The organism is Rubrimonas cliftonensis (genome assembly GCF_900107585.1).
Lineage (GTDB): Bacteria > Pseudomonadota > Alphaproteobacteria > Rhodobacterales > Rhodobacteraceae > Rubrimonas > Rubrimonas cliftonensis.
Genome location: NZ_FNQM01000004.1, coordinates 163,817 through 218,873, shown reverse-complemented (window position 1 = coordinate 218,873; position 55,057 = coordinate 163,817). Strand labels below are relative to the sequence as shown.

The window sequence follows — 55,057 nt, the reverse complement described above, 5'->3', positions numbered from 1 at the left end:
ATCAGCGCCTGCGGCACGCCGTGGTTGACGATGTAGAAGAAGCCCGACGTCCGCGCCGCCTCGCCCAGCGCCGCGGCCGTGGCGCGGATCGCCGCGGGGTCGGCCCCTTGCAGCGCCGAGACGTCGATCACGGGCAGCGTCGCCTCATCGACGCGCCGCGCGCGCTGATCCTCGGTCGCGTCAGCCAGGTCGGCGCCGTCGGCCATGCTCGTCTCTCCATCGTGATTCGCGGCGCAAAGGTGCCATGAAGGCGAAATTTGCGCCAAGTCTTTAGTGGCTGCATGGGACACACGCGACCATGACCATTTTTGCATATTTTTTGATCACTTCCACCCATAGCGCCCCGCCGCGCGCGCGCCGGCCTTGGCGCTGAGCGGCAAGCGCAAGCAGCGTCAGCCCGACCACTCAATCAACGGGAGCCTTCGCCGTGTCCGATTTCCGCTTCACCCGCCGCGGCCTGCTCAGGACCGGCGCCGCCGCGACCGCCGTCGCCGCCATCGGCGCGCCGGCGCTGGCGCAGAGCCGCAGCCTCAAGGTCGGCTCCTATGGCGGCTACTTCGAGAACAGCTTCAAGCAGCACGTCTACCCCGCCTTCACCGCCGCCACCGGCATCGAGGTCGAGAGCGTCACCCAGCCGAACGGCCCCGACTGGCTGGTGACGATGCAGCAGGCCGCAATGGCCGGGCAGGTGCCGGCGGACGTCTCGCTCTACGGCCGCGAGACGATCCTGAAGGCCTCGCGCATCGGCGGGCTGCTGAAGCCGCTCGATGTCTCGGCGATCCCCGCCGCGGGCGCGCTCGACCCCTATTTCGTGTTCGAGGACGCGACCGGCGTGGTCGGCGTCGGCGCGATGTCGTGGTTCGTCTCGATGGTCGTGAACCCCGACGAGGTGACGGCGCCGGAGAGCTGGGCGGAGTTCTGGAACAGCGAGGTCTACGCCAGCAGCCTCGGCGTCGCGCGCAACTACAGCTCGAACTTCCTCGACGTGATCGCCGCCACCTTCCTGGGCGGGCCAGAGGCGCTGAACTCGCGCGACGGCATCGTGGCCGCCGTGGAGAAGGCCGCCGAGCTCAAGCCGAACGTCGCCCTGTGGTGGAGCGCGGAGAGCCAGATGGAGCAGGCGATGAAGAACGGCGACGTCATCGGCGGCACCTACTACCATGACGTCGCGGGGCTGATGGCGGCGGACGGCTTCCCGATCGCCTCGATCTTCCCCAAGGAGGGCAACCCGCAGAACTACGGCTCCTGGTGCCTCGCCGAGGGCTCGGAGAAGCAGGCCGAGGCGCAGGCGTTCATGGACTTCAGTTCGCAGCCCGAGACGCAGGCGCTGATGTCGCGGATGATCGGCACCGCGCCGCTGCTCGACCGCGAAAAGACCGACCTGACCGAGGCCGAGTTCGCCGCCGTCTCCGGCGCGCCCGCCATCCGCCCCGCCTTCGAGGCGTATCTCGAACACGAGACCTTCATGAAGGAGACGTGGGAGGCCATGCTGGCGTCGTCCTGAGCCATGGGCGCGCTGTCGCTCAGCGGGGTCAGCAAGAGCTGGGGGGCGGTCACGGCCGTCTCCGACCTCTCGCTCGACTTTCCCGAAGGCCAGCTCACCGCGCTGCTCGGCCCTTCAGGCTGCGGCAAGACCACGCTTCTGCGGATGATCGCGGGGCTTGAGGCGCCGAGCCGGGGGCGCGTGCTGCTCGACGGGGCCGACATCACCGACCGGCCGGCGCATGTGCGGCGGTTCGGGATGGTGTTCCAGTCCTTCGCGCTGTTCCCGCACCTGTCGGTCGCGGAGAATGTCGCCTATGCGCTGGCCATCGCCGGCATGGCGCGCAGGGACCGGCTGGCGAAGGCCGAGGCGCTGCTCGCGCTGGTGCAGCTCGACGGCTACGGCGACCGGCGCATCGGCCAGCTCTCCGGCGGCCAGCGCCAGCGCGTCGCCATCGCCCGGGCGCTGGCGCAGGAGCCGTCGGTGTTCCTGCTCGACGAGCCGATGAGCGCGCTCGACGCCAAGCTCCGCGAAGAGATGCAGGTGGAGCTGCGGCTGCTGCAGCAGAAGCTCCGCGTCACCACGATCGTCGTCACCCACGACCAGCGTGAGGCGATGACCATGGCCGACCGCATCGTGGTGATGAACCGCGGCGAGATCGAGCAGGTCGGCCCGCCGCAGGAGGTCTATGATCGGCCCGCGACCGCCTTCGTCGCGGGCTTCATCGGCAAGGCGAACATCCTGCACGGCGAGGCGCGCGGCGGGGCGGTCGCGGCCCATGGCGCGCTGTTCCACCCCGAGCGGCCGGCGGCGTTCCGCGACGGCTCGCCGGTCACGCTCGCCTGCCGGCCCGAGGCGGTGCGGCTGGGGCGCGCGGCGCGCGAGGGCGCCAACCAGCTCGCCGCGCGCGTCAGCTTCGTGCGCGACGTCGGCCCGACCCGCGAGATATTCCTCGACGCAGGCCCCGCGACGCTGACAGCCGAACTCGGCGCCGGCGAGCGCGAGCCCTTCTCGGTCGGCGAGCCGGTGTTCGCCGAACTGCCGCCCGCGGCGCTGCGGCTGTTCCCGAGGGCCGCGTGAGCGTGGCCGCCGCCGAGGCGCCGCCCGCGGCGGCGGCCCTGCCGGCCCCGCGCTGGGGGCGGCTCGCGCTGACGGGCCTCGTCGCGCTTCTGTGCGCCGCGCCCTTCCTGCTCGTGCTCGTCATCAGCTTCGGCGAGAAGGTCGAGGGCGGAAGCTGGACCTGGGGGCTGACGCTGGCGAACTACGAGCGGTTCTTTCTCGGCCATGACTGGCCCAACGCGCTCAGCCTCGTCTATCCGCAGCGGCTCTGGTTCTCGGTGTGGTACGCCGCGCTCGGCGCGGCTTTCGCCCTGGCGCTCGCCTTCCCCTGCGCATGGGCGATCACGCGGCGCTCGCGGCGGACGCAGGCGGCGTGGCTGGCGTTCATCCTCGCCTCGCTGTCGCTGTCGGAAGTGTTCGTGGTGATGGGCTGGGACGTGCTGCTGTCGCGCAACTCGGGCCTGCCGGCCTGGCTGAAGGCGCTCGGCGTGACGGACATGCTGAAGGATGGCGGCTGGTTCCCGCTGCTGATCGAGTGGGATCTCGCCAACCCGCGCGACCTGAAGTTCAAGACCTCCGGCTTCGCGACGCTGCTGGCGATGACCTATATCGTGTTCCCCTACGCCGTGATTCTGCTCTACCCCCCGCTCTCGCGGCTCGACCCCTCACTGGCGGAAGCGGCGCGGACCATGGGCGCGCGGCCCTGGAAGGTGATGCGGACCGTGGTGCTGCCGGCGGTGCGGCTGCCGCTGATCGGCTCGGCGCTGCTGCTCTTCGTCTATCTGCTGGGGGCCTATGTCGCCGTGACCGTGTTCACGCCCCCGGAGAAGCAGACGCTGACGGTGACGATCTACGACGCGGTGCGCGGGCAGACGCTCGACGCCCCCTTCGGCGCCGCGCAGTCGGTGGTGCTGCTGGCGACGGCGGGGCTGTGCCTGTGGGCGGCCGCCAGGGCAGGGGTCAGGCGATGATGGCGCGGGCGTGGCTCGCCTTCTGCGCGCTGTTCATCGCGGCCCCCATCGTGGTGGTCTGCGCCGCCGCGCTCAACGGCGGGCGGTCGATGCTGTTTCCACCGCAGGACCCCACGCTCGCCCGCTTCGGCGAGTTCTTCGCCGGAGACCCCGTCTGGCGCACCTCGCTTGAGGCGTCCGTCGTCATCGCGCTGGGCTCGGCGGCGCTGGCGACGCTGGCGGCATGGCCCATCGCCTACGGACTGTGGCGCTCGGGAGACCGCTGGTCGCGCGCGCTGGCGGGCCTCGGCGGGCTCCCCTTCATCCTGCCGCCGATCGTGTTCGGCGTCGGCCTGGGCTTTCTCTGGAGCTTCTTCGGCGCGCTGGGCAGCATGGCGGCGGGGGTGCTGAGCCATGCGGCGCTCTTTCTGGCGCTGCCGCTGGCGACGATCTCGGTCGGGCTGCAGGCCATCGACCGCGCCCATCTCGACGCCGCCGCGACCATGGGGGCCGACGCCCGCGCGACTTTCCGCACCGTGATCCTGCCGCAGACGATCCCCTACACCGTCTCGGGGTTCTTCTTCGCCATGGTGCTGAGTTTCAACGAGTTCATCGTGATGTTCTTTGTCTCCGCATCGGGCTTCGCGACCGTGACGCTGCAGATATTCAACTCGCTGCGCAACGGCTTCACGCCGACGATGGCGGTGGCGGCGATCCTGTTCATCGCCGTCTCGGGGCTCACCTTCGCCGCCATCGCCCGCTGGGGCGACCTTCCCCGCCTGATGGGCGCCGACCCCGCCCGCGCCGACGACTGAGGAAAACCGAATGCCCCAACAGCCCCTGATCGTCGGCCGCCCGGCGCTTCTGGTCATCGACATTCAGAAATCGGCCTTCCTTACCGATTACGACGGCGGCATCCCCAAGATGACCGACTACGTCGCCAACATGCGCCGCGCCCGCACGCTGATCGACGCCGCGCGGGCCGCCGGCGTGCCGCTGGTGTTCTTCCAGGAGGCGCACCGCCCCGACATGGTGGATTTCGGCCGCGAACTCGACGGGACCGAGACGGTGCATTGCGTCGAAGGCCGCGAAGGCACGGAGATCGCCGCGGAGGAGGTCGGCCTGCGCCCCGACGACTACGTGATCCGCAAGCGGCGCTACTCCTGCTTCTTCGGCACCGACCTCGAAATCCTGCTGAAAGGGCTGAAGGCGCAGACGCTGGTGCTGGTCGGCGGGCTGACCGACGTCTGCGTGCACTACACCTTCGCCGACGGCCACCAGCACGACTATCACATGCGCGTCGCCGGCGACGCGGTGGGCGGCTCCTCGCCAGAGGCCCACGCCGCCTCGCTGAAAGCCTTCGACTACCTCCAGACCGGCGCGGTGCGCCCCGCCGCCGAGATCGCCGCCGCCTTCGCGGGCCTCGCCGCCGCCGCGGCGTGAGCGACGCCGTTCCTGAGTCGCTCCGCGGCCTGTGGCGGCGCGTCTGGCTGCGGGCGCCGGGGGTGGAGGACCGCACGACCGAGGTGCTGTGGCGGCAGGGGCCGACGATCTTCGTCGACCTGCGCACGCCCGCCGACCTGCCCGACCTCTCCGGCGCGGCGGCGCTGGCCGATCTCGACGCGGCCGCGCTGACGGCGCTGGCGCGCTGCGAAGGCTTTGCGGGAACGACGGCGGTCACGGGCGAGGTCTGCGTCTGGACCCGCGCGATCAACTGGCGCGGGCCGCTCGACGGCGAGGACGCCGGGCGGCTGGAGGCGACGCCCGAGGGGCTGGTCGAGACCGGCGTCCACGCCGACTACGCTGAACTCTGGACCCATGAGGACGCCGCGCCCGGCCTCGCGCTCAAGCTCGCCGACGACACGGGGCGGCTGGGCTTTCTCGTCGCGACCGAGGACGCCTTCTCGCTGGGCTGGGGCGACCCGGCGGCGAAACGCGGCGCGCCGCTGGCGGAACGCCTTGCGCGCCGGGACGCGGACGCGCTCGATCAGGAGTTCAGCGTCGGCGTGATCGGTGGCGGCGCCGCGCGCGTCACCCGGTCCGCCAACCCGCTGCGGGTGTGCGACCCGCCCTTCGACCCCGACGATCTGCGCGGAGAGGTGGTGACGATCACCGACCGCGATTTCCACGGGCGCCCGCGCAGCCGGCGCTGGCGCATCGTGAGTCGCGAAGAATTTGCCTGAAGACTGCGCAGAATGGCGCCTCGGCGCCCTTCAAGAGAGCGAATGCGCGAAAAGACGGCGCCGCCGACGGCGGTTCGCTGGCGCCCCGGCGCCCCCGCTTCCATCGTCTCCGCCCGAAACGCCTTGTTGACAGGGATAGCCCGCATGACCCTCCGCCTCGCCCCTGCCGCGGCGCTCGCCGCCGCGCTGGCCGCAGCCCCGCTGACCGCCGCCGCCGAGGGTTCGTTCCGCATCGGCTGGTCGATCTACGCCGGCTGGATGCCCTGGGGCTATATCGAGGACAGCGGGATCATGGACCGCTGGGCCGAAAAATATGGTGTCGACGTGGAGATCGTGCAGTTCAACGACTATGTCGAGTCGATCAACCAGTACACCGCCGGCGCCTTCGACGGCGTGACCGTGACCAACATGGACGCGCTGTCGATCCCCGCCGGCGGCGGCGTCGACACCACCGCGCTGATCATCGGCGACTACTCCAACGGCAACGACGCGCTGATCGTGAAGGGCGGCGGGACCATCGCCGACCTTGCGGGCAAGCCGGTCAACCTCGTGGAGCTTTCGGTCAGCCACTACCTGCTGGCGCGCGCGCTCGACAGCGCCGGTCTCGCCGAGTCCGACCTCGCCGCCGTGGTCAACACCTCCGACGCCGACATGATCGCCGCATGGGCGACGGCCGACGTCGAGGCCGTGGTGACGTGGAACCCGCTCGTGGCCGCCATCGACGCCGAGCCCGACTCGACGATCCTTTTCGACAGCGCCGACATCCCCGGCGAGATCATCGACATGCTCGCGGTCAACACCGAGACCCTCGCCGCCAACCCCGCGCTCGGCAAGGCGCTGGTCGGCGCCTGGTACGAGACCATGGCGCTGATGAGCAGCGACAGCGAGGAAGGCCGCGCCGCCCGCACCGCCATGGCCGAGGCCTCCGGCACGGACCTCGCCGGCTACGACGCCCAACTGGCGGCGACGAGGATGTTCTGGACGCCCGCCGACGCGGTCGCCTTCGCCGCAAGCGACGAGGTGAAGGCCACCATGCCGGCGGTCGCGGCGTTCCTCTACGACAAGGGCATCCTCGGCGTCGGCGCGCCGTCGGCGGATTTCGTCGGCGTCGCCTACCCCGACGGCTCGGTGACGGGCGACCCGGCCAACGTGAAGCTGCGCTTCTCCACCGAGTTCATGCAGATGGCCGCCGACGGCGCGCTCTGAGCCGCTCCGCGAAGGCGGCGCGGCGATGCGCTGGATCAACCGCCGCCCCGGCCGCCCGCTCGCCGTGGCGCTGGCGCTGGCGCCCTTCGCGCTGGCGGCGCTGGCCTATGTGGCGGGCTCGGAGGCCCGGCTGGCGGCGAACCCCGCCGACAAGCTGCTCCCGGCCCCCTCGACCCTGTGGGACGCCGCCATGGCCGCGCTGACCGAGGCCGACCGCCGCTCCGGCGAGATCCTGTTCTGGAACGACACCTTCGCCAGCCTGACGCGGCTGGCGCTTGGCGTTGGCATAGCCGCTGCGCTGGCGCTGACGCTGGGGCTGGCGGCGGGCCTGCTACCGCTGGCGGGCGCCGGCCTCTCGCCCTTCGTCGCCGCGGTGTCGATGGCGCCGCCGCTGGCGCTGCTGCCGATCCTGTTCATCGTGTTCGGGCTCGGCGAGGTCAGCAAGGTGGCGCTGATCGTGATCGGGACGGCCCCCTTCATGATCCGCGACATGGCCGGCCGCGTCGCCGAGACGCCCGTCGAGCAGATCGTCAAGGCCGAGACGCTTGGCGCCTCATCGCTCGTCATCGCGCTCAGGGTGGCGCTGCCGCAGGCGATGCCGCGGCTGATACAGGCGGTGCGGCTGTCGCTGGGGCCGGCGTGGCTGTTCCTCATCGCGGCGGAGGCGATCGCGGCGACTGAGGGCCTCGGCTACCGCATCTTCCTCGTGCGCCGCTACCTCGCGATGGACGTCATCCTCGTCTATGTCGCCTGGATCACCATCCTCGCCGCGCTGCTGGACCTCGCGCTGCGCCGCCTCTCCGCGCGCGCCTTCCCGTGGGCGGAGCCGGCGCGGTGAGCTTCGTCAGCGTACGCAACGTGTTCCAGAGCTACGGCGACCGCCCGATCCTGGAGCGGGTGTCGGTGGAGGTGGAGGAGGGCTGCTTCGTCTCCATCGTCGGCGCCTCGGGCTGCGGCAAGAGCACCTTCCTGCGGCTTCTGCTGGCGCAGGAGACGCCCTCGCGCGGCGAGGTCAGCATCGCCGGCCAGCCCCCGGCGCGCGAACCGGGGCGCGACCGCGGCGTGGTGTTCCAGAAATACTCGGTGTTCCCCCACCTCACCATCCGCGACAACATCCTCGCCGCCGAGGAGCTTTCGGCGCGCTGGGGCCGGCTCTGGGGCCGCGCGCGCCGCGCTGCGCGGGAACGGGCCGACGCGGCGCTGGCGCGCGTCGGCCTCGCCCATGTGGCGGACCAGTATCCCGCCGCGCTCTCGGGCGGGATGCAGCAGCGCCTCGCCATCGCGCAGGCGCTGCAGGCTCGCCCCCGCATCCTGCTGCTCGATGAGCCCTTCGGCGCCCTCGACCCCGGCACGCGCCTGTCCATGCACGACTTCCTCACCGAGCTGCGCGCCGAGACGCCGATGACGGTGTTCATGGTGACGCATGACCTCAGCGAGGGTTTCAAGCTTGCCGACCGCGTGCTGGTGTTCGACAAGACGCGCTGGGATCCCGACGCGCCGGAACGCTGGGGCGCCACCATCACCTACGACTTCGACGCCCGCCACGGCGGCATCCCCTTCCAGAGCGCGAGAGCCCCCCATGCAGCGTGACCGCAACCGCAGCCACCACCCCGCCGACCGGCGCCCGAGCGGCCGCCGCGCCCACCACCCCGACCTCTCCAGCCTGCTCGGCTGGAAGGCGATGCAGGCCGAGGCCGACATTCCGGGGGGCGAGTGGGAGAAGGAGAAGCAGTGGGCCCTGCGCATGGGGCTGACGGCGGCCGACAGCATCGAGGACCGCGCGATCCCCACCTTCGCGCGCGGCGAGCTGCCCCACTACGCCGGCATCAACACCTTCCTGAAGGCGCCCTACGCCGAGGACGTGTCCGAGGTGGGCCTCTACGACGCCACCGTTCTCGGCGCGCCCTTCGACGGCGGCACCACCTACCGCCCCGGCACCCGCTTCGGCCCGCAGGGCGTGCGCAAGATCTCCGCGCTCTACACGCCCTACAACTACGAGATGGCGATCGACCTGCGCGAGCAGATGAGCCTCTGCGACGCCGGCGACATCTTCACGATCCCCGGCAACATCGAGAAGACCTTCGACCAGATCAGCCGCGCCGTCTCCCACGTCTTCTCCTCGGGCTCGATGCCGATCATCATCGGCGGCGACCACTCCATCGGCTATCCCTGCGTGCGCGGCATCGCCGAATGCACGTCGAAGAAGATCGGCATCGTGCATTTCGACCGCCACGCCGACATCCAGGAGAAGGACCTCGACGAGCGGATGCACACGACGCCGTGGTTCCACGCCACCAACATGCCGAACGTGCCGGCCAAGAACCTCGTGCAGGTCGGCATCGGCGGCTGGCAGGTGCCGCGCGAGGCGGTGAAGGTCGCGCGCGAACGCCACACTAACATCATCACCATGTCCGACATGGAGCGGATGGGCGTCGACAAGACCGCCGAGATGGCGCTGGAGATGGCGTGGGACGGGGTGGACATGGTCTACATGTCCTTCGACATCGACAGCATCGACTGCGGCTTCGTGCCTGGCACCGGCTGGCCCGAGCCCGGCGGCTTCCTGCCGCGCGAGGCGCTTGCGCTCGCCGGCAAGGTCGCGGCCCAAGGCATCTGCGGGATGGAGTTGGTCGAGGTCTCGCCGCCCTACGACCAGTCCGAGATCACGGCGCTGATGGGCACGCGCGTCATCGTGGACGTGCTGGGCTCGATGGTCTCCGCCGGCGTGCTCGGCAAGCACCGGGAGCACATCGACAAGCCGGTGAGCCTGCCGATGGGCGACTACGACGCGGCCACGCACGGCCGGCGCTGGTCCACCCCCGCCAAGCGGAAGTGAGCGCCTCCCATGCCCCATGACGGACATCCGCACGACCACGCCCACGCGCATCCGCACGGACATGGCCACAACCACGACCACGCCGGCCACCTGCACAGCCACATCCACGCGCCCGAGGCGGCGGAGACCATCGCCGCGCTGGCCGGCCAGTTCATCGACGGCTTCAAGGCGGCGGCCGACAAGATGGCGTTCCTCAGGCTCGCCGGCGTGCCGCTGGAGATCGGCGGCGCCGGCGGCGCGCCGTCGCTGAAGCTCGTGGACGTGACGCTCACGACCGAATGGCAGGTCGGCACCGCCAGCCCCAGCTTCGGCTCGCGCGAACTCAGCTACCTGCCCTTCCCCGGCCCGATGGTCGCCGAGCGCACCAACATGGGGCTGGTCTATGTCAGCCTCGACGAGAAGCGCGTGGTCGACCTGCGCGCCTTCCTCGCCGACCACCCGGCGGCCAAGCCGTGAGCCTGCCGGTCGCCGAGCGGTGGTTCGAGACCAAGCGTCTCGACGCGACGACCACGCTCCTGCTCGAGCCGCATGTGCACATCCTAGAACAGGCCAACATGTTCCTGATCGAGGGGCGCGACCGCGACGTGATCCTCGACAGCGGCATGGGCGTCGCCCCGCTGCGCCCGGTGCTCGACGCGCTGCGCGCCGACCCCGCCAAGCCGCTGGCCCATGTCGCGAGCCACGCCCACATCGACCATATCGGCGGCGTGCACGAGTTCGGGGAGCGGCTGATCCACCCCGCCGAGGCCGACGACATGGCCGAACCGAAGGGCATCCGCTCCCTGCGCTCGGCCGACTTCGCGCCCGAGACGCGACAGATGTTCCTCGACGCGGGCTATCCGCCCCTGTGGGAGCTGCTGATCGACGCCGTGCCGTGGGAGGGCTACGACCCCGACGCCTACCTGCTTCAGGGCGCGCCGGCGACCGGGCTGCTCGAGGAGGGCGACGCGGTGGACCTCGGCGACCGCGTCTTCGAGGTGCTGCACCTGCCGGGTCACTCGCCGGGCGGGATCGGGCTTTGGGAGGCCGAGACGGGCGTGCTGTTTTCGGGCGACGCGATCTATGACGGGCCGCTGATCCCCGTCGAGCCCGCCGTCTATGCGCGCACCCTGCGCCGGCTGCGCGACCTGCCGGTGAGCATCGTGCATGGCGGCCACGACCCCAGCTTCGGCCGCGACCGCCTTCGGGCTATCGTGGACGCCTGCCTGCCGAAGCTGGAGGCCGCGCCGGGCTGAGGCTGCGAACGCCGGCCTCTCCCGCGCCGCCGCCTCGGGCGGTGTCCGCCCCGGTCTCTGGCCGCCGCGCCCCGCGTCGCGGCGGCGGCTCAGCCCGCCTCGGCCCGCGCCGCCTCGATGTAGAGCTCGCGCAGGCGCTTCGCGACCGGGCCGGGCCGGCCCTCGCCGACCTTCGCGCCGTCGATCTCGACAACGGGCGTCACGAAGGAGGAGGCGGAGGTGTAGAACGCCTCCGCCGCGTCCTGCGCCTCGGCGATGGTGAAGGGCCGCTCCTCGACCTTGAGCTGCGCCTCGCGCGCGAGCTTCAGCACCGCGGCGCGGGTGATGCCGTGCAGGATCGCGGTGGAGAGCTGCCGCGTCACGATGCTCCCGGCCTTCGTGACGATGTAGGCGTTGTTGGAGGTGCCTTCGGTCACGAAGCCGTCCTCCACCATCCAGGCGTCGTCGGCGCCGGCGTCCTTGGCCTTCTGCTTCATCATCGAGGGCGCCAGAAGCTGCACCGTCTTGATGTCGCGCCGCGCCCAGCGCATGTCGGGCGCGGAGATCACCTTGATGCCGTCGCGCGCCGCCGCCGTGTCGGCCACGCTGCGCGCCTGGGTGAACATCACCAGCGAGGGCGTGGCGTCCTTGGGAAAGGCGAAGTCGCGGTCCGCCGCGCCGCGCGTGACCTGCAGATAGACCATGCCCTCGGCCACGCCGTTGCGCGCGACAAGCTCCTCCATCAGCGCCGGGATCTCGGCCACCGGCACCGGGCTGCCCATGCCGAGCTCGTTCAGCGACCGCTCCAGCCGCGCCATGTGGCCGGGGTTGTCGATCAGCCTGCCGTCGAGAACCGTGGACACCTCATAGACGCCGTCCGCGAACAGGAAGCCGCGGTCGAAGACGGAGATCTTGGCGTCCTCCTCGGGCACGAAGGCGCCGTTGACATAGACGATGCGGCTCATGGTCATCCCCAGAGTTTGGCGGAGGGCGCGTGCGCGCCGTGTTCGTCATAGACCAGGCCGTGCTCGCGGTCCTTCGAGAGCAGCAGCGGGCCGTCGAGGTCGACGATCTCGGCGCCCTGCGCGACGATCAGCGCCGGCGCCATGGCCAGCGAAGTCGCGAGCATGCAGCCGACCATCACCTGAAAGCCCATGGCGCGGGCCTCGTCGCGCAGCGCCAGCGCTTCGGTCAGCCCGCCGGTCTTGTCGAGCTTGATGTTGATCATGTCGTAGCGGCCCGTGAGCGCGGGCAGCGTCTCGCGGTCGTGGCAGGCCTCGTCGGCGCAGACCGGCAGCGGGCGGTCGACCCCCTCCAGCGCGTCGTCGTCGCCCGCGGGCAGCGGCTGCTCGACCATGGCGACGCCCAAGGCGGTCATCTCGGGCGCGAGGCGCTGGTAGTCCGCGAGCCGCCAGCCCTCGTTGGCGTCGACGATGATGGTCGCCTGCGGCGCGCCCTCGCGCACGGCCCTGAGCCGCGCAAGGTCTCCGGCGCCGCCGTCGTCGGCCGGGCCGCCGAGCTTGACCTTCAGGAGCGGGCGGTGGGCGTTGGCGGCCGCCTTGGCGCGCATCAAGTCCGGCGTGTCGATGCCGAGGGTGAAGGCGGTGGGCGTCGAGCGCGGCGCCGGCAGGCCCGCGAGCTCCCACACGCGGGCGCCGGCGCGCTTGGCCTCCAGATCCCACAGCGCGCAGTCGAGCGCGTTGCGCGCCGCGCCGGCCGGCATCGCGCGCCGGAGCCCCTCGCGGTCGAGCCCGCCGGCCAGCGCGCCCGCCATGTCGAGGATCTGCTCCGTCACGCTGTCCAGGCTCTCGTCGTAACGCGCATAGGGCAGGCACTCGCCCCGCCCCTTCAGCCGTCCCTCGCTGAGCGTGGCGACGACCACCTCGGCGTGGGTGCGCGCGCCGCGGGCGATGCGGAAGCCCCCCGCGATCTCGTAGCGCTCGGTGACGACGTCGAGCGAGAGGCTCATTCCAGCACGTCGACGATCGCGCTGACGCCGGTGCGCACCGGGTCGACCGCCGGCAGGCCCAGCATGTCCTCGACGCGGGCGAGCTCGGCCTGCGCCTGCTCGGGGCTGAGCGCATGGGTGTTGATCGAGGCGCCGACGAACTTCGCCGCGGGGTTGGTCAGCTTCGCGGCGGCGAGGCTCGCCTCCATCACGTCCTGCATCGAGGGGATCGGGTAGTGCGGCAGGCCGCGCATGTGGGTGCGCGTCGGCTCGTGGCAGATCACCAGCGCATCCGGTTGCGCGCCGTGGATCAGGCCCATGGTGACGCCGGCGAAGGACGGGTGCATCAGCGAGCCCTGCCCCTCCACCATGTCCCAGTGGTCGTCGTCATTGTCGGGGCAGATCGTCTCGATCGCGCCGGAGATGAAGTCGGCCACCACGGCGTCGAGCGGCACGCCCTCGCCGGTGATGAGGATGCCGGTCTGGCCGGTGGCGCGGAACGTCGCCTTGCGGCCGCGGGCGCGCATCTCCTCCTCCAGCGCCAGCGCGGTGTACATCTTGCCGCAGGAGCAGTCGGTGCCGACCGGCAGCAGGCGCTTGCCGCTGCGCTTGGCGCCGTTGCCGATGGGCAGGCCGGGCGCCGGCACGCGCACGTCATGGAGCGTGCGCCCGAGGCGGCGCGCCGTCTCGGCCAGCTCCGGCACATCGGCGAGGCGGTTGTGCAGGCCGGCGGCGAGGTCGAGACCGGCCTCCAGCGCCTCCTTCAGCGCCGCGACCCAGTGCGGGCCGATCACGCCGCCGCGGTTGGCGACGCCGATCAGCAGCGTCTTCGCGCCGGCGGCGACGCCCTCGGAGATCGTCATGTCCTTCAGCCCGCAATCGGCCTTGCAGCCGTCGAGCTTCATCTGGCCGACGCAGTTCTCCGGGCGCCACTGCTTGACGCCGAGGGCCACCTTGGCGGCCAGCATGTCCGGCGCGTCGCCGAGGAACAGGAGATAGGGGGTGGCGAGGCTCATGGGGGCGCTCCCGTGCGCGAGTTCGCTCCGATCATGCCCATGCCGCGGCGCGGCGCAAGCCGCCCTCAGCGCAAGGCGGCGTCCCACAGGCGCTGCGCGAGGCTCAGCAGCAGGATCGCGCCCAGCGCCCAGACGAGCAGCGCGGCGTCCGCCAGCCACGTCCCCCGCAGCGACGCGGCGAGCCAGTCGCCGCGCATCGGCAGCCAGGTCGCGCCGAACAGGCCGGCGCCGTCGCAGAGACCCGTCCCCGCCAGCGGTCCGCAGAGCGCGCGCCAGGGCCAGAACGGCGAGGCGTGCAGGATGACGAGCGTCAGGACGACCGCCGCCGCCGCGCCGGCGACGGCCCTCACGGCGCCCTCGCGGTGGCGGGGTCGAGCCGGAAGATCAGCAGGTCGCCCACCCGCTCGACCTCGCCCTCCGCCGAGATGAGCGTCGCCGAAAGGTCCATGGTCTCGGGGCCGACCGGCCGACTTTCGGGCGTGGTGACGAGCAGGTATTCGCGGCCCTCGAAGGGCTGCTCCAGCACGAAGATCGGCGGGACGCCGCTCAGCACGCAAAGGTTGGCGCAGGCCTTGTGCGACAGGCCACGCCCCGGCCGCATCGCGCCAGCGTAGCACTTGCCGTCGCAGATCTCGCCCGTGAGCCGCCAGCGGCCCAGCGCCTCGCGCGCCGGCTGCGGCGCGGGGCCCTCGCGGGGAGCGAGGCCCTGCTCGCCGAAGCGAAGCTGCAGCATCACGACGTCGCCGCGCAGCGTGTAGAGCCCGCTCGCGGTGACGGCGCGGCCCGCCAGCGGCAGGGCGCGGTCGCCCACGCCCGCCTTGTTCAGCGCGGACATGACGACAGTGGCGCCGGCCGGCAGCCGCGCCGACGCCTCCGTGACGTGGAGCAAGGGATAGGCGTCGGCCACGATGACGCCCTTCACCGCGTCCTCCCACCCCAGCAGCGCGCCGTCGCCCGTGTCGCGCGCGGTCAGCGCCATCGCCAGCGCGAACCCCGCGAACAGCGCCGCGACGCAGAGCCCGACCAGCGCGAGAAACCCGCGCAGGCCGCTCGGCGCCGGCAGATAGCCGACGAAGAAAGGTCTCTCGCTCACGCCTTCAGCCCCTCGGTCGGCGAGCCCGGCGCCAGCGGTTCGACCTCGATGAGCACGCGGGCGCCGTCGCGCTTCAGCCGGTGCGTCGGCACGCGCTCGGTGAAGGGCGCCGGCGAGCGGCCGTCCTGCACCCGATACTGGAAGCCGTGCCAGGGGCAGGTCACGCAGCCGAAGACGATGCGCCCCTCGCCCAGCGGACCGTTCTGGTGCGCGCAGGCGTTGGAAAGGCCCCAGAGCCGCCCCTCATGCCGCCAGACCGAGGCCTTGCCGCCGCCCGGCAACGCCACGACGCGGGCCCGGCCCTCGGCGATGGCTTCGGGCTCCAGCACCTCGATCCACGCGCCCGAGGCCGCATCGGGCGCGCGCCGCAGCGCCGCAAGATGCAGCCCGGCGACGGCCAGCGCGCCCGCAGCGGCCATCCAGCCCAGCGCGGCGCTCGTCTCGCCCTGCGCGGCCCCGAGCATGACATGCGCGGCGACGGCGGCGTAGGCGGGATAGATCAGCAGGTGCAGCCGCTTCCAGAGCGGCGGGCCGAGCAGGCCGAGCCAGACGTCGTGGCTCGTCGCCGCCAGCAGCCCGAGGCAGAGGAGCGCGAACGCCCCCAGCGGCTCAACCGGAAAGCCCAGCGCGGACCCGTAATTGGTGTTGACCCCAAGCGCGGCGGCGTAAGGGTCCGTCGCCGAGAAGGCGAAATACCACGACAGCGCCGCGTCGGCGTGGATCAGCGCCAGCACGCAGCAGATCACCCCGGCGTGGCGACGGTTGTAGAGCAGCGGCAGGAAGCGCCGGTCGAGCCGCGCCAGCGGGCCGACGCACAGGATCAGGGTCAGCAGCAGGAAGGCGCAGCTGCCAAAGGCGCGGGCGCGCAGGATCCAACCGTCCACGGCCGGGCCCCACATGCTCCAGGCGCCCATGAAGACGCCGACGTAAAGCGCCACCGCAGTTAGAAGAACGCCGTCATAGACCCACTTCGCTCGGGTCCATTGCACCGGGACGAAGGCGACGCTCATTGCGGCGCCGCCAGCCGCACGGGCGCGGCATCGGGGGCGTTTCCGGGCGGCGACTGCCTGACGGCGAGCGCCAGCGCCGTGGTCAGCGCCAGCGCGGCGGCCATGGCGAGCGCCGCGCCCGCCTGCAGGCGCAGGGGCGGCGCATGGCGGGCGCGCGGGTCTTCCGCGCCGCGCCGGGCGAGGCGCCACAGGATCAGCGGCCACAGCAGCAGGAAGCCGGGGATCATCAGCGGGCGGAACGCCCAGGCGCCGCGCGCCGCCGGCTCGAAGCGGCCGAGCGCCGGCAGCACGGCCAGCGCGGCGAGCGCGCCGGCCCAGAGCCACAGTTCGGCGACGGCGACGACGACCTGCGCGCTCTCCATGCCGAATCCCCCCTTGCTCTGCGCGGAGACTAGCCCGGAGAAGCGCTCGGCGTCACCTTCACGCCGCGCGCAGCGGGGCCGGGCGGGGGCCGCCGCCGCCGCCGATGCGCTCCAGCGCCGGCGTCGGCGCCAGCTCCTCCGGCGTGGCGCAGAGCCCGACGCGCGCCGCCATCCGCCCCAGCGCCGGGCTCGCCGTCAGCACGCAGAAGGGGATCGAGAGCGTCAGCCCCGCCAGCACCGGCGAAGCCCAGATCAGCGCCCCCGGCGCCAGCGTCGCGATCGCCCAGGTCAGCGCCGCGCCGAGCAGCGTCTGCGGCCACATGGCGCGCGCGGCCTGCGCCCAGTTCACCGAGGCGAGGTCGCGCTGCTGGCCGGACCACGAGATGCGGCGGCCCATCGCCAGCGCGATCATGAACACCGTCACCGCAAAGGCGGCGACCGGCGCCATCAGCATCGAGAACGCCGTCTCGGCCAGCGCGCCCGCCGCGAACCGCGCCGCGCCGCCATAGCGCCGCACCCCGCCCGGCGTCAGCGCCACGTCGATCCAGCCGGCGATCTTCGGCGCCAGCGAGACCGAGAACATGATGAAGAACATCGTCACGCCGAAGGCGAGGTCGAGCGTCTGCCCCTCGCTCGGCCAGACCATCATCGCCGCCGCCGCCAGCGTCATCAGCATCCACGCCGGACCGCCGAAATACATCGCGATGGCCGAGACGATCTGGAAGCGGCTGAGCGGAACCAGCCCGCGCAGGCGCGTCAGCGGGAAATACTGCATGTTGCCGTTGCACCAGCGGTGGTCGCGCTTGATGAAGTCCAGCAGCGTCGGCGGATTGTCCTCGAAGCTCTCGGTCTCCACCGGCAGCACGCGGCACTCGAAGCCCGCCCTGCGCATCAGCGCCGCCTCGACCTGGTCGTGGCTGAGGATGTGCCCGCCGAGCGGCGGCTCGCCCGGCAGCACCGGCAGGCGGCAGCGCGCGCGGAATGGCGCGACGCGGATCAGCGCGTTGTGGCCCCAGTAGGCGCAGGCCTCGCCGTGCCACCACACCGAGCCCGCGGTGAAGCTGCGCATCCCCGCGCGCATTCCGAACTGAAAGAGCCGCGCGAAGAAACTCTGCGAAGGCGTTCCTACCACAAGGCTTTGCAGGATGCCGAGCCGCGGGCGCCTCTGCATGATGCGGGCCATGCGCAGGATCGTCTCGCCGCCCATCAGGCTGTCGCTGTCGAGCGGCAGGAAGACGTCGTAGTCGCGGCCCCAGCGCCGCAGGAAATCGCGGATGTTGCCCGATTTCCAGCCCTCGTTCTTCTCCCGCCGGCGATAGACGGCGCGATAGCCGAGCCGGGGCCGCATGGCGGCGAACACGCGCTCCTCCTCCGCCGCGACCTCGGGCGCGTCGGTGTCGGAGAGCACGAACAGGTCGAAGCGCTCGCCCTGCCCCGTCGCGTCGAGGCCCTCGCGCACGGCGGCGAGCCGCTCCAGCGCCCGCGCGGGCGCCTCGTTGCGCAGGAACATCGTCACCGCGACCCGCAGCGTCAGCGCCTCGTCGCCGTCGCCGTCGTCGATCACCGGGCAGGCGTCGCGGAGCGAGCCGCCGAACCGCCGGCCATGCAGCACCCACAGCCCGATCAGCGCGTTCCACAGGCCCATCACCGTCCACGGCGCGCCGATCAGGAAGCAGGCGAGGATGACGATCTCGGGCGCCGAGAAGCCGCCGACCGAGAACACCGAGGCCACGCCCCAGGCCAGCCCCGCCACGGTCAGCGCGTTGAGCGCGAAGACGAGCGCCCGCCGGCGCGCGAGCAGTGCGCGGGGCTGGAGGCCGGCGGGGGTCATCCCGTCGCGCCGGTCGCGCGCGGGAAGATCGGCGATGACGGTGGTTGCGTCGGTCATGGTCGCGGGGTCTTTCTGGGCGCGGGTTGAAGGGAGCGCATCCGATGAAGGCTCAGGCGCTGTGGTGGGAGGCCGCGGGGCGCGCGGCGCTGCGCGAGGAGGCGGTCCGTCCCGGACCGGGAGACGCGGTCGTGCGCACGCTCTGGTCCGGCGTCAGCCGCGGCACGGAGCGGCTCGTCGGCGAGGGCCGCGTTCCTCAGAGTGAGCAGGGGCGGATGCGGGCGCCGAACCAGGCCGGCGACTTCCCGTTCCCGGTGAAGTATGGCTACTGCGCCGTCGGCCGCGTCGAGGACGGGCCGCCTGAGCTGATCGGTCGTGACGTCTTCTCTCTGCACCCGCACCAAACCCTGTTCGCCGCGCCTGCGGCGTCTCTCGTCGCGCTGCCCGAGGGGCTTCCCGCGCGCCGCGCCGTGCTCGCCGCCAACATGGAGACGGCGCTCAATGCGGCGTGGGACGCGCGCGTGGGGCCCGGCGACCGCGTCGCCGTCATGGGCGCCGGGGCCGTCGGGCTGCTCGTCGCCGCCCTCTGCGCCCGAATCCCCGGCGTCGAGGCGACCGTGTGGGACGTATTAGCGCAACGCGGCGACATTGCAGCGCAACTTGGCGTGAAATTCGACGAACCGCCCGCGGCCTGCGACGTCGCCTTCAACGCCTCGGCGTCGGCGGCGGGGCTCGCGCGCGCGCTGGAGAGCCTCGGGCCGGAGGGGACGCTCGTGGAGATGAGCTGGCATGGCGCGGGCGAGACGCCGCTGCCGCTCGGCGGCGCGTTCCACTCGCAGCGCCTGCGCATCGTGTCGAGCCAGGTCGGGAGCCTGCCGCCCGCGCGCCGGCCGCGCTGGAGCCATCGCCGCCGGCTGGAGACGGCGCTGCGCCTGCTGCTCGACGACAGGCTCGACGTGCTCATCGACGAGGAGATCGCGTTCGAGGACGCGCCCGCGGCGCTGCCCGCGGCGCTGGCGCGTGGCGGGCTGGCGACAGTGATCCGCTACGATTGACGGCGCCCGACGGCGGCGGCTTGACATGAGGCCGCGCGCGGCCGCGAGATGGGCGCACTGGTTCAAGCTCGGACAAGCTGACTGACCGATAGGCCGCTGGCCCGACAAGCCTCTACGATGTCAGGACTTTCGGTGCGGCTTGCAACTGAATACCGGCGCCGGGACGGGGGTCCGCGGCGCCGGGGCCGAAGGGAGGCGCGCGTGCTGACGGTGCTTGTGACGGGTGCGAACCGCGGGGTCGGCCGGGCGATGGCCAGCGCCTTCGCGGCGCGGGGCGACCGGGTGCTCGCGACCTGCCGGAACCCCGCCGACTGCGACGGCGTGGCGCGGCTGGCGGAGGCCCGCGGGACGGTCGAGAGCTACACCCTCGACGTGACGGACCCCGCGCACGCCGAAACCCTCGCCGAAATCCTCGCCGACCAGGCGATCGACCTGCTGGTGTGCAACGCCGGGGCGCTGATCGGGCGCGGCGGCCTCGCGGCGCCCGATTATGACGCCAAGGCGTTCTCGACGGTGCTGATGACCAACGTCGCCGGGCCGTTCTTCACCGTGCGGGCGTTCCTGCCGCATCTGCGCCGGTCGGGCGCGGGCAAGGTCGCGGTGATCTCCTCGGCGATGGGCAGCGCCGCGCGCGCCCGGGGCGACGCCTACATCTACCGCGCCTCCAAGGCGGCGGCGACGAACCTCGCGGTCAATCTCGCGATCGAACTGAAGGGGCTGGGCGTCGCGGTCGGCGCCTATCATCCCGGCTGGGTGCGCACCGACATGGGCGGCGCCGAGGCCGAGGTTTCGCCGGAGGAGAGCGCGGCGGGGCTGCTGGCGCGCTTCGACGCGCTGACGCTGGAGCGCACCGGCGTCTTCGAGGACCATCTCGGCCGCCCCATCTCCTTCTGACCCGGCCGCCCGAACCCGTTCCGAGCCGCTTGCGCACCCGCCGCCCCCAGCCCCGCGCCTCCACCCCGCCCTCCCCGAGCCGCCCCGCCCCGTCGTGACGGTTGCGGCGCGGCGCGGTTGCGGGAAAGCTGCGCGGCGTCACGCATGGAGGGAGACGGCGATGGATCTGGGGCTCAAGGGGCTGCGCGCGCTGGTGACGGGCGGCAGCAAGGGCATCGGGCGGCATGTGGCGGAGATCTTCGCCGCCGAGGGCGCCCACGTCTCGATCTGCGCGCGCAACGGGGGCGAGGTCGAGGCGGCCGTCTCGGCGCTCTCCGCCAGGGGCGTGACGGCGTTCGGGCAGGCGGTGGACGTCGCCGACAAGGCCGCGCTGGAGGCCTGGGTCGCGGCGTCGGCGGCGGCGCTCGGCGGCGTCGACATGGTGGTGGCCAACGTCTCCGCGCTGGCCGTCGCCGACGACGAGGCGGCCTGGGAGGCGGGCTTCCACACCGACCTGATGCACACCGTGCGCCTCGTGAACGCCGCGATGCCGTGGCTGGAGAAGTCCTCCGCCGCCTCGATCACGGCGATCTCCAGCGTCTCGGGCCGCGAGACCGACTTCACCGGCCCGGCCTACGGCGCCTACAAGGCGGCGCTGGTGCACTACATGCACGGGCTGGCGGTGAAGCTCGCGGCGCAGCCGATCCGCGCCAACGCCGTCTCGCCCGGCAACACCTATTTCGAGGGCGGCATCTGGGCGAGCATCGAGACCGGCAACCCCGACCTGTTCAAGACCGCGCTGGCGTTGAACCCGACCGGGCGCATGGGCAGGCCCGAGGAAGTCGCGCGCGGCGTGGTGTTCCTCGCCAGCCCCGCCTCCAGCTTCACCACGGGCACGAACCTCGTGATCGACGGGGCGCTGACGCGGGGCGTGCAGCTGTGAGGCGGCGCGCGCCGCGGCGCTGAGCGGGCGGGAGCGGCGCGCATGCTGGAGACCCTGCACACGCGCGTGCGGCTGCTCTACACGGGGCGCAGCCGCGCCGCGGTGCGCTTCCGCTACGCGCTGATCGCGTTCGACTTCGCGACGATCCTCTACTTCATCGCGACGATGCCCTTCGCGCCGACGCCGGCCATGGCGGCGCTGAACGCGGCGCTGGGCGTGCTCATCCTGCTCGACTTCGCCGCAAGGCTCTGGGTGGCGGAGAACCGCGCCGCGGTGCTGTGGCGCGTCTACACGCTGGCCGACCTCGTCGTGGCGGCGTCGCTGCTGGTCCTGCCGTTCATGGCGGCGGACCTCGCCTTCCTGCGCGTGCTGCGCGGGCTGCGCCTGATCCACTCCTACCAGCTGCTGCGCGACCTGCGCCGCGACAGCGACTGGTTCCGCCGCCACGAGGACGCGGTGATCGCGCTTATCAACCTCGTGGTGTTCGTGTTCGTGACCGCGTCGCTGGTCTTCGTGCTGTTCTTCGGGCGCGAGACCGGCGTAGCCGGCTACATAGACGCGCTCTATTTCACCGTGTCGACGCTCACCACGACCGGCTACGGCGACATCACGCCGCAAGACCCCGTCGGCAAGCTGCTGTCGGTGTTCGTGATGGTGGCCGGCGTCGCGCTGTTCGTGCGGCTGGCGACCGCCGTGTTCCGGCCCGCGAAGGTGCGCCACCGCTGCCGCGGCTGCGGGCTGATCCGCCATGACGAGGACGCCGTGCACTGCAAGCACTGCGGCGAGCCGCTCAGGATCGAGACCGAGGGCGCGACCTGAGAAGCGCGCGCCGTCCCTTGCGTCCCGCCGGCAACCTGTGGCTCGCTGCGCCGCGGCGACGCGGGGCCAGGCCGCGGTCCGGGCGCCGGAGCATGGAGTGCGCAGAATGATCATCGGCTATGTCGGCCTCGGCGCGATGGGCGCGCCCATGACGGCGAGGCTCGCCGCCGCCTATCCCGGCGCGATGCGCGTCTACGACGCCGACGCCGCCGCGACGGCGCGGGTCTGCGCGGAGACCGGGGCCGAGGCGGGCGGCGCCGTCGCCGACGTGGCCGCCGCCTGCGACCTGCTCTTCACCTGCCTGCCCGACAGCGCCGTGGCGCGCAGCGTGTATCTCGGCCCGCGCGGCGTCGCCGCATCGATCCGCGCCGGCGCCGTCACGGTCGACTGCTCGACGGTCGACCCCGAGACGACGCGCGGCGTGCACGGGGCGCTGGCCGAGCGCGGTGTCTCGCATCTCGACGCCTCGATGCTCGGCTCGACGGCCGAGGCGGAGACGGGAACGCTCGGCTTTCTCGTCGGCGGCGACGCGGCGGCGCTGACGCGGGCGCGGCCGGCGCTGGCGGCCTGCGGGGAGATGATCCGCCATGTCGGCCCCGCCGGCGCCGGCTGCCGGCTGAAGCTGATCCTCCAGACGCTGGAGGCGCAGAGCGCGGTGGCGACGGCGGAGGCGCTCGGCCTGTGCCTTGACACCGGCGCCGACCCCGGCGCGCTGCTGGAGATACTCGGCGGCGGCGGCCCCGGCGCGCCGCGCTTCCTCGCGACCCGCGCCCCCCGGCTGCGCAGCGGCGACTTCTCGCCGCTCTACTCGCTGCGCTTCCTGCTGAAGGACGCGCAGCTCGCGCAGGGGATGACCGACGGCGCCGCGGAGAAGTTCCCGGCGCTCGCCGCGACCGTCTCGACGCTGGAGCAGGCCGAGGCGGCGGGCTTCGGCCCGCAGGACTGCGCCGCCGTCGTGCGCGCGGTCGAGGCGCGCATCGGCAGGCGCCTCCCCCGCGACGCATGAGCGCCGCGCCGACGTCCGATCGTGCGGCGGGCGGGGGGGCGGGCGGGGGGGCGGAACGGGAAGCGGAACGGGCGGCGGAATGCGCGCGAAAGCCGATCCTGATCGCGGGGCCCACGGCCTCGGGCAAGTCGGCGCTGGCGCTGCGGCTCGCCGAACGGCTCGGCGGCGCGGTGATCAACGCCGACACGATGCAGGTCTACGCCGAATGGCGCGTGCTGACGGCGCGCCCGAGCCGGGAGGACGCGGCGCGCGCGCCGCATCTGCTCTACGGCCATGTCCCGGTCAGCGCGCCCTACTCGACCGGCGCATGGCTGCGCGAGGCGGCGGCGGCGCTTGAGACCTGCCGCCGCGAGGGCTGGCGGCCGATCTTCGCCGGCGGCTCGGGGCTGCTGTTCACGGCGCTGACCGAGGGCCTCGCCGAGCTGCCGCCCGTGCGGCCGGAGACGCGGGCGGCGGCGACGGCGCGGCTGGAGGCGCTGGGCCGCGAACGCTTCGCCGCCGCGCTCGCGGCGCGCGACCCCGCCACCGCCGCGGCCATCGACCTCGCCAACCCCATGCGGCTGCTGCGGGCGTGGGAGACGCTGGAGGAGACCGGCGAGGGTCTCGCGGCGCACTGGGCGCGCACGGCGCCGCCGCTGCTGCCGGCTGAGACCTGCGCGACGCGGCTGCTCGTCCCCGACCGCGAGCGGCTGCGGACGCGCATCGCGGATCGCTTCGACGCCATGCTGGCGGAGGGCGCGCTGGAGGAGACGGCCGCCGCGATGGCGCTCGACCCGCCGCCGACCGCGCAGGCGTGGATGGCCCACGGCGCCCGCGCGCTGGCGGCGCATCTGCGCGGCGAGATCTCGCTGGAGGCGGCGCGCGAGACCGCCGTGCTCGACACGAGGCGCTACGCCAAGCGGCAGGCGACCTGGGCGCGAGGGCGCATGGGGGCCTGGCGCGCGCGGCCCGTCTAGCGCGCGGCCCGTTCCTCGCTGCCCTGTCCCCGCTCGGCCCCGTCCCGCTCGGCCCGTTCCGCTCGGCCCCGTCCCGCTCGGCCCCGTCCCGCTCGGCCAGTCCGACGCCGGGCGTGTTCAGGGCGGCCCGGCCCGCGCGGCTCATGGGGCGCCGCCCAGCGCCCCTGCGGCGACGGCGCCGGTTGCGACGGCTCCGGCGCCGCCCCTCCCATCCCCGCGCCCGGGGCGGCGTCGCGCGCCGGCGCGCCGGGGCGGATGCGACCCCGGCGCCCTCCGGTCGCCGAGCCGAATGGCGCGGAGCGCCGCGGGGCGTCGACACGCGACGCCCCGTCCGCAGCCGCCGCCAGGGCGCGCGCGGCGCGCGCCGTCGTCCGTCCCCTCGCGCCGTCGCGCCAGGCCGGTTTCGGCTGGACGCGTCGCGGAAGCGTCACTACCCCTTTCGGGGAACGCGCCGCGATGCCGGCGCTTAGCGGCTGGAGCGGCCATGGCGGCGGGCAGGATGGCGGGAGGCGCGGGAGCGGCGCGGGATCTCCTGTTTCGGGCGGCGGCGGTGACGGGCCAACTCGCGGCGACCTTTCTGGGGCTGCTGGCCGTCACCTTCGTCATCGGGCGCGTGATCCCCATCGACCCCGTCCTCGCCATCGTCGGCGAGCGCGCGACCGAGGCGCAGTACGAGGCCGCCAAGGAGGCGCTGGGGCTGAACGAAGGCATCCTCACGCAGTTCGCCATCTATGTGCGCGACGCTCTCTCGGGCGATTTCGGCACATCGCTGCTGACCGCCAATCCGGTGCTTGAGGACGTCGCGCGGGTCTTCCCAGCGACGCTGGAGCTCGCCACCATCGCAACCATCATCGGCGTGGCGCTCGGCGTGCCGGCGGGCGTGGTCGCTGCGACGAAGCCGGGCGGGCTCACCGACCAGATCGTGCGGCTGGTGGGGCTCATGGGTTATTCGATGCCGGTGTTCTGGCTTGGTCTGATGGGCCTCCTCGTGTTCTACGGCCAGCTTGGCTGGGTCGGCGGGCCGGGGAGGCTCGACACCACCTACGAGTTCATGTTCGAACTCGACGTGACGCCCGTCACCGGCGCGATCCTGATCGACACGGCGCTCGCAGGCGCCTGGGACATCTTCCTCAACGCGCTCAGCCACATCGTGCTTCCAGCATCCGTTCTTGGTTATTATTCAATGGCCTACATCAGCAGAATGACACGGAGCTTCATGCTGGAGCAGCTCAGCCAGGAATATGTCGCGACCGCCCGCGTGAAGGGGATGCCGGAGTGGCGCGTCGTCTGGGTCCATGCGCTCGGGAACGTCATGGTGCCGCTCGTCACCGTCATCGCGCTGAGCTATGCGACGCTTCTGGAGGGCTCGGTGCTGACCGAGACGGTGTTCGCCTGGCCGGGCCTCGGCCTCTACATCACCAATGCGCTGTTCTCGGCCGACATGGCGGCGGTGATGGGCGGGACGATCGTGGTCGGCGCGGTGTTCATCTTTCTCAACATGACGTCGGACCTGCTCTACCGCTTCTTCGACCCCAGAGCGCGCGGATGAGCGGCGCGCAGACCAAGCCGTTCTCGCGGGCCTGGCTGCTGGACCCCGCGCCGGCCTCGCGCGGGCAGGCGCGGCTGGGGCAGGCCTATCTCGGCTGGCTGAAGCTGGCTCGGAACCCGCTGGCGGTGATCGGGCTGGCGATCGTGGTCGCGCTGGTCGCCATGGCGGCGGCGGCGCCTTTGCTGGCGACGCACGACCCGCTTGCGCAGTCGCTCCAGACGCGGCTGCTGCCGCCGCTCTCGCCCGGCCATTGGCTCGGCACCGACGAGTTCGGGCGCGACATCTGGAGCCGGCTGGTCTACGGGGCGCGCGTGACGCTCTACATCGTCGCGCTGGTGACGGTGACGGCGCCGGTCTTCGGCCTGCTGGTCGGCGTGGTCGCGGGGTATTTCGGCGGCTGGGTCGACACCCTGCTGATGCGGCTGACCGACATCTTCCTCGCCTTCCCCCGCCTCATCCTCGCGCTCGCCTTCGTCGCGGCGCTGGGGCCGGGGATCGGCAACGCCGTGCTGGCCATCGCGCTGACCGCCTGGCCGCCCTATGCGCGCGTGGCGCGGGCGGAGACGCTGACGGTGCGCGGCGCCGACTACATCGCGGCGGTGCGGCTGCAGGGGGCGGGCTCGGGGCGCATCCTGCTCAGCCATGTCGCGCCGATGTGCGTGCCCTCGGTGATCGTGCGGGTGACGCTCGACATGGCCGGCATCATCCTCACCGCGGCGGGCCTGGGCTTTCTCGGCCTCGGCGCGCAGCCGCCCCTGCCGGAATGGGGCCTGATGATCTCCTCGGGCCGAAAATTCCTGTTCGAGCAGTGGTGGGTGGCGACGATGCCGGGGCTCGCGATCTTCATCGTCTCGCTCGGCTTCAACCTGCTAGGCGACGGGCTGCGCGACGTGCTGGACCCGCGGAGCGCCTCGAAATGAGCCTGCTGGAGGTCGAGGACCTGCGCGTGACCTTCGACACCGAGGCCGGCCCGGTCGAGGCGGTGCGCGGCGTCTCCTTCTCCCTCGACCGCGAGCGGCTGGCCATCGTCGGCGAGAGCGGCAGCGGCAAGACCATGACCGGCCGCGCCCTGCTGCGGCTTATCCGCCCGCCCGGGCGCATCTCGGCCCGGCGCATCGCCTTCGACGGGGTCGACATGATGGCCGCCTCCGAGCGGCAGGTGCGCGCCCTGCGCGGGCGGCGCATCGCGATGGTGATGCAGGACCCGAAATTCTCGCTGAACCCGGTGATGCGCGTGGGCGACCAGCTCACCGAGGGGCTGCGCCGGCGCGACCGGATGGGCGCGCGCTCGGCGCGGGAGAAGGCCGCCGCAATGCTGGAGGCGGTGCAGATCCGCGAGCCCGACCGCGTCATGCACGCCTACCCGCACGAACTCTCCGGCGGCATGGGCCAGCGCGTGATGATCGCGATGATGCTGATCCCCGGCCCCGACCTGCTGATCGCCGACGAGCCGACCTCCGCGCTCGACGTCACCGTGCAGGCGGAGGTGCTCGCGATCCTCGACAACCTCGTGCGAGAGCGCGGCATGGGGCTGATCTTCATCAGCCACGACCTGCGCCTCGTCTCGCGGTTCTGCGACCGGGTGCTGGTGATGTACAAGGGGCGCGTGGTGGAGGAACTGGCCGCCGGAAGGCTGGAGGACGCGCGGCACCCCTATACCCGCGGGCTGATGGCGTGCCTGCCGCGCATCGGCGGCGACCGCGGCCCGCTGCCGGTGCTGGAGCGCGACGAGGCGTGGGCGCGATGAGCGCGCTGATCGAGATCGAGAACCTGTCCGTCACCTTCCGCCAGCGCGGGCGCGAGGTGCGGGCGGTGCGCGACGTCTCGTTCAGCGTGGCGGCGCGGGAGAGCTTCGGGCTGGTGGGCGAGTCGGGTTCGGGCAAGTCGACGATCCTGCGGGCGATCTGCGGGATGGCGCCGGTCTCGGGCGGGAGCATCCGCATCGGCGGCGCGCCGGCTGCGACGGGCCGCGCCTTCGCTGCGCGCGTCCAGATGGTGTTCCAGGACCCCTATTCCTCGCTGCACCCGCGCCGGACGGTGGATGCGACGCTGGCCGAGCCGCTGGCGATCCACGGCCGCGGCGACCGCGACGCCCGGGTGCTGGCGGCGCTCGGCGACGTCGGCCTCGATGCGAGTTTCCGCTTCCGCTACCCGCACCAGCTCTCCGGCGGGCAGCGCCAGCGCGTCGCCATAGCCCGCGCGCTGATGCTGGAGCCGGAGATCCTGCTGCTCGACGAGCCCACTTCGGCGCTCGACGCCTCGGTGCAGGCGGAGGCGCTGAACCTGCTGTCGCGGCTGCGCGTGGAGCGCGGGCTGACCTTCCTGATGGTCTCCCACGATCTCGCCGTGATCGACCACATGTGCGACGCGGTGGCGGTGATGCGCGACGGCGCGGTGGTCGAGCGGCTCGACCGCGCGACGCTGGCCGACGGCGGCGCGCAAGAGCCCTACACCCGCCAGCTTCTCGCCGCGAGCGCCTACGCCGCGCCGGTCTAGCGGCGGGTCAAGCGGCGGCGCGCTGTCGCAAACGGCGCATCATGCGGCGCTGCGGCGCCGGCGCCGCCCTGCGAAACATGCGAAGCCCCGCCCCAGCCCGAAAACCCGGCGCGCGAAGGGATGTCGCCCAATGGTTCAAGTGTTTTCCGGCGTCTGGGCGCTGCTGCTCGGCGTCGTGCTGATCATGCTCGGCAACGGCATGCACTTCACCCTGATCGGCCTGCGCGGCGGCATCGAGGGCTTTTCGGCGGCGGAGCTGGCGGTCGTGACCTCGGGCTACTTCCTCGGGTTTCTGTCGGGGGCGCAGCTAACGCCCCGGCTGATCCGCCGCGTCGGGCATGTGCGCGTGTTCGCGGCGCTGGGCAGCTTCATGTCGGCCGGGCTGATCGCCTTCCCGCTGGCGACCGAGCCCTGGGCGTGGGCGCTGCTGCGCGTGCTGGTCGGCTTCTGCATGTCGGGCATCTACGTCGCCGCGGAGAGCTGGCTGAACAACGCCGCCACCAACGAGACGCGCGGCAAGGTGCTGTCGGCCTACATGATCGCGCAGACGCTCGGCATCATCGGCGCGCAGGGGCTGCTGACGCTCGGCGACGCGGGCAATTCGGCGCTGTTCATCGTGGCGTCGATCCTCGTCTCGATCTCCTTCGCGCCGATCCTGCTGTCGGTCGCCCCGGCGCCGGCCGTCGACGTCGCGAGCCCGATGCCCCTGCGCAGGCTGTTCCTCGGCTCGCCGCTCGGCACCGTCGGCATCTTCCTGCTCGGCGGCGTCTACGCGACGCAGTCGGGCATGGCGGCGGTGTTCGGAGACCAGATCGGCCTCTCCGCCGCGCAGATCGCGCTGTTCGTCGCGATGCTGTTCGGCGGCGCGCTGGTGCTGCAATACCCCATCGGCTGGCTTTCGGACCGGGTGGACCGGCGCAGGCTGATCTTCGCCGCCGCGACGATCGGCGCCACGTCCTGCGCGCTGGGCGGCCTCCTCGGCGGCGGCCTCTGGACGCTGCTGGCCGCCGCCTTCGCCGCCGGCGGCGTGACGGCGCCGCTCTATGCGCTGTTTCTCGCCTACACCAACGACTACCTCTCGGCGGAGGACATGCCGGCGGCCTCGGGCGGGCTCGTCTTCACCTTCGGGCTGGGCGCCATCTGCGGCCCCCTCCTCGCGGGCTGGGCGATGCAGGGGCTCGGCCCCTACGCGTTCTGGCTGGTCATGGCGGTCTGCTTCGCGGCCATCGCGCTCTATGCGCTCTACCGGATGACGCAGCGCGCCGTCGTCCCGGTCGACGCGACCGAGAGCTATCTCGGCGTGCTGCCGACGAGCTCGCCGGTGGCGGTGGAGGCGGCGGGCGCCTGGGCCGCCGAGCGGGCGGAGGCCGAGGCCGAGGCCCAGCCCTGAGCCCGAGCCCTGAGCCGAAGGGCCAGGGCCGCCTTGCGCGCGGCGGCCTTGGCCCGTAACCCTGAGAGCGCATCTCAGCCAGGGTGACGCCGATGACCGACCCCGATTTCCTGCGCCGCCGCCCGGCAAACCACCAGCCGCTGACGCCGCTGAAGTATCTCGAGCGCGCCGCCGCGACCCACCCCGACGCCATCGCCATCGTGCACGGGCCCTTGCGCCGCAGCTACCGCGCCTTCTACGAGCGCTCCCGCGCGCTCGCCTCGGCCCTGCGCGCCGCCGGCGTGCGGCCGGGCGAGACGGTCGCCACGCTGCTGCTGAACACGCCCCCCCAGCTCGAGGCGCATTACGGCGTTCCCATGGCCGGCGCGGTGCTCAATGCGATCAACACCCGGCTAGACGCGGCGGGGGTCGCCTTCATCCTCGACCACGGCGCCGCGCGCGTGTTCATGGTGGACAGCGAACTGGCCCCGCTGGCGCGCGAGGCGCTGGCGCAGGCGAGCGCCAAGCCCCTGCTGGTGGAGTATGTCGACCCGACCGCCGGCGCCCCCGCCGCCTTCGACGACGCGACCGACTACGAGACGTTCGTCGCCGCCGGCGACCCCGCCTTCGAATGGGCCATGCCCGACGACGAGTGGGACACGATCGCCCTCAACTACACCTCCGGCACCACCGGAGACCCCAAGGGCGTGCTCTACCACCACCGCGGCGCCGCGCTGCTGGCGATGGGCAACGTGATCCACGCCCAGCTCCCGCCCGGCGCCGTCTATCTCTGGACGCTGCCGATGTTCCACTGCAACGGCTGGTGCTTTCCGTGGACCGTGTCGCTGGTGGCCGGAACCCATGTCTGCCTGCGCCAGGTGCGCGCCGCCGCTCTCTACGACGCCATCGCGGAGCACGGCGTCACCCATCTCTGCGGCGCCCCCATCGTCATGAGCACGCTGCTGGGCGCGAAACTCGACGAGAAGCGCGACTTCTCCCAGCGCGTAGGGTTCTTCACCGCCGCCGCGCCGCCGCCCGAGAGCGTGCTGGCGGGGATGGACGACGCCGGCTTCGACGTCACCCACCTCTACGGCCTCACCGAGTGCTACGGCCCTGCCGTCGTCAACGAGTGGAAGGCCGAATGGGCCGCGCTGCCGGGGCCGGAGCGCGCCGCCAAGAAGGCGCGGCAGGGCGTGCGCTACGCCGTGCTGGAGGACCTCGCGGTGCTCGACCCCGAGACGCTGGCGCCGGTTCCCCCGGACGGCGCGACGATGGGCGAGGTGATGATGCGCGGCAACGTCGTGATGAAGGGCTACCACACCAACCCCTCGGCCACGGAGAAGGCGCTCGGCGACGGCTGGTTCCGCACCGGAGACCTCGGCGTGCTGCATCCCGACGGCTACATCCAGCTCAAGGACCGCGCGAAGGACATCATCATCTCAGGCGGCGAGAACATCTCGTCCATCGAGGTCGAGGAGGCGCTCTACGCCCACCCCGCCGTCGCCTTCGCCGCCGTCGTCGCCAAGCCCGACGAGAAATGGGGCGAAACCCCCTGCGCCTTCGTCGAGCTCAAGCCCGGCCGCGAGGCGACCGCCGAGGAGATCATCGCCTGGTGCAGAGACCGCCTCGCCCACTACAAGGCCCCGCGCCATGTGGTGTTCTGCGAAGTGCCCAAGACTTCAACGGGCAAGATCCAGAAGTTCGAGTTGCGGCAGAGGGCGAAGGCGTGAACGCCGCTGCGGACGCGCCTGCGCCGCCGGAGGGGTCCGGCGGCGCTGCGCAATCGGAGGCGGGCGTCGTTCAGGCGGCGGCGCGGCGGCGCGCTGCCAGCCCGAATACCGCGAGCGCGGCGATCAGAAGCGGCGCCGCGCCCGGCAGCGGCACCGGCGCGACCGTGACGCGCAACGTGAAGTCATCGCCCGAGAAGCTGTCCGCCAGCGCGATCGCGTAGGTCGCGTTGAGGTTGGCGAGATCCTCGATCGGGCCGTCGCCGAGCTGAACCCCGAGCCGCGCGATGACGTCGGCGAGACTCGCGAACTCCTCGGCGACGGCGAGCGAGACGGCCACGCCGTTCACGATGTCGCGCCGCAGCTCCCACACGCTGTCCTCGCGCTGCCACGCCATGAGCAGGTCGTCGGTCAGCGGGTCGCTGTCGAAGTCCCAGAACGCCCCGTCGGGAACCACGTCCCGCGTCATCCACGGGCCGAAGAGGTCGGCGTAGGGCCCGTAGAACCCCTGGCTGCTCAGAATGTCCTCGGAGAACAGCAGGTCGAAGCCCGTCCGTTCGGCGGCGAAGAAGCCGTCGAGCGTGAAGTTCGGGTTGCCGTCCGCGTCGCCGAACAGGCCGAAGGGAAACTGGCTGAACGCGTTCAGGTCGTCCGGCCCGGCGGTGAAGCCCGTGGAGAAGCCGAGACCATCGCCGGCGCTGGAGGCGACGAAGCCCGAGCCGACGCCGAAGCCGAGTTCGATCGTGAAGCCGCGCAGCGCGACGCCGGTATCGTTCACGAGCCGGTGATAGACCTCGTAGCCGACATTTTCGAAGGAAGGGCTGTCGGGGCCCAGGTCGAACACTAGGTCCACCGGGGCCTTGCCGGTGACGATCTCCTTGAACCGCTTTCCGCTCTGGAACGGGCTGTCGCAGGTGGCCGAGCTCGACGCCATGATGCACCCGGCGATGGACGGCTGCGGGCCGGGGCCGCCGAGTTCGAACGCGCCGTTGACCACCTTGATGCCGGGCGACGCCGCCTCGGGCGGGGTGAACGCGATGGCGCCGGTCGGCGAGGCGGCCGGGTCGCCCGCGTCGCGGTCGAAGACGACGCTCGTCGCCGTCACATAATCGGCCGGGGTCGGCGCGACGGCGACGTTCGCCGTGTTCCAACCGATGATCGTCGCCGCAAAGGCGGAGGGCGCGAGCCCCGCCAAAACCGCGCCGCTCACAAGTGTCTTGACTGCAACCATTACAGTTTCCCCCGAAACTTTATAGGCTTACCGTGATATGGGCCATACCGCGTGCTGCTAGGAAAACAATTCGCCCGCGAATTAACCCCCCTGAGCCCAACTCTTGGGCGAGTCATTCTTGATTTGATTCAAATTCAAACATCAACAAATAATGATGTTTGAATTTGAACGACCCATTAGGATGCCGGCCGCAGGTCGCAGCCTCCGACATGCGCGCCGCCGCGGGACTGGCCGGCCATGAGATAAGTTTTCCTTGACATGCGAAGGCTTGCAAATGGCGCGGCGGCGAGACCACGTCGCCGCGGCGCGGCGCACGACGCCGCCGCCGGCTCTCGGATGCGCGCGAACGTCGCAGTCGGGAGCGTCCGACCGCCCGATTCCGGGCCGGAAACGGGTACGCCGCATCGCCTGCCACCAACGGCGAGAACATCCGTCGTCTGAGCGTGTCGAACCGCGACGCTGGTCGATGTCGCCTCTGGCGCCGGCGACATGACTCGCGCCGCGACGCCACTCAAGGACCCGAAGATCGGAAGGGTTTGGGCGGCGACAGTCATCCCGCCGAGGTTATTCAGCCCGCCCTCGAGAATCCGGTCGCCATGGGCCGGAATTCACTTGGCGAGGCTCCGCCCGTTCGCCGCTGAAAACCCTCCGTCGGGGGGTCAGCGGCGCGGCTCACACATCCACATCCTCCACGAACCGCGCATGCTCCTGAATGTACTGGAACCGCAACTCGGGCTTGCGGCCCATCAGGCGCTCCACGAGGTCGCCGGTCTCGCCCATGTCCTCGGGGTCGACGCGCACCTGCACCAGCGCCCGCGTCGCGGGGTCCATCGTCGTCTCGCGCAGCTGCTTCGGCATCATCTCGCCGAGGCCCTTGAAGCGCCCCACCTCGATCTTGCCCTTGCCGCCGAGGCCCTTGGCCTCGATCCGCGCCCGCTCGGCGTCGTCATGGGCGTAGACCGAGACGGCGCCCTGCGTGAGCCGGTAGAGCGGCGGCTGGGCGAGGTAGAGGTGGCCCTCGTCGATCATCGGCCGCATGTGGGTGAAGAAGAACGTCATCAGCAGCGAGGCGATATGCGCGCCGTCCACGTCCGCGTCGGTCATGATGATGACGCGGTCGTAGCGCAGGTCGGCCTCGCGATATTTTTGCCCGATGCCGACGCCCAGCGCCTGCAAGAGGTCCTGAAGCTCCTGATTCTGGCCCATCTTGGCCTGCGCCGCGCCCAGCACGTTGAGGATCTTGCCCCTGAGCGGCAGCACCGCCTGCGTCTTGCGGTTGCGCGCCTGCTTGGCCGAGCCGCCGGCGCTGTCGCCCTCCACCAGAAAGATCTCCGAGCCGTCCTTGGTCGCCTCCGAGCAGTCGGCCAGCTTGCCGGGCAGGCGCAGCCGCTTGGTGGCGGACTTTCGGGCCGTCTCCTTCTCCTGCCGGCGGCGCATCCGCTCGTTGGCGCGCTCGATCACGAAGTCGAGCACCGCCCCGGCGCGGCGGGGGTCGGCCGCCAGCCAGTTGTCGAAATGGTCGCGCAGGGCGCCCTCGACCAGCCGCGCCGCCTCGGCGCTCGCCAGCCGGTCCTTGGTCTGGCCGACGAATTCCGGCTCGCGGATAAAGGCCGAGATCATGCCGCAGGCCCCTGAAAGGACGTCCTCGCCGGTCACGCCGGCGGCCCGCTTCGCCGCGCCGGTCAGGTCGGCGTAGGCGCGCAGGCCCTTGGTCAGCGCGGCGCGGAACCCGCTCTCGTGGGTGCCGCCCTCCGGCGTCGGCACGGTGTTGCAGTAGGAGCTCAGGAACGGGTCGAGCGCCGGCGTCCAGGCCAGCGCCCATTCGAAGGCGCCCGCAGTATCCGCCCCGAACTTTTCCGAGAACTGGATGCGGCCCGAGAAGGGTTCCGGCGTCACGGTGTCGACCGCGCCCAGCGTCTCGACGAGGTGATCGCGCAGGCCGCCCGGGAAGTGGAACAAATCCTCCAGCGGCGTCGGGTCGCCGTCGACGATCTGCGAGGCGTCACAGCGCCAGCGGATTTCGACGCCCCTGAAAAGATAGGCCTTCGAGCGCGCCATCCTGTGCAGCCGCGCCGGCTTGAGCCGGGCGCGGGCGCCAAAGATTTCCGGGTCGGGCAGGAAGGTGACGGTGGTGCCGCGCCGGTTCGGCGCCGGGCCGACCTCCTCCAGCGGGCCGAGCGGCAGGCCGCGGGCGTAGCTCTGGCGGTACAGCCTGCGGTTGCGCGCCACCTCCACGTCCAGCCGCTCAGACAGCGCGTTGACCACCGAGGAGCCGACGCCGTGCAGGCCGCCCGAGGTCTCGTAGCTCTTGCCGGAAAACTTGCCGCCCGAGTGCAGCGTGGTGAACACCACCTCCAGCGCCGACTTGCCGGGAAACTTCGGGTGGGGCTCGACCGGGATGCCGCGGCCGTTGTCGCGCACGAGGAAGGCGCCGTTCTCCAGCAGGGCCACCTCGATGCGCGTCGCATGGCCGGCCACCGCCTCGTCCATGGCGTTGTCGACGATCTCCGCGGCAAGGTGGTGCAGCGCCCGCTCGTCGGTGCCGCCGACATACATGCCCGGCCGCTTGCGCACCGGCTCCAGCCCCTCCAGCACCTCGATGCTGTCGGCGTCGTAGTCCGACGGGGCCTGCGCGGCGAACAGGTCTTCCGGCGTAGGGTCCGGCTTGTGGGCGGCCATGGGCGAGTCATCCCTGAGAACTGCGCGCAGGATGGCCCAATCCTCACGCCGTGATCAAGGTATAGCGGGCTGACCCGGTCGCGGCCCGAAATGTGGCGGCTTAAGTTTCCAATAACCAAACAATATCAGCCATTCGCCTCGATTAACCATCAATATCCTTCTAGTTGCGCAGCGAGTCCTGTACCACCGGAAGGTGTTCAGTCGTGGAGTTCGCCATGCGTTTGTCCGTTTCATTCGCCGCAGCCGCCGTCGCCGCCGCCCTTCTCGCCGCGCCTGCCTCCGCCGTGTCGATCTCGATCTCATCCTTCTCGCCGACCGGCTACGCCGGCGCGCTCGGCGGGTTCGCATCCGTCGCCGCCAGCGAGGATTTCGAGGGCTTCGCGCGCGGCGAGCAGGGCGGGCCGTTGGCGACCTCCGTCGGCGCCTTCGAGACGCTGGGCGGAACCGGCTCGGGGAGCACCGTCACGGGTACGCGGGGCAATACCGGAACCGGGCTCTACCTGCGCGACCGCTCGACGCACGGCCGCTCGAACACCACCACGGGCGGCTCGAACTTCCTCGACAGCAACGACACCTTCGGCATGTCCTGGACGATTTCCGGCCTCGGCCTGTTCGACTCCGTCCTGTTCAACCTCTCCGACGTGGGCGACACGGGGGGAAACCTCTCCATCTCCGCCGGCGGCACGGTCCTCGACACCATCCTCAAGGGCCGCTCCGGCAGCCTGATCGACACGGTGCTGATCAGCTTCGGCGGCTTCGTCGGCGACGCGACCATCACGCTGGAGAAGTCGAAGCTCAACGACGGCTTCGCGATCGACGACGTGATCGTGGGCTCCAGCGTCGCCGCGGTGCCGCTGCCGCCTGCGGCGCTGGCGCTCGTCGCCGGACTGGGCGCGATCTTCTTCGCGGCGCGCCGCAGGCGCGCCGACGCCTGACGGGCGTCTGCGGGAGGCGCGCCGCCGCCTCCCGCCGGCCGCTCACCGTTCCCGCGTCTCCACCCGCGCGCCGCGCTCCAGGGTGCGGTGAACCGGGCAGCGGTCGGCGATCTCCAGAAGCCGTGCGCGCTCGGCCTCCGACAGCGCGCCCTCCAGCGCGATCTCGCGCGTGAAGACGTCGATGCGCCCGCCGCCGGCGCCGCCACCGTCCCCGTCGCCGCAGCCCTCGCAGTCCTCCGCATGGGACTTGCCGTGGCTCACGTCGACGGCGACGCCCGTGAGCTTCAGCCCCTTGCGACGCGCATACATCCTCAGCGTCATCGTGGTGCAGGCCCCCAGCGCGGCGGCGAGCAGCTGGTAGGGGCTCGGGCCGCGCCCGGTTCCGCCGACCGAGGCGGGCTCGTCGGCGAGCAGCGCGTGGCCGCCGGTCGAGACCTGCTGAAGAAAACCGCCGGGGTCGGCCTCGCGCACCCGCGTCACGCCTTCGGGCGGGCTGTCCCGCGGCGGTTCGGCGGGGTCGAGATAGCGCCCGGCCCAGGCCGCGATGACGTCCGCTGCATAGGCGGCGTCCTCCGGGCGGGAAAGCAGATGGTCCGCGTCGTCGAGGCTCACGAAGCTCTTGGGGTGCTTCGCCGCCCGAAACAGCGCCGAGGCCTCGTCGACGCCCACCACAGCGTCGCGCGGCGCATGCAGGATGAGCAGCGCGGCGCGGAGCGACGCCACCGCCTCGCCCAGACGGGCGCCCTGCGCGGCCTCGACGAAGTCCCGGCCGACGCGCACCGGCCGCCCTCCGATCTCGACCTCGGCGGCCCCCTCCTCGCGGATGCGCGCCAGCGAGCCGCCGAGATGCTTCAGCACATGCTCGGCGTCGGCGGGCGCGCCGATGGTCGCCACGGCCCGCACCGAGGGAATGTGCGCCCGCGCCGCCAGCACCGCGGCGCCGCCGAGCGAATGGCCGACCAGCAGTTGCGGCGGCGCCACCCGCTCCGCCAGCGCCGCCGCCGCCAGCGTCAGATCCTCGACATTGGTCGTGAAGCTCGTGTTGGCGAACTCGCCGCCGGAATGGCCGAGCCCGGTGAAGTCGAAACGCAGCACCGCGACGCCGCGGGCCGCGAGCCCCTGCGCGACGCGCCGCGCCGCCGCGATGTCCTTGCCGCAGGTGAAGCAGTGGGCGAAGAGCGCCGCCGCGCGCGGCGCGCCCACGGGCCGGTCGAGCCGCGCCGCCAGCGGCGCGCCGTCATGGCCGGCGAACTCGAAGCGTTCGGCGCTCATGACGGATCGGCCCGGAACCGCGCCAGCGGCGCCCCCGACGCGTCGCTCAGCGTCAGCGCGTCGCCCTCGATGCGCCAGCCGCGCGCCGCCTCCAGCGCGTCGAACAGCGCCCGCTCCCGACGCATTGCGGGCTCCGGACAGGCGCGCATCGTCGAGATCAGCCGCCCGGCGAGAAAAGCCCCGTCGTCGCGGGCGATCGCCTGGCCGCCGAGGCGGTTGCAGCCGCCGCTGCCGGCGATCCGCCCCTCCGCGTCCAGCACGACATGCGCCTCGCCCGGCGCGAAGGCCTCCCCGCCCAGGGCCGTCAGCCGCCACAGGGCGCCGACCATCCGCAGCGGCGCCGCATGCTCCGCCACCCTGACCATCACGATGCGCAGCGCCGGCTCGGCCTCGGGGCCGAAAGCGGGGTGATGGCTGTCCGTCGTGAACATCAGCCGCTCGCCGACGGAGCCCGGCGCGTGGAGCGTCGCGCGCACGGCGTAGCGGCCCCGCGCCGACACCGCCGCCGGATCGTAGGGGATTGCGAAGCGGTAGGGCGGCGCGCCGGCGTCCTCGATCTCGAAGCGGCCCAGCTCCACCGACGGCGCGTCGGCGCGCGAGACGTCGCTCAGCGTCGCCGTGAAGCGCGCGCCGGGGGGCGGCATGATGCGTTCGCGAAAGGTCGCCTCACCGGTCAAGACCGGCCCCGCGGCGGCGCCGGATACGGCCCCGAACGCCGCGACGGCGAGGATTGCTGCTGCGGCTGCGATGCTCATCGGCGTCCTCCCGGAGACTGCGCCGCCACTCTAGCGCCAGAAGCCGCGCCGCAGAACCGGCGCTCCTGTCGCGCGGCGGCGCGACGCCTGCTTGACCGCGGGGCGCGGAGGCGGGAAGACGCCGGGCATGGACCCGGTCGCCGAACAGTACGAAGCCTACCCCTACCCCGAGCGCGACCCCGCCGACGAGGCGAAGCGCCTCGTCACCGGCTCGCCCTCCCATCCCTGCGAGATCGACCACTTCATCCATCGCGGCGCGCGCGACTGGCGGCGCCCGTTCCGCGCGCTCGTCGCCGGCGGCGGCACGGGCGACGCTCTGGTGATGATGGCGCAGCTGCTGACGACCGCCCGCGCGCCATTCGAGATCGTCTATCTCGACCGCTCCGCCGCCTCCCGCGCCATCGCCGAGCGGCGGATCGCGGCCCGCGGCCTGAGCGGCGTGAGCTTCGTCACCGGCGACCTGCTCGACGCGCCCGCGATGGGCCCTTTCGACTATGTGGACTGCTGCGGCGTGCTGCACCATCTGCCCGACCCGCAGGCGGGATTCGACGCGCTCGCGCGGGCGCTGGCGCCCGGCGGCGGCCTCGGGGCCATGGTCTATGCGCCCTACGGGCGCACCGGGGTCTATCCGCTCCAGGCCGCTCTCGCGACGCTGACGGACGGGCTGTCGCCGGCGGAGAAGACGGCGCGGGCGCGCGCGACGCTCGACGCCCTGCCGCCGACCAACTGGCTGAAGCGCAACGAGCTCATCGGCGACCATGCGCGCGGCGACGCGGGGCTCTACGATCTGCTGCTGCACGCCCGCGACACGCCCTTCACCGCCGACGCCGTCATGGCTTCGGTCGAGCGCGCCGGCCTGACCTTCAGCGGCTTCCTCGCGCCCGCGCGCTACGCGCCGGAGACGTGGCTGGGCGGCGCGCCGGCGCCCGCGCTCGGGCCCGGCGCGCGCGCGGCGCTCGCCGAGCAGCTCGCCGGGGGCATCCGCGCGCACGTCTTCTACGCCGTGAAGCCGGCCGAGGGCGGGGCGTCTGGCGAGGGCGCCGGCCTTGCGGCGTTCCGCCCCGAGGCGCGGCCGCGCCTGCGCGGCCTGACGGCGGCGCAGCTCGCCGGCGCGGCGGGCAGGACGCTCAAGGTGACGCTCGACGGCGTCGCCCACCGCGTCGCGCTGCCGAAGGATCCCGCCCTGCTGGGCGCGCTGGACGGCCGCCGGCGGCTCGGCGAGATCGCCCGCGCGCTCGGACGGGACTGGGTGGCCTTCGCCGCCGGCTTCGCGCCGCTCGAGCGCAGCCTCGTCGGCCTCGGCGCCCTCCTCTACTCGGAGACGTTTCCGTGACAGAGTCGCCGGCGCGCGGCGCCCCCTATGCGCCCTACATGGACGACCGCACCGCCGAGCCGCCCGGTCTCTCGCCGCTGGACCCCGCCGCATGGCTGACGGCGGACCCGGACTTCGCGAGCCAGATGCAGGAGCGCGACGCGCTCATCGAGAGCGGCGCGCCCGACGTCGCGGCGCAGACCGACGACGCCGGCCCCATCGTCGCGGAGTTTCGCGCCGCCCTTTTCGAGCACCTCGCCGCGCGGCCGGAATGGACGTTGTCGGATGGCGCGGCGCGCAGGCCGGACGGCATCCCGGTAAGCCTCTCCGGTGAGACCATGGCGCTCGCCGGGCGGCTCGCGCAGGAGGATTTCCTGCTGCTCGCCCCCGGCGAAGGCGCCGCGGAGGCGCGGCTCGTCGCAGGCGTCCTGTGCTTTCCGTCGCGCTGGTCGCTGACCGAGAAGCTGGGGCGGGCGCTCTCGCCGATCCACGCCCCGACGCCGCGCTATGCGGGCGACCTCGCCGCGCGCGTCAACCGCGTGTTCGCCGCGCTGCGGCCCGAGCGCCCGCTGATGCGCGTCAACTGGCTGGTGACGCCGACCGACCGCCTGCGCCTCGTCCAGCGGGAGGACGCCAAGGCGCCCCACGCGCCCCCCGGCGCGCAGTTCTGGCTGCGCACCGAGCGCCAGACCTTGCTGCGGCTGCCGCACACGGGCGCTGTCGTCTTCGGCGTCAAGACGACGCTGACGCCGGTGGGCGCCCTGACGGCCGAGGAGCGCGCCGTCATCGCGCGCCGCATGGCCGGCTGGCCGGCGGCGGACGTGGACTATCGCGGCGGGGCGGCCCAGCACGCGGCGGCGCTGGCGGCGCTGGCCTGAGCCGCCAGCCCGGCGCCGCCTCAGCCCGGCGGCAGCGCCAGCACGTCGAGATGCCCGATCTCGACGGCGCGGGCGGAGACGCGGGCCGCGCGCCAGTCCGGGCTCGCCCCCGAGGCCGCCGCGACGCCGACCGCCAGCGCGCCGATCAGCGCGGCGTCCTCCGGCGCCTTCAGCCGCCACGCGCTCGGCGCGGTCTCGACCGAGAAGCCCTCGCCGCGCAGCGCCTCGGCGAGCGCGGGGCCGGCGTCCGCGCCCAGCGCCGGGCCCATCCCCTTGTCGCGCTTCATGTCGGCGAGGAACGCCCCGCCGACGGCCGCATCTTCGGGATGCGGCGGCGACCAGCGCTCGAAGCCGTCATAGGTCAGCGCCGCATAGACCGCGGCGCCCTGGGCCGCCGCCTCCGCCGCGAACCGCCGCAGCCAGTCGGCGCCGACCAGATCGAAGAAGGCCGAGGCGGTGACGAGGCGGGGCGCGCCCTTCGACCAGGCGCCGCGCAGCGCCGCGCCGGGATCGGCGGCCAGATCGAGCGTCGCCGTCTCGACGCGCGCGCCCATCGCCGCGGCGCGGGCGGTCGCCACCTCGAGCAGTTCGGCGTCGTTGTCGACCAGCCGCCAGCGCGCGCGCGGCAGCCGGCCGTGCAGCGCCGCGAGCGTCGCGCCGGTCCCCGCGCCGATGTCGACGACCGTGAGCTCGGCGCCCTGCGCCGCGGTGCGCTCGCCGACCCACGCCGCGAGCTTCGCAACGAGGCCGGGGTCGCGCGCGGCGTCGTCGGCGGCGGCCCGAAGCGTCAGCCAGTCGGCGGAAAAGCTCATCGGACCTCCATCGCGACGACGGGCGCCGGGACGATGGCGGCCGGGCGGACCTGCGCCAGCGCGAAGGCGGCCACGTCGGCCCAGACGCGCGCGCGCTGGTTGTCGCGCAGCAGCAGGTGCCAGCCGTCAGGATAGAGGATCGTCTCGCCGCGCGGCAGCGCCTTCGCGACCGGGGCGACCGAATCGTAGGGCACCACCGCGTCCTTCTCGCCGTGCAGCACGAGGACGGGCAGGCTGGCGCGCGCGGCGACGTCCCCCGACCGCTCGATCGCGTACATCAGCCCCAGCACCTCGCGCGCAGTCGCGCCGCGCAGATACGCGGGGTCGGCGCGCAGCCGGGCGAGGGCCTCCGCGTTGTCGGTCGGGACGAGGCGCACGAGGCCCTCGCCGCTCCATCGCCTGTCGGGGATCACAGCCGCCGCTGTCCACGCCGCGGCGCGGGCGAAGGGGCCGACGCTCTCGCCGGTCGCCGGCGCGAGCAGCACGGCGGCGTCAACCTCCGGCGCCCCGCCCGCCCCCAGCGCCGCCAACGTCACGGCGCCGCCGAGCGAATGACCGGCCGCGACGAGCGGCAGGCCCGGATACGCTGCGGCGACCTGCGCCGCCACGGCGGCGAAGTCCGCCGTCAACGCCTCGAAGCCCGGCCACGCCCCGCGAGACGGGTTGCGGCCGAAACCGCGCTGATCGTAGGTCACGACCTCGATGCCGCGCGCCGCCCAGTCCGGCGCCGGGCCGCCGAATGTGGACGGCCCGTAGTCGCCGAATCCGTGCACGCCCAGCAGCACCACGCGGGCGCCGCCCTCCGCCGGCCAGCGGTCGGCGACCAGCGGCGCGCCGTCGGCGTCGATCAGCGCAAACCGCTGCGGCCCGGCGCTTGCGGCCTCGGCGGCGCTCGGCTGCGAGACCGACAGGGGCGCCGCGCCGCCGCCGGCGCAGCCGGCGAGCAGGGCGAGCGCCGCCGCCGCCAGCGCCGCGCGGCGCGATGCGGCCGGGCGCCGGCCGGTCGGCGCCGGCGCGGCGGCTGTCCCGCCTCGCGGACCGGCGCGCGCCATTCAGGCCGCGCGGTTCGCTGCGTCCTTCACGGCGACGCGACCGGCGAAGGTCGCGGCGATCTCGGCGGCGGCCGCCTCCAGCGCGCCGCCGCCGAAGCGCACGCCGCAGGCGGCCATGCCGGCCTGCGCCGCGCCGAGCGTACCCATCAGCATCGGCGCGTTGAGCCAGCCCATGTGACCGATGCGGAACGCCTTGCCCGAGAGCGGCCCCAGCGCCGTGCCGAGCACCAGCCCCAGCTCGTCGCGGCAGAAGGCGCGCAGCGCCTCGGGGTCGGCCGCGTCGGGGCCCTCGGTCGCGACGCGAACCGTCGTCACGCTGTCGGCGCGGTGCGCAGGGTCGGCGACGTGGAAGCTCAGCGGGCCCTCGCTCGACCACGCCGCCACCGCCGCCCGCGCGGCCCGCGCAAGCGCGGCGTGACGCGCCCAGACCGCCTCCATCCCCTCCTCGGCGAGCATGTCGAGCGCCTCGCGCAGCGCGAAGAGCAGGTGGATCGGCGCGGTGCCGGCGAAATTCTGGTACTGCTCGCCGCCGCTGCGGCCCGCCCAGCTCCAGTACTGCGTGCGCAGGTCGGCGGCGCCCTCCGCGGCCAGCGCGCGGGCGTTCGCCCAGCAGAAGGCGAGGCCCGGCGGCGTCATCAGCCCCTTCTGCGCGCCGCCCACTGTCACGTCCACGCCCCAGGCGTCCATCTCGTAGGGGATGCAGCCCTGCGAGGCGATGACGTCGACCATGTAGAGCGCCGGGTGGCCCGCGGCGTCGATGGCGCGGCGGATCGCGGCGATGTCGTTGCGCACGCTCGACGCCGTGTCGACCTGCACCACCATGACGGCGCTGATCGCGTGGGCGCGGTCCTCGCGCAGCCGCGCCTCGACCGCCTCAGGGTCGACCGCAGCCCCCGGCGTCGCGTGCAGCACCTCCACCTCGACGCCCAGCGCCTTGGCGTTCTCGCCCCAGCCCACGGCGAAGCGGCCCGATTCGAGCACCAGCACCCGGTCGCCCCGCGACAGCGTGTTGGTGATCGCGGCCTCCCACGCGCCATGGCCGTTCGAGATGTAGATGAACGGCCGCGCCTCGGTCCGCGCCACCCGGCGCAGGTCGCGCAGGATGCTCTGGGTGATCTCGACGATGTCGCCCTCGTAGATGTTGATCGCCGGGCGGTTCATCGCCTGAAGCACCCTGTCCGGGATGACCGACGGGCCGGGGATCGACAGGAACTCGCGGCCATTGGCGAGCAGCCCGGGCGCGGCGGCGGGGCGGGACATGGGCGGACTCCCTTGGTGAGGCGCGACGACGACGACATGCGTTGTGCGATGCAAGACGCCCTACACCATCGCCCGCCGAAGATTCGCGTCAAGGGCGGGTGCTGGAGGCGACGCCCGGAATCGAACCGGGGTGGACGGATTTGCAATCCGCTGCGTAACCACTCCGCCACGTCGCCTCGGAGCACGCTCCGCGACAGGTCGAGTAGCACCGCCGCGGCGGACCTGTCCAGCGGCGGCGCGCTACGGCTGCGCCGGCGCCTGAAGCGTCACAGTGGCCGAGCCCTGTCGCGCAAAGACCCGCACGGCCTTCGCTCCGAACAGCTGCTCCGGGGCCAGCGGCGTGTCAGCGCGCAGTCTCTGGGTCAGCCCGGCCGCCCGCGCCGCGCGCTCGACCGCCTCGGGCTCCGCGTCCGGCCCCGGCTGCGCCGGCGGCACGGCGATGAGGTCGAAATCGAGAAACCCCTCCGCGTCCGGGGCGCCGAGCCGCGGCCGCAGCCGCGCGCCGCGCCAACCGTCGCCCTGCGCCGACCCGATGGCCGACAGGATGAAGCCGCGGTGCGTGCGCCCGATCTCGGCGAAGGCCACGTCGTCGACGACGACGCTGGACAGGATTTCATCCTGAAGCGTCGGCGGCGGCGCCGGCGGCTCATCGGCGCAGGCCGCGGCGAGCGCCAGCGCGACGCCGCAGGCCGCCCCGCGCCCAAGACGCCCGATCAGGCTCACAGGGATCATCGCGCTCTCCTCCCGCCTCCGCGGCTGGACGCAGCCGGCCCGGGCGCTTACTTCGTTGCTCATGAGCCAGACAGACGCAGACGCCGCCGGCGCGCCGGACTTCGACGCCATCGTCGAGGACATGACGTTCCTCGACGATTGGGAGGATCGGTATCGCTACGTGATCGACCTTGGCAAGGCGATGCCGCCGATGGACGAGGCGCTCAAGACGCCCGCGACCAAGGTGGACGGCTGCGCCAGCCAGGTCTGGATCGCGCCGCGCCGCGAGGGCGACCGGCTCGACTTCATCGGCGACAGCGACGCGATGATCGTCCGCGGCCTCATCGCGGTGCTCCATGCGCTCTACGCCGGCAAGACGGACGCGGAGATCCTCGCCGTCGACGCCCAGGGCGCCTTCCGGCGACTGGGGCTCGACCAGGCGCTCTCGTCGCAGCGCTCCAACGGATTGAGGGCGATGGTGGAGCGGCTTCGGGGGCTCGCGGCGCAGGGGTAGCCGCGTCGCCCGGCCGCACAGGCGACCGCCGCGATCAGACCGTCCCGAAGTCGAACGCGGGCCACCTGCCGACATAGATGCGGAACCAGGGCGTGAAGCGCTCCGGCGCGGCCGCGATCTCGGCCTGCATCGCCTCGCGCGTCACCCAGCGGGTCTCCGCCACCTCCTCGGGGTCAGGGTAGAGCGCAGCGTCGGCGCCCGCGCGGCCGAGGAACATGTGCACATGCTCGTCCTCGATCAGCCCGGCGCCGACATCGGCGCGGTAGTCGAACTCGCCGGCGGGGCTCAAGCCGACGCGCAGGCCCAGCTCCTCCTCCAGACGCCGCGCCGCCGCAGCGGCCGGGCTCTCGCCCCAGTGCGGGTGCGAGCACACGGTGTTGGCCCACAGCCCGCCGCAGTGATACTTGCCCAGCGCCCGGCGCTGGATCAGCAGCCGCGGCCCGTCGAACACGAAGGCCGAGATCGCGACATGGCGCAACCCGAGCTGATGCGCGGCCAGCTTCTCGACCGGATAGAGCGACCCGTCGCCGGCGATCGCCGGGATGGTGATCTGCGCGCCGCGCGGCTGTCGACGCAGGGCGGGGGCGGTTGCTTCGGCGAGGGCGGGCATGGGCGGCGGCCTTTCCGACGGCGTTTCAGGCGGTCTGCCTGAGGCGCGAGAGGTCCGCGTCGGACCAGTCGCCATGGACGCCCGCGACCGTGAAGCGGGCGAAGAGGTATTCCGAGAACCAGTCGCCCGCGCGGGCCGCCGCGATGGCCTGCCCGTGCGCGCTCTCCGGCGCCCAGGCGAAGCGCTGCAGGGCCTCGCGGTCGGTCCAGAGCGTGAAGGTGATCTGGTTGAGCCAGGGCAGCTCGCCCAAGCCCATGCGGAACGCCAGCCCGCCGGCGCGCGGGTCGAGCGGTATCTCGGCGCGGATGCCGGGCGTGCGCCCCCAGAAGGCGCGCAGCGCGCGCGGGCGGATCGATGCGCGCGTCAGCACCGCCACGGGCCCCTCCGCCTCCGCCGGCGCGCACACCTCGAAAGGCAGGGAGCCGCCCCACGCGCCGCGCGCGCGCGTGGCGTGCAGATAGAGCGTGACATGCTCCGCGGCGTGCTCGCGGTAGCGGCGATAGACCCGGCTGCCCTCGACCTGCTCGCGCGCATGCGCCAGCGACGGCCACGCCGCCAGCACGCCGTAGACGCCGAAATTCGGCCACGGATAGAACCCCTCTCGCGAGCCCGTGCCGCATTGCCGCATGAAGGTCGCGCCGGGCAGCCGCCTGAGCTTCCAGCGCGAGTTGAGCATCTGCCACCAAGCCCAGTGGCGGCGCCAGCGCGTCGCAAAGCGGAACAGCGTCACGCTGACGGTCGGGCGGTCCGCCGCAGGGCCGCCGGCGCCGCCGGTCTCGAACGGAGCGCCGGCGCCGTCCATCGCTCCGGCCTCTCAGGCCACCTGACGCGACAGCGCGCATTGCGACCACAGGTCGTTCAGCGCGCGCACGAGGTGGTCGATGTCGGCTTCCGTGTGCAGCGGGCCCGGCGTGATGCGCAGCCGCTCGGTCCCCTTCGGCACGGTTGGGTAGTTGATCGGCTGGATGTAGATCCCGTAGTCCTCGAGCAGGATGTCGCTGAGCATCTTGCACTTCACCGGGTCGCCCACCATCACGGGGATGATGTGGCTGGGGTTCGGCGCATGGGGAATCCCCAGCCGGTCGAGCTTCGCCCGCACCCTGGCGACGGCGGCGCGCTGGCCCTCGCGCTCGGCGCCCGACTGCTTGAGGTGGCGGATCGAGGCGGTCGCCCCCGCGGCCACATGCGGCGGCAGCGAGGTCGTGAAGATGAAGCCGGACGCGAAGCTGCGGATGAAGTCGATCGCCGCCGCCGTCGCCGTGATGTAGCCGCCCACCACGCCGAACGCCTTGCCCAGCGTGCCCTCTATGAAGTCGATGCGGTCCATCAGGCCGCGCTCCTCGGCGACGCCGCCGCCGCGGGGCCCGTACATGCCGACCGCGTGGACTTCGTCGATGTAGGTCATCGCGCCGTACTTCTCGGCGAGGTCGCAGATTTCCGCGATCGGCGCGATGTCGCCGTCCATCGAGTAGACGCTCTCGAAGGCGATGAGCTTCGGCCGGCCGGGCGCGACGCTGCGCAGCTTGGCCTCCAGGTCGGCGAGGTCGTTGTGGCGGAAGATCAGCTTCTCGGCGCGGCTGTGGCGCACGCCCTCGATCATCGAGGCGTGGTTGAGCGCGTCCGACAGGATCACGAGGCCGGGGATCTTCGCGCCCAGCGTGCCGAGGCCCGCCCAGTTCGAGACGTAGCCGGAGGTGAACAGCAGCGCCGCCTCCTTGCCGTGCAGGTCGGCGAGCTCCGCCTCCAGCGCGACATGGTGGACATTGGTGCCGGAGATGTTGCGCGTGCCGCCGGCGCCGGCGCCGCAGCTGTCGAGCACCTCGTGCATCGCGCCGAGCACCGCGGGGTGCTGGCCCATCCCGAGATAGTCGTTCGAGCACCAGACGGTGACTTCCGACTCGGCGCCGCCGCTGCGCCGCAGCGCCTTCGGAAAGTTCCCGCGCCGCCGCTCAAGGTTCGCGAAGACCCGATAGTTGCCTTCCGCCCGCAGCCCTTCCAGCGATGTGCGGAAGAAATCCTCGTAGTCCATCGTCACCTCCCTGGCGTCGGCGCCGTCGACGCCATCAGCTTGAGCGCCCCGTCGGCGCGGTTCGCGCGCCTTTCCGCGCGCTTTTCGGTCCACCACTTCCAGAGCGCGGCTTCGCGCACCGGCAGGACCAGAAACCAGTGCTCCAGCGTTCCCAGAGCCGTCAATGCGCCGACGAGCGTGAGACCCGTCGCCGCGAAGCCCGTCTCCGCCACCGTCACCGCATGCAGCAGCAGCCCGCCCGCCGCAACCGTCCCCAACGTCACGGAAAACGGGAACAGCAGCGACATCGGCCGCGGCGAGAAGTAGGTGGCGAGATAGCGCAGGTCGTCAGGCAGAAACTCGTCTGCGACATTCGGCGCGCCGAGAAAGATGTTGAACTTGACCGACAGGCGCAACACCCAGAGCGCCACGAAGGTCCAGAGCGCCACGGGATTCGCCGCTCCCTGCAGCCACAGCGCGAGGCCGACCGTCGTCAGCGCCAGCGCGATCTCGTGGTGGATCAGCGTCGCGGCGGCCAGCCGGAACCGCCGCCAGCCGCGGGCGTCGGGGGGGCACGGCGCGCGGCGCGGCCCGGTCAGCGCGCCGCTGAGGAACGTCGCCTCGTGGAAGCCCCAGAGGCCCACGCCCGCCGTGAACGCCCATGCCGCGCTCCACGGCGTCTGGGCGTCCATCGTCGCCCAGACGCCCCAGAGCGAGACCACGCCGAGCCCCACGGCGAGGCCCGCCGACATGGTGCGCGACGTCCGGCCCATCAGCAGAACCGCCCCGGTGCCGAACCACCAGAGAAACAGCGCGTAGCCGAGGGCGAGCCAGACGTCGCTCATCGCCTCACCAGACCGGTTGCAGACGCGAGGTCTCGGGCAGTTCCGAGCGCTTCACCGGCAGCAGGTAGAGCCGCGCGAACACGAGGCCCGCGCGGGCGCCGAGGCCGACCTTGCGCAGCCAGCCCATCGGCCCGCCCTGCCGCCGCGCATCGTCCATCGCGAGGTTGATGCGGTTGAGCGCCCGCAGCCCCGGCCAGAAGGCGGGATGCTCCAGATCGAGCTGGATCGGGAAGCACTGCTTCGTGATCTCGCTGGTGACGCGGAACACCTCGCGGTCGTAGTCCTCGATGTCGATGTCCATCGCCTTGTGGAAGGCCGGCCGCGCCATGTCGCGGACATGCATGGTGGCGAACACCGCCAGCACGAAGAAGCGGATCCACAGCTTGTTGAGGCCGGTCAGCGTGCGCCGGTCGGCCCGCATCAGCAGCGAGAACGCCTCGCCGTGGCGGAACTCGTCGTTGCACCACTCGCGGAACCACTTGAAGATCGGGTGGAATCGCTTCTCGGGGTGCTTCTCGAGGTGCCGGAAGATCGTGATGTAGCGGGCGTAGCCGATCTTCTCGCTGAGATAGGTCGCGTAGTAGATGAACTTCGGCTTGAAGTAGGTGTACTTCTTCGCCTTCGTAAGGAAACCGAGGTTCACGCCGATGTTGGCTTCCTTCAGCGCGTCGTTGATGAAGCCGGCGTGGCGGGCCTCGTCGCGGCTCATGTAGCTGAACAGCTCGCAGATGTCGGGGTTCGAGCCGCGCTTCTTCATCTCCTTGTAGAGCACGCAGCCGGAGAACTCGGCCGTGAGCGAGGAGACGAGGAAATCGATCAGCTCGCGGCGCAGCTCGGGCTCCATGCCCTCGAAGTCGACCTCGTCCCAGTCCGCCGTCTTCTTGAAGTGGCCCTTGTTGGGGTCGGCCTTCATCTCGGCGATCAGCGCGTCCCACTCCTGCCGCACCGGCGAGACGTCGAGCTTGTCCATCTCGTCGAAGTCGGTGGTGTAGAAGCGCGGGTTGAGCAGGGTCGTCTCGGTCGCCATGCGGGTGGTGTCGTTGACGGCCTTGGGCTCGATGCCGACGTGCGCGTTCATGGCCGCACCTCTTCGCTGAAGGAGAACTCGCAGAGCTCCATGAACTCCAGGTCGCCCGTGGCGCGGGTCCACATCCGCTCCCAGATCGTCGCCTGCGTCACGGTCGCGGTGCGGCGCTCGGTGCGGACCTCGCCATAGGGCACCTCGATGGGCGCGCCGTGGACGAGAACCTCGTCGCCCGGCGCCACCGCCACGTCGCCGTCCAGCGCCACATGGGCGTGGAGGCTCTCGAAGGTATGGCTCACCTCGACGGTGCAGGGCACCTCGAAGCGTCGCCTGAACAGGATCGGCGCGCTCATGGGCGCGGTCTTCGGGCGCTCTGTCACTGGATGTCCTCCCTTGACGCCAGCAATCGCGCGAAGGCCTGAAGGTTGTCCGCCCCGAACGAGTTCAGGAAGAACCGCTCGCCCGTCGCGGGATCGGAGATCGAGAGCCGCCCGTCGTCCCAGCGCGTCAGCGCCAGCACGTCGTCGCCCCCTTCCCGCGTCACCGCACGGCCGCGCGTCAGCCCACGCAACACTCCCCGAATGAAACCGTCTTGTCCCTCTGACAGCAATGCGACCATCTGGCCTGACACGGCGTCGGTCACCACCATCGCCCCGTCCGCCGAATCGGTGAAGTAGAGTGAGCGCGTCTCGACCGCCTCGGCCTGCGGGGCCAGCATCAGCCCCGTGTCGGTCGCCCGGCCGTAGACGACGGCGACCATGGTGAAGAGCGCCAGCGCCGCGGCGGCCAGCACGAGGCCGCGCGGAATGTGGTGGTCCTCGGCGTGGCGGCGTTCGGCGTGGTCGGACATGGCGCGCTCTCCTGAAGTCTGCTGTCTTCCGTCTTCCCGGGGCCGCCGTCCCTGCGCCGCCTGCGGCGCGCGGCCCCCTTCGCGTCAGGCGGCGACCGCGTCGCCGCCCCGGTTCATTCCGCGGCGATCAGGCCGCCCGAACGGCCGCCGCTCGTTCTGGCGTCCGTGGCCGGCGTCTTGGCGGGCCGCGTCGTCGCGGGCGCCCCGGCGAGGCCCTCCTCGGCCTGAACCGCCGCGATCGCCTCGCCCATCAGGCGCGCCACGCGGTGGGCGTCGGGCACGGCGCGCAGCATCGGCTGCGGCTTCATGAAGCGCCACGGCCGCGCATGGGGCATGAGCATCAGATAGGCGATGCGCACCTCGCCGGCCGGCGACACCGCGATGTCGCCGCGGTCGCCCCGCGACTTCATCGCGACGTTGGCGATCTGGCGGAACGGCAGGTTCAGCGTCACCGGCAGCGCCGCGCCGACCCGCATCACCAGGCGGCGCGAGGTGAGCGTGTAGACCGCCGCGCGCGCCGTCGCCCAGGCGACGAGGCCGATGAGACCGAGGCAGACGACCGCCATCACCGCGAGGCCCGCCGTCTCCGCCGCGATGCGGTCGGGCGACGCCCCGGCGGAAAAGCCGTCCGTCACGCGCCATGCGGCGAGGGCGCCGAAATAGATCGCCACCCAGTCGCCGAAGAACGCCGTGCGGGCCAGCGTGAACCAGTGCGGGCGGCCCTGCCACAGCAGCTTCTCGCCCCGCGGCAGCAGCCCCGGCAGTCCCTCGACGGGCGTGAAGTCCCGCCCGTCGATCTCGTTGCGGAAGAACCGCCCCACGACCGGCGCGCGCGCGAGAAGGCGGCGCAGACCGCCCCCCCCCGCCTTTCCGCTCACATCCACGGCTCGGCCCTCTCCGCGTTGGCGTAGAGCTTGCCGCCGGCGTAGTAGGCCATGACCTTCTCCTCCTCGAGCATGGTGATCTGCTCGGGGGATTTGAGGGCGGGAACCTTCGCGAACTGCGCGGCGGTGATCGAGTGAACCTTCACGGTCTTGCCGTCCATGCCGACGATCACGCCGGTCATCGGCGCGAGAACGCTGCCGCCGCCGGGCAGCTCGATCTCGATGTAGCGGATCAGCGCCTCGGAGCGATCCACCCAGATGTCCTTCACCACGCCGGCGGACTGGCCGTCGCAGCCGGTGACGCTCCAGCCGCGGATGTCGCGGTCGCCCTCGGCGACTGACCACTCGTTCGAGACTCGAAGCGGCACGATCTTGGCGTCGCCGTGCAGCGTCATCTCGGGCACGTCCTTGCGCTCGGCCCAGGAGGCCGGGCCCACGCCGTCCACCATCGGGTCGCCGGTCGGCTCGAACGGCGCGCCTGACCACTTCTCGGTCGGGCGCAGCGCGAACTTGCGGTCGGTGATCTCGCGCGCGTCCTTCTCGGGGTTCGGCGCCATCACCTCGCCATGGCCGTGCGGCAGGCGGAAGATCTTCGGCGCCGGCAGGCCCCAGGGGCCGAACATCGCCGGCTTGCCAGTGGTCTCGGACTCCAGCGGGTAGCCTTCGCGCATCGTCTCGCGCTGGATGTAGATGATGAGCCCGAAGAAGAACGCCCAGAACGCATAGAGCACGAGCTGGGCGATGTCGAAGTCGCCGATGATGGTCATGGTCCAGTCCTCCGCATGGCCCGGGCTGCCCCGGCCGGATCAGGTGGTCGGGAACTCGGCGAGGCCGAAAGACCTCTCGCCGGGCGTGTCGCTGGTGTCGCCGCGCCGCCGCACCAGCGGGCCGATGGCCGCCAGCGCGCCAAAGAGCAGCAGGATCTCGAGGTGATAGACGACGCTGTAGCCGGTGCCCGGCCGCATCAGCGCCTCGCCCAGCCGGCCCGACATCGCCAGCTCGCCGACGACGTCGCGCAGGGCGCCCCCGGCGGCGATGGCGAGCCCCGCCGCCGTCGCCTGCACCGCGCCCCAGGCGCCGAGCGCGAGGCCGGAACGGCGGCCCTCGCCGTCCGCCAGCTGCATGGCCGCCACCAGCGCGCCCACGGCGAAGAGCCCGGCGCCGAAGCCGATCATGGCGACGCCGCAGCGGAACAGGTCCGCGCTCGCCATCGGGTCGGCGAAGATCACCGCGGAGAAGCCGATCAGCCCCGCCAGCGGCCCCATCGCCGCGATGCGATGCGGGTCGCCGCCCTTCGTCATGAAGCGCGCCGCCAGCGCGAAGCCGACGAGCGAGCCGCCCGCCATCAGCGCCGTCAGCGCCGTCGTCGCGCCGACGCCGAGATGCAGGATCTCGCCGCCATAGGGCTCCAGCAGGATGTCCTGCATCGAGAAGCCCGCCGTGCCCAGCGCCACCGCCGCCATCAGCCGCATCGCGCGGCCGTCGGCGCAGAGCTCGCGCCAGGCGTCGATGAAGCGCGGCCGGGCGATGTCGGCGCGGGTCAGTTCGGGACGCCTCGGCTCCTGCCCCCAGAGCGCCACGAGGTTGAGCGCGATCGTGACCACCGCCGCCCCCTGCACGACCTGGATCAGCGCCTTCTGCGAGAACTCCGCCAGCAGCCAGCCGAAGACGAGGGCGCTCAGCACCATGCCCGCCATGAGCATGACGTAGAGCAGCGCCACCACCCGCGGGCGGGAGGCCTCCGGCGCCACGTCGCTGGCCAGCGCCAGCCCCGCCGTCTGCGTGGTGTGCATCCCCGCGCCCACCATCAGGAACGCGAGCGCCGCGCCCGCCTCGCCGGCCCAGCGCGGCCCAACCGTCTGGTCGCCCGACAGAAGGATCAGCGCGAAGGGCATGATCGCCAGCCCGCCGAACTGCAGCAGCGAGCCGAACCAGAGATAGGGCGTGCGCCGCCAGCCCAGCGCCGACTTGTGGTTGTCCGACCGGAAGCCGATCAGGGCGCGCGCAGGCGCGAACAGCAGCGGCAGGGAGACCATCAGCGCCACGAGCCACGCCGGCACGCCGAGCTCCACGATCATCACCCGGTTCAGCGTGCCGTTGAGCAGCACCACCGCCATGCCGACCGACACCTGAAAGAGCGACAGGCGCAGCAGCCGCGGAAGCGGCAGCTCCGCGCTGGCTGCGTCGGCGAAAGGCAGGAAGCGCGGTCCCAACGCCGCGAACACGCCCTTGACGCCCTGCGGTCCGAGAATCATGTCGCCTCCCCGGTCATCGCGCGATCTCCAGCGCCTGAGAAATGTAGAAACCCGCCGAGACGCGCTCGGTGCGCAGGCAGCGCATGCCCTCACCCCGGCCCTCTCCCGCCAGCGGGAGAGGGGGCGCGAGCGGCGAGGCCTGCGCCCCGTCGGCCAGCGACGCGCCGACCGCGGGGATATCGCCCCCTCTCCCGCCTGCGGGAGAGGGCCGGGGTGAGGGCGACGCAAGCCGCGCCTCGACCAGCCGCCGCAGCCGCCGCTCCGAGACCGGCTCGATGGCCGGCGAGCGGTCGCTCCGGGGGAAAAGCTGTCCCGCCGCATGCATCACCGTCAGCGCCGGCGTGCGCGGGCAGAAGGTGAAGAGCGCCGAGCGGTCCGCCAGCGCCGCCAGCCGCGCCGCCGCCTCGGCCATCGCCTGCGCCCTGTAGTGGATAAGGCTGTCCATCGCGACGACGTGATCGAAGCGCCCCAGATCGGGGCTCAGCATGTCGCCCACCCGGAAGTCGATCCGCTCGCGGACGTCCGCCGGCGCCCGCTCGGCGGCCACCGACACCAGCGAGCCCGCGACGTCGATCGCCACCACCCGCGCGCCGCGCCGCGCCGCCTCCACCGCGAGCGCGCCCGTCCCGCAGCCGGCGTCGAGCACGCGCAGCCCGGACAGGTCCGCGCCCATCCAGTCCAGCAGCGTGGCGCGCATCCGGTCGCGACCCGCGCGCACGGTGGCGCGCACGCGGCTCACCGGCGCGTCGGAGGTCAGCCGCGCCCAGGTCTCGCTGGCGGTGCGGTCGAAATACTCCGTCAGCCGCGCCTTCTTCGCGTCCCAGCCGGCCGGGGCGATCACGGGAGCGCCATGGGATGCGGCGCGTGCGGCGGCGTCGGTCATCAGTCGAATCCCAGCATCTCGAAGATGTCGCGGTCCTTCATCGGCGCCGGGGCCAGCGGCTCGGTGCCGTCCCACAGCGTCTGCGCCAGCGCCATGTACTCGGCGCGCGCGGCGAGCACGTCGTCCTCGTCTGGCATCTCGAACAGCGTCTTCTTCTTGAGCCGAGAGCGGCGGATGGCGTCGAGGTCCGGCATGTGCGCCAGCCGCTTGAAGCCGACGCGGTCGCAGTAGCGGTCGACCTCGTTGGTCTCGCGCGAGCGGTTGGCGATGCAGCCCGCGAGCCGCACGCCGTAGTTCTTCGACTTCGCCTGAACCGCCGCCACGATCCGGTTCATGGCGTAGATCGAGTCGAAGTCGTTGGCGGTCACGATCACCGCGCGGTCGGCGTGCTGCAGCGGCGCCGCGAAGCCGCCGCACACCACGTCGCCCAGCACGTCGAACAGCACCACGTCGCAGTCCTCGAGCAGGTGATGCTCCTTCAAGAGCTTCACCGTCTGGCCCACGACATAGCCGCCGCAGCCGGTGCCCGCCGGCGGGCCGCCCGCCTCGACGCACATCACGCCGTTGTAGCCGGTGGTGACGAAGTCCTCGGGCCGCAGCTCCTCGGGGTGGAAGTCCACGCTCGCCAGCACGTCGATGACCGTGGGCTGCAGCCGCCCGGTCAGCGTGAAGGTGCTGTCGTGCTTGGGGTCGCAGCCGATCTGCAGCACGCGTTTGCCGAGATGGCTGAACGCGGCGGAGAGGTTCGAGGACGTGGTGGACTTGCCGATCCCGCCCTTGCCGTAGACCGAGAACACCTTGGCGGTCTCGATCTTCAGGCTCGGGTCGAGCTTGACCTGCACCGAGCCTTCGCCGTCCTCGCCCTTGAGATTGGGGGCCTTCATGTCGAGGGGGGCCATGGCCGCTCCTTCCTATTCCGCTGCGATGGACACGCCTTCAAGGCGGTCCTCGAGTTCCTCGCCGGCGCGCCTGAGCGCCTCCAGCGTCGCGTCGTCGGGCGCCCAGTAGTTGCGCTCGCTCGCCTCAAGCAGGCGGTTGGCGAGGCGGGCGGACGCCTTTGGGTTCAGCTCGGCCAGACGGCGGCGCATCGCCTTGTCCAGCACGAAGGTCTCGGTGACGCGCTGGTAGACCCAGGGCGCGACTTCGCCGGTGGTGGCCGACCAGCCGAAGGCGTTGGTGACGCTCGCCTCGATCTGGCGCACGCCCTCGTGGCCATGCTCCAGCATCGGCTCGTACCATTTCGGGTTGAGCATCCGCGTGCGCGTCTCCAGCGCCACCTGCTCCGACAGGGTGCGCACCGCGCCCT

Annotated in this window: 58 protein-coding genes and 1 tRNA gene (2 of these 59 cut by a window edge); 28 read left to right on the top strand and 31 right to left on the bottom strand. The window is 72.4% G+C overall.

What is annotated here, in order from left to right; translation table 11 throughout:
- Positions 1-206: the start of an isopenicillin N synthase family dioxygenase gene (locus BLW43_RS09325; protein ID WP_175478826.1), read on the bottom strand. Its footprint begins 886 nt before the window's first position; 206 of the gene's 1,092 nt are visible here — the first part of the coding sequence; its start codon is at positions 204-206; its stop codon lies beyond the left edge, outside the window.
- 221 nt (positions 207-427) lie between these two features.
- Between BLW43_RS09325 and BLW43_RS09320 the strand changes: the two genes are divergently transcribed.
- The 12 genes from BLW43_RS09320 to BLW43_RS09265 all read left to right on the top strand — a co-directional run bounded on the left by BLW43_RS09320 (position 428) and on the right by BLW43_RS09265 (position 10,952).
- A complete protein-coding gene (locus BLW43_RS09320; protein WP_093252215.1) occupies positions 428-1,504 on the top strand; it encodes an ABC transporter substrate-binding protein in 1,077 nt (358 codons plus the stop codon).
- Positions 1,505-1,507: 3 nt separating this feature from the next.
- Positions 1,508-2,563, top strand: a complete 1,056-nt coding sequence (locus BLW43_RS09315) for an ABC transporter ATP-binding protein (protein WP_093252212.1) — start codon at positions 1,508-1,510, stop codon at positions 2,561-2,563.
- A complete protein-coding gene (locus BLW43_RS09310; protein WP_093252192.1) occupies positions 2,560-3,513 on the top strand; it encodes an ABC transporter permease in 954 nt (317 codons plus the stop codon). The genes BLW43_RS09315 and BLW43_RS09310 overlap by 4 nt, the downstream gene beginning before the upstream one ends.
- Positions 3,510-4,307 carry an ABC transporter permease gene (locus BLW43_RS09305; protein WP_139284022.1) on the top strand — a complete coding sequence of 266 codons (798 nt, stop codon included), beginning with the start codon at positions 3,510-3,512 and terminating at the stop codon, positions 4,305-4,307. Before BLW43_RS09310 ends, BLW43_RS09305 begins: the two co-directional genes overlap by 4 nt.
- A 10-nt stretch (positions 4,308-4,317) precedes the next feature.
- The gene (locus BLW43_RS09300) at positions 4,318-4,935 is read left to right on the top strand and encodes a cysteine hydrolase family protein (RefSeq protein WP_093252186.1); all 618 of its coding nucleotides are present in this window, start codon (positions 4,318-4,320) and stop codon (positions 4,933-4,935) included.
- Positions 4,932-5,675, top strand: a complete 744-nt coding sequence (locus tag BLW43_RS09295) for a hypothetical protein (protein WP_093252184.1) — start codon at positions 4,932-4,934, stop codon at positions 5,673-5,675. Before BLW43_RS09300 ends, BLW43_RS09295 begins: the two co-directional genes overlap by 4 nt.
- A 144-nt stretch (positions 5,676-5,819) precedes the next feature.
- Complete coding sequence (locus tag BLW43_RS09290; protein ID WP_093252182.1) at positions 5,820-6,881, top strand: putative urea ABC transporter substrate-binding protein; 1,062 nt, start codon at positions 5,820-5,822, stop codon at positions 6,879-6,881.
- A 25-nt stretch (positions 6,882-6,906) separates the two neighbouring features.
- Positions 6,907-7,719 (top strand): ABC transporter permease, encoded by an 813-nt coding sequence (locus BLW43_RS09285; RefSeq protein ID WP_093252180.1) that lies wholly within the window; start codon positions 6,907-6,909, stop codon positions 7,717-7,719.
- On the top strand, positions 7,716-8,471 hold the full coding sequence (locus tag BLW43_RS09280; RefSeq protein WP_093252675.1) for an ATP-binding cassette domain-containing protein: 756 nt from the start codon (positions 7,716-7,718) through the stop codon (positions 8,469-8,471). The genes BLW43_RS09285 and BLW43_RS09280 overlap by 4 nt, the downstream gene beginning before the upstream one ends.
- A complete protein-coding gene (locus BLW43_RS09275) occupies positions 8,461-9,717 on the top strand; it encodes an agmatinase family protein (protein ID WP_093252177.1) in 1,257 nt (418 codons plus the stop codon). Before BLW43_RS09280 ends, BLW43_RS09275 begins: the two co-directional genes overlap by 11 nt.
- 9 nt (positions 9,718-9,726) lie before the next feature.
- On the top strand, positions 9,727-10,173 hold the full coding sequence (locus BLW43_RS09270; protein ID WP_093252174.1) for a hypothetical protein: 447 nt from the start codon (positions 9,727-9,729) through the stop codon (positions 10,171-10,173).
- Positions 10,170-10,952, top strand: coding sequence for an MBL fold metallo-hydrolase (locus BLW43_RS09265; protein WP_245730983.1), 783 nt, complete (start codon positions 10,170-10,172; stop codon positions 10,950-10,952). Before BLW43_RS09270 ends, BLW43_RS09265 begins: the two co-directional genes overlap by 4 nt.
- 89 nt (positions 10,953-11,041) lie before the next feature.
- Here BLW43_RS09265 and BLW43_RS09260 read toward each other — a convergent pair whose 3' ends face one another.
- The 8 genes from BLW43_RS09260 to mdoH form a co-directional block, all read right to left on the bottom strand.
- Positions 11,042-11,896, bottom strand: a complete 855-nt coding sequence (locus BLW43_RS09260; protein ID WP_093252170.1) for a D-amino-acid transaminase — start codon at positions 11,894-11,896, stop codon at positions 11,042-11,044.
- A gap of 2 nt (positions 11,897-11,898) precedes the next feature.
- Positions 11,899-12,900: an N-acetyl-D-Glu racemase DgcA gene (gene dgcA / locus BLW43_RS09255; RefSeq protein WP_093252163.1), complete on the bottom strand. Its 1,002-nt coding sequence runs from the start codon at positions 12,898-12,900 to the stop codon at positions 11,899-11,901.
- Positions 12,897-13,895, bottom strand: coding sequence for an N-acetyltransferase DgcN (dgcN, locus tag BLW43_RS09250; protein ID WP_093252160.1), 999 nt, complete (start codon positions 13,893-13,895; stop codon positions 12,897-12,899). The genes dgcA and dgcN overlap by 4 nt, the downstream gene beginning before the upstream one ends.
- 65 nt (positions 13,896-13,960) lie before the next feature.
- The gene (locus tag BLW43_RS09245; protein WP_093252157.1) at positions 13,961-14,245 is read right to left on the bottom strand and encodes a hypothetical protein; all 285 of its coding nucleotides are present in this window, start codon (positions 14,243-14,245) and stop codon (positions 13,961-13,963) included.
- Positions 14,242-14,988 carry a hypothetical protein gene (locus tag BLW43_RS09240; RefSeq protein WP_093252154.1) on the bottom strand — a complete coding sequence of 249 codons (747 nt, stop codon included), beginning with the start codon at positions 14,986-14,988 and terminating at the stop codon, positions 14,242-14,244. The genes BLW43_RS09245 and BLW43_RS09240 overlap by 4 nt, the downstream gene beginning before the upstream one ends.
- A complete protein-coding gene (locus BLW43_RS09235) occupies positions 14,985-15,998 on the bottom strand; it encodes a ferric reductase-like transmembrane domain-containing protein (protein ID WP_093252152.1) in 1,014 nt (337 codons plus the stop codon). The genes BLW43_RS09240 and BLW43_RS09235 overlap by 4 nt, the downstream gene beginning before the upstream one ends.
- A complete protein-coding gene (locus tag BLW43_RS23470) occupies positions 15,995-16,360 on the bottom strand; it encodes a hypothetical protein (protein WP_175478825.1) in 366 nt (121 codons plus the stop codon). Before BLW43_RS23470 ends, BLW43_RS09235 begins: the two co-directional genes overlap by 4 nt.
- Positions 16,361-16,418: 58 nt before the next feature.
- Positions 16,419-18,248 carry a glucans biosynthesis glucosyltransferase MdoH gene (gene mdoH / locus BLW43_RS09225; protein ID WP_093252149.1) on the bottom strand — a complete coding sequence of 610 codons (1,830 nt, stop codon included), beginning with the start codon at positions 18,246-18,248 and terminating at the stop codon, positions 16,419-16,421.
- A 44-nt stretch (positions 18,249-18,292) separates the two neighbouring features.
- Between mdoH and BLW43_RS09220 the strand changes: the two genes are divergently transcribed.
- The 12 genes from BLW43_RS09220 to BLW43_RS09165 all read left to right on the top strand — a co-directional run bounded on the left by BLW43_RS09220 (position 18,293) and on the right by BLW43_RS09165 (position 30,984).
- On the top strand, positions 18,293-19,243 hold the full coding sequence (locus BLW43_RS09220) for a zinc-dependent alcohol dehydrogenase (protein ID WP_093252147.1): 951 nt from the start codon (positions 18,293-18,295) through the stop codon (positions 19,241-19,243).
- A gap of 201 nt (positions 19,244-19,444) precedes the next feature.
- A complete protein-coding gene (locus BLW43_RS09215) occupies positions 19,445-20,137 on the top strand; it encodes an SDR family oxidoreductase (protein WP_342741600.1) in 693 nt (230 codons plus the stop codon).
- Between the two features lie 160 nt (positions 20,138-20,297).
- Positions 20,298-21,059, top strand: a complete 762-nt coding sequence (locus BLW43_RS09210) for an SDR family NAD(P)-dependent oxidoreductase (protein ID WP_093252144.1) — start codon at positions 20,298-20,300, stop codon at positions 21,057-21,059.
- A gap of 42 nt (positions 21,060-21,101) precedes the next feature.
- Positions 21,102-21,878, top strand: coding sequence for a potassium channel family protein (locus BLW43_RS09205; RefSeq protein WP_093252141.1), 777 nt, complete (start codon positions 21,102-21,104; stop codon positions 21,876-21,878).
- A gap of 106 nt (positions 21,879-21,984) precedes the next feature.
- Complete coding sequence (locus tag BLW43_RS09200; protein WP_245730997.1) at positions 21,985-22,884, top strand: NAD(P)-dependent oxidoreductase; 900 nt, start codon at positions 21,985-21,987, stop codon at positions 22,882-22,884.
- Positions 22,881-23,840 (top strand): tRNA (adenosine(37)-N6)-dimethylallyltransferase MiaA, encoded by a 960-nt coding sequence (miaA, locus tag BLW43_RS09195; protein ID WP_093252135.1) that lies wholly within the window; start codon positions 22,881-22,883, stop codon positions 23,838-23,840. Before BLW43_RS09200 ends, miaA begins: the two co-directional genes overlap by 4 nt.
- Before the next feature lie 484 nt (positions 23,841-24,324).
- Complete coding sequence (locus BLW43_RS09190; protein ID WP_093252132.1) at positions 24,325-25,389, top strand: ABC transporter permease; 1,065 nt, start codon at positions 24,325-24,327, stop codon at positions 25,387-25,389.
- Entirely contained in the window at positions 25,386-26,309 is a 924-nt protein-coding gene (locus BLW43_RS09185) for an ABC transporter permease (protein ID WP_093252131.1), read from the top strand. The genes BLW43_RS09190 and BLW43_RS09185 overlap by 4 nt, the downstream gene beginning before the upstream one ends.
- Positions 26,306-27,136 (top strand): ABC transporter ATP-binding protein, encoded by an 831-nt coding sequence (locus BLW43_RS09180; protein WP_093252128.1) that lies wholly within the window; start codon positions 26,306-26,308, stop codon positions 27,134-27,136. The genes BLW43_RS09185 and BLW43_RS09180 overlap by 4 nt, the downstream gene beginning before the upstream one ends.
- Positions 27,133-27,885 carry an ABC transporter ATP-binding protein gene (locus BLW43_RS09175; RefSeq protein ID WP_093252665.1) on the top strand — a complete coding sequence of 251 codons (753 nt, stop codon included), beginning with the start codon at positions 27,133-27,135 and terminating at the stop codon, positions 27,883-27,885. Before BLW43_RS09180 ends, BLW43_RS09175 begins: the two co-directional genes overlap by 4 nt.
- A gap of 130 nt (positions 27,886-28,015) precedes the next feature.
- Positions 28,016-29,275: an MFS transporter gene (locus BLW43_RS09170; RefSeq protein WP_093252125.1), complete on the top strand. Its 1,260-nt coding sequence runs from the start codon at positions 28,016-28,018 to the stop codon at positions 29,273-29,275.
- A gap of 92 nt (positions 29,276-29,367) precedes the next feature.
- The gene (locus BLW43_RS09165) at positions 29,368-30,984 is read left to right on the top strand and encodes an AMP-binding protein (RefSeq protein ID WP_093252123.1); all 1,617 of its coding nucleotides are present in this window, start codon (positions 29,368-29,370) and stop codon (positions 30,982-30,984) included.
- Positions 30,985-31,054: 70 nt separating this feature from the next.
- On the opposite strand, the gene BLW43_RS09160 is transcribed toward BLW43_RS09165, so the two are convergent.
- Positions 31,055-32,191 (bottom strand): choice-of-anchor F family protein, encoded by a 1,137-nt coding sequence (locus BLW43_RS09160; protein ID WP_175478823.1) that lies wholly within the window; start codon positions 32,189-32,191, stop codon positions 31,055-31,057.
- A gap of 693 nt (positions 32,192-32,884) precedes the next feature.
- Positions 32,885-34,891, bottom strand: coding sequence for a DNA topoisomerase IV subunit B (gene parE, locus BLW43_RS09155; protein WP_093252116.1), 2,007 nt, complete (start codon positions 34,889-34,891; stop codon positions 32,885-32,887).
- 215 nt (positions 34,892-35,106) lie between these two features.
- Here parE and BLW43_RS09150 point away from each other — a divergent pair, with 215 nt between their 5' ends.
- A complete protein-coding gene (locus BLW43_RS09150; protein WP_139284021.1) occupies positions 35,107-35,826 on the top strand; it encodes a hypothetical protein in 720 nt (239 codons plus the stop codon).
- 42 nt (positions 35,827-35,868) lie between these two features.
- On the opposite strand, the gene BLW43_RS09145 is transcribed toward BLW43_RS09150, so the two are convergent.
- On the bottom strand, positions 35,869-37,098 hold the full coding sequence (locus BLW43_RS09145) for a bifunctional alpha/beta hydrolase/OsmC family protein (protein ID WP_093252112.1): 1,230 nt from the start codon (positions 37,096-37,098) through the stop codon (positions 35,869-35,871).
- Positions 37,095-37,853, bottom strand: a complete 759-nt coding sequence (locus BLW43_RS09140; protein ID WP_093252109.1) for an META domain-containing protein — start codon at positions 37,851-37,853, stop codon at positions 37,095-37,097. The genes BLW43_RS09145 and BLW43_RS09140 overlap by 4 nt, the downstream gene beginning before the upstream one ends.
- A 127-nt stretch (positions 37,854-37,980) precedes the next feature.
- Here BLW43_RS09140 and BLW43_RS09135 point away from each other — a divergent pair, with 127 nt between their 5' ends.
- Together BLW43_RS09135 and BLW43_RS09130 are read left to right on the top strand one after the other, a co-directional pair.
- Entirely contained in the window at positions 37,981-39,186 is a 1,206-nt protein-coding gene (locus BLW43_RS09135) for a class I SAM-dependent methyltransferase (protein WP_093252107.1), read from the top strand.
- Positions 39,183-40,043, top strand: a complete 861-nt coding sequence (locus BLW43_RS09130; RefSeq protein WP_093252104.1) for a heme-dependent oxidative N-demethylase family protein — start codon at positions 39,183-39,185, stop codon at positions 40,041-40,043. Before BLW43_RS09135 ends, BLW43_RS09130 begins: the two co-directional genes overlap by 4 nt.
- A 20-nt stretch (positions 40,044-40,063) precedes the next feature.
- Here BLW43_RS09130 and BLW43_RS09125 read toward each other — a convergent pair whose 3' ends face one another.
- The 5 genes from BLW43_RS09125 to BLW43_RS09105 form a co-directional block, all read right to left on the bottom strand.
- The gene (locus BLW43_RS09125) at positions 40,064-40,855 is read right to left on the bottom strand and encodes a methyltransferase domain-containing protein (protein ID WP_093252103.1); all 792 of its coding nucleotides are present in this window, start codon (positions 40,853-40,855) and stop codon (positions 40,064-40,066) included.
- Positions 40,852-41,907, bottom strand: a complete 1,056-nt coding sequence (locus BLW43_RS09120) for an alpha/beta fold hydrolase (protein ID WP_093252102.1) — start codon at positions 41,905-41,907, stop codon at positions 40,852-40,854. Before BLW43_RS09120 ends, BLW43_RS09125 begins: the two co-directional genes overlap by 4 nt.
- Complete coding sequence (locus tag BLW43_RS09115) at positions 41,908-43,167, bottom strand: pyridoxal-phosphate-dependent aminotransferase family protein (protein WP_093252101.1); 1,260 nt, start codon at positions 43,165-43,167, stop codon at positions 41,908-41,910.
- A gap of 102 nt (positions 43,168-43,269) precedes the next feature.
- Positions 43,270-43,343 (bottom strand) — tRNA-Cys (locus tag BLW43_RS09110).
- 64 nt (positions 43,344-43,407) lie between these two features.
- Positions 43,408-43,899, bottom strand: a complete 492-nt coding sequence (locus BLW43_RS09105; RefSeq protein ID WP_093252100.1) for a hypothetical protein — start codon at positions 43,897-43,899, stop codon at positions 43,408-43,410.
- A 61-nt stretch (positions 43,900-43,960) separates the two neighbouring features.
- On the opposite strand from BLW43_RS09105, the gene BLW43_RS09100 reads away from it, so the two are divergent.
- Positions 43,961-44,392 carry a SufE family protein gene (locus BLW43_RS09100; protein WP_425441172.1) on the top strand — a complete coding sequence of 144 codons (432 nt, stop codon included), beginning with the start codon at positions 43,961-43,963 and terminating at the stop codon, positions 44,390-44,392.
- Between the two features lie 34 nt (positions 44,393-44,426).
- Here the strand turns inward: BLW43_RS09100 and idi are convergent, their stop codons facing one another.
- The 13 genes from idi to BLW43_RS09035 form a co-directional block, all read right to left on the bottom strand.
- Entirely contained in the window at positions 44,427-45,002 is a 576-nt protein-coding gene (idi, locus tag BLW43_RS09095) for an isopentenyl-diphosphate Delta-isomerase (protein WP_093252099.1), read from the bottom strand.
- A gap of 25 nt (positions 45,003-45,027) precedes the next feature.
- Positions 45,028-45,804 (bottom strand): hypothetical protein, encoded by a 777-nt coding sequence (locus BLW43_RS09090; protein WP_093252098.1) that lies wholly within the window; start codon positions 45,802-45,804, stop codon positions 45,028-45,030.
- A 12-nt stretch (positions 45,805-45,816) separates the two neighbouring features.
- On the bottom strand, positions 45,817-47,031 hold the full coding sequence (hemA, locus tag BLW43_RS09085) for a 5-aminolevulinate synthase (RefSeq protein WP_093252097.1): 1,215 nt from the start codon (positions 47,029-47,031) through the stop codon (positions 45,817-45,819).
- Positions 47,032-47,033: 2 nt separating this feature from the next.
- Positions 47,034-47,855, bottom strand: coding sequence for a putative photosynthetic complex assembly protein PuhE (gene puhE / locus BLW43_RS09080; RefSeq protein WP_093252096.1), 822 nt, complete (start codon positions 47,853-47,855; stop codon positions 47,034-47,036).
- A gap of 4 nt (positions 47,856-47,859) precedes the next feature.
- Entirely contained in the window at positions 47,860-48,933 is a 1,074-nt protein-coding gene (gene acsF / locus BLW43_RS09075) for a magnesium-protoporphyrin IX monomethyl ester (oxidative) cyclase (protein ID WP_093252095.1), read from the bottom strand.
- Positions 48,930-49,232, bottom strand: a complete 303-nt coding sequence (locus tag BLW43_RS09070) for a hypothetical protein (RefSeq protein WP_093252660.1) — start codon at positions 49,230-49,232, stop codon at positions 48,930-48,932. The genes acsF and BLW43_RS09070 overlap by 4 nt, the downstream gene beginning before the upstream one ends.
- A 23-nt stretch (positions 49,233-49,255) precedes the next feature.
- A complete protein-coding gene (gene puhC, locus BLW43_RS09065; protein WP_093252094.1) occupies positions 49,256-49,729 on the bottom strand; it encodes a photosynthetic complex assembly protein PuhC in 474 nt (157 codons plus the stop codon).
- A 113-nt stretch (positions 49,730-49,842) separates the two neighbouring features.
- Positions 49,843-50,613, bottom strand: a complete 771-nt coding sequence (gene puhB / locus BLW43_RS09060; RefSeq protein ID WP_093252092.1) for a photosynthetic complex putative assembly protein PuhB — start codon at positions 50,611-50,613, stop codon at positions 49,843-49,845.
- Positions 50,604-51,380 carry a photosynthetic reaction center subunit H gene (gene puhA, locus BLW43_RS09055; RefSeq protein WP_093252089.1) on the bottom strand — a complete coding sequence of 259 codons (777 nt, stop codon included), beginning with the start codon at positions 51,378-51,380 and terminating at the stop codon, positions 50,604-50,606. The genes puhB and puhA overlap by 10 nt, the downstream gene beginning before the upstream one ends.
- A 39-nt stretch (positions 51,381-51,419) precedes the next feature.
- Entirely contained in the window at positions 51,420-52,868 is a 1,449-nt protein-coding gene (locus tag BLW43_RS09050; protein ID WP_093252087.1) for a PucC family protein, read from the bottom strand.
- A 13-nt stretch (positions 52,869-52,881) separates the two neighbouring features.
- Positions 52,882-53,751, bottom strand: coding sequence for a magnesium protoporphyrin IX methyltransferase (gene bchM / locus BLW43_RS09045; RefSeq protein ID WP_217632134.1), 870 nt, complete (start codon positions 53,749-53,751; stop codon positions 52,882-52,884).
- On the bottom strand, positions 53,751-54,650 hold the full coding sequence (bchL, locus tag BLW43_RS09040) for a ferredoxin:protochlorophyllide reductase (ATP-dependent) iron-sulfur ATP-binding protein (RefSeq protein WP_093252084.1): 900 nt from the start codon (positions 54,648-54,650) through the stop codon (positions 53,751-53,753). Before bchL ends, bchM begins: the two co-directional genes overlap by 1 nt.
- A 12-nt stretch (positions 54,651-54,662) precedes the next feature.
- On the bottom strand, positions 54,663-55,057 hold the 3' end of the coding sequence (locus BLW43_RS09035; RefSeq protein WP_217632133.1) for a magnesium chelatase subunit H. 3,325 nt of this gene lie beyond the right edge of the window; the window shows 395 of its 3,720 coding nt (coding positions 3,326-3,720); the start codon falls outside the window, past its right edge — the gene reads right to left on this strand; the stop codon is at positions 54,663-54,665.

Coding starts and splice junctions, on each gene's coding strand:
- BLW43_RS09315 (WP_093252212.1), top strand. CDS start 1,508: ATGGGCGCGCTGTCGCTCAGCGGGGTCAGCAAGAGCTGGGGGGCGGTC.
- BLW43_RS09305 (WP_139284022.1), top strand. CDS start 3,510: ATGATGGCGCGGGCGTGGCTCGCCTTCTGCGCGCTGTTCATCGCGGCC.
- BLW43_RS09300 (WP_093252186.1), top strand. CDS start 4,318: ATGCCCCAACAGCCCCTGATCGTCGGCCGCCCGGCGCTTCTGGTCATC.
- BLW43_RS09290 (WP_093252182.1), top strand. CDS start 5,820: ATGACCCTCCGCCTCGCCCCTGCCGCGGCGCTCGCCGCCGCGCTGGCC.
- BLW43_RS09285 (WP_093252180.1), top strand. CDS start 6,907: ATGCGCTGGATCAACCGCCGCCCCGGCCGCCCGCTCGCCGTGGCGCTG.
- BLW43_RS09275 (WP_093252177.1), top strand. CDS start 8,461: ATGCAGCGTGACCGCAACCGCAGCCACCACCCCGCCGACCGGCGCCCG.
- BLW43_RS09270 (WP_093252174.1), top strand. CDS start 9,727: ATGCCCCATGACGGACATCCGCACGACCACGCCCACGCGCATCCGCAC.
- BLW43_RS09260 (WP_093252170.1), bottom strand. CDS start 11,896: ATGAGCCGCATCGTCTATGTCAACGGCGCCTTCGTGCCCGAGGAGGAC.
- dgcA (WP_093252163.1), bottom strand. CDS start 12,900: ATGAGCCTCTCGCTCGACGTCGTCACCGAGCGCTACGAGATCGCGGGG.
- dgcN (WP_093252160.1), bottom strand. CDS start 13,895: ATGAGCCTCGCCACCCCCTATCTCCTGTTCCTCGGCGACGCGCCGGAC.
- BLW43_RS09235 (WP_093252152.1), bottom strand. CDS start 15,998: ATGAGCGTCGCCTTCGTCCCGGTGCAATGGACCCGAGCGAAGTGGGTC.
- BLW43_RS23470 (WP_175478825.1), bottom strand. CDS start 16,360: ATGGAGAGCGCGCAGGTCGTCGTCGCCGTCGCCGAACTGTGGCTCTGG.
- mdoH (WP_093252149.1), bottom strand. CDS start 18,248: ATGACCGACGCAACCACCGTCATCGCCGATCTTCCCGCGCGCGACCGG.
- BLW43_RS09220 (WP_093252147.1), top strand. CDS start 18,293: ATGAAGGCTCAGGCGCTGTGGTGGGAGGCCGCGGGGCGCGCGGCGCTG.
- BLW43_RS09210 (WP_093252144.1), top strand. CDS start 20,298: ATGGATCTGGGGCTCAAGGGGCTGCGCGCGCTGGTGACGGGCGGCAGC.
- BLW43_RS09205 (WP_093252141.1), top strand. CDS start 21,102: ATGCTGGAGACCCTGCACACGCGCGTGCGGCTGCTCTACACGGGGCGC.
- BLW43_RS09200 (WP_245730997.1), top strand. CDS start 21,985: ATGATCATCGGCTATGTCGGCCTCGGCGCGATGGGCGCGCCCATGACG.
- miaA (WP_093252135.1), top strand. CDS start 22,881: ATGAGCGCCGCGCCGACGTCCGATCGTGCGGCGGGCGGGGGGGCGGGC.
- BLW43_RS09190 (WP_093252132.1), top strand. CDS start 24,325: ATGGCGGCGGGCAGGATGGCGGGAGGCGCGGGAGCGGCGCGGGATCTC.
- BLW43_RS09185 (WP_093252131.1), top strand. CDS start 25,386: ATGAGCGGCGCGCAGACCAAGCCGTTCTCGCGGGCCTGGCTGCTGGAC.
- BLW43_RS09180 (WP_093252128.1), top strand. CDS start 26,306: ATGAGCCTGCTGGAGGTCGAGGACCTGCGCGTGACCTTCGACACCGAG.
- BLW43_RS09175 (WP_093252665.1), top strand. CDS start 27,133: ATGAGCGCGCTGATCGAGATCGAGAACCTGTCCGTCACCTTCCGCCAG.
- BLW43_RS09170 (WP_093252125.1), top strand. CDS start 28,016: ATGGTTCAAGTGTTTTCCGGCGTCTGGGCGCTGCTGCTCGGCGTCGTG.
- BLW43_RS09165 (WP_093252123.1), top strand. CDS start 29,368: ATGACCGACCCCGATTTCCTGCGCCGCCGCCCGGCAAACCACCAGCCG.
- parE (WP_093252116.1), bottom strand. CDS start 34,891: ATGGCCGCCCACAAGCCGGACCCTACGCCGGAAGACCTGTTCGCCGCG.
- BLW43_RS09150 (WP_139284021.1), top strand. CDS start 35,107: ATGCGTTTGTCCGTTTCATTCGCCGCAGCCGCCGTCGCCGCCGCCCTT.
- BLW43_RS09145 (WP_093252112.1), bottom strand. CDS start 37,098: ATGAGCGCCGAACGCTTCGAGTTCGCCGGCCATGACGGCGCGCCGCTG.
- BLW43_RS09140 (WP_093252109.1), bottom strand. CDS start 37,853: ATGAGCATCGCAGCCGCAGCAGCAATCCTCGCCGTCGCGGCGTTCGGG.
- BLW43_RS09135 (WP_093252107.1), top strand. CDS start 37,981: ATGGACCCGGTCGCCGAACAGTACGAAGCCTACCCCTACCCCGAGCGC.
- BLW43_RS09125 (WP_093252103.1), bottom strand. CDS start 40,855: ATGAGCTTTTCCGCCGACTGGCTGACGCTTCGGGCCGCCGCCGACGAC.
- BLW43_RS09120 (WP_093252102.1), bottom strand. CDS start 41,907: ATGGCGCGCGCCGGTCCGCGAGGCGGGACAGCCGCCGCGCCGGCGCCG.
- BLW43_RS09115 (WP_093252101.1), bottom strand. CDS start 43,167: ATGTCCCGCCCCGCCGCCGCGCCCGGGCTGCTCGCCAATGGCCGCGAG.
- BLW43_RS09105 (WP_093252100.1), bottom strand. CDS start 43,899: ATGATCCCTGTGAGCCTGATCGGGCGTCTTGGGCGCGGGGCGGCCTGC.
- BLW43_RS09100 (WP_425441172.1), top strand. CDS start 43,961: ATGAGCCAGACAGACGCAGACGCCGCCGGCGCGCCGGACTTCGACGCC.
- idi (WP_093252099.1), bottom strand. CDS start 45,002: ATGCCCGCCCTCGCCGAAGCAACCGCCCCCGCCCTGCGTCGACAGCCG.
- BLW43_RS09090 (WP_093252098.1), bottom strand. CDS start 45,804: ATGGACGGCGCCGGCGCTCCGTTCGAGACCGGCGGCGCCGGCGGCCCT.
- hemA (WP_093252097.1), bottom strand. CDS start 47,031: ATGGACTACGAGGATTTCTTCCGCACATCGCTGGAAGGGCTGCGGGCG.
- puhE (WP_093252096.1), bottom strand. CDS start 47,855: ATGAGCGACGTCTGGCTCGCCCTCGGCTACGCGCTGTTTCTCTGGTGG.
- acsF (WP_093252095.1), bottom strand. CDS start 48,933: ATGAACGCGCACGTCGGCATCGAGCCCAAGGCCGTCAACGACACCACC.
- BLW43_RS09070 (WP_093252660.1), bottom strand. CDS start 49,232: ATGAGCGCGCCGATCCTGTTCAGGCGACGCTTCGAGGTGCCCTGCACC.
- puhC (WP_093252094.1), bottom strand. CDS start 49,729: ATGTCCGACCACGCCGAACGCCGCCACGCCGAGGACCACCACATTCCG.
- puhA (WP_093252089.1), bottom strand. CDS start 51,380: ATGACCATCATCGGCGACTTCGACATCGCCCAGCTCGTGCTCTATGCG.
- BLW43_RS09050 (WP_093252087.1), bottom strand. CDS start 52,868: ATGATTCTCGGACCGCAGGGCGTCAAGGGCGTGTTCGCGGCGTTGGGA.
- bchM (WP_217632134.1), bottom strand. CDS start 53,751: ATGACCGACGCCGCCGCACGCGCCGCATCCCATGGCGCTCCCGTGATC.
- bchL (WP_093252084.1), bottom strand. CDS start 54,650: ATGGCCCCCCTCGACATGAAGGCCCCCAATCTCAAGGGCGAGGACGGC.